Here is a 57,671-nt window from a genome sequence, read left to right as displayed (position 1 = left end):
GTGCCAGTAATCCACAGGTCAGATGCGTCTCTACCCGGTTCATCCGCAGCCAGGGCCTGGCGGGCGGTGCCGCTATCGGCCTGAGGCGCACTTTGTAACTCACAAAGTAGATAGCATAAAACGCCGTGGCGGAAAGCAGCGCCTGCAGTAAAAAATCAGCCGAAACCACCTGCGTATCAAACCGAAACACCAGAACAGAGGTTAGCGGGAAACCGAAGTAAAAGGTCAGCAGAAACAATAAAGTAAAAAACAGGTGAAAGTTAAATCGCGCCTGCTTTAGCTCGCGTAAATTCAGGGTCACAATGGTCACCAGTGACAGTACATAGACTATCAACAGACCACTAAACGCCATAAGACTCATGAGGGCTCTCCTTCGCAAAGGCGCAACGCCGTTCGCCAGCCTGCCAGATAGCCTGGGGCCAGAAAAGCAATGCTCTGTTTATCACATCCTGATAATTGTCGACGCGCCTCTGCAACAAGATCCGGCGTCAGCACGTCATCACTGAACAAGACAGGAAGCTGCTGTGCGGTAACATCCCGCCAGAACGGATTTTTACGCGTCAGGACAAAAGGCACATTAGCCTGAATCAACAAACACAACGTTCCCACGCCCTGTTGCCGCTCGAACATAAAATAGCCTAAATGACAACGCCCCAACAGCGCCAGATAGTCATCAAAAGCAAGGTTGTCACGTAATAACCTTACCTGCCCCTGAGGAAAAAGCCTGTCAGCCGCGCGCTGAATCTGCCCGATATACTCATCGTTACCGGGGGGATAACCCAGCGGCACCTCAATGCGAACATCTTCACCAAACTGGGCCTTAATCGCTTTCAGCCCCTCAATATGGCGGTTACTGGCATCACCAGAATTGCCCAGCAGCACGGTAAAAGTCTTGTCAGGATGGGGCGTGACCGCTGCAGCGGGTAACTTCGTGGGGAAATAAAGCAAAGAGTGCGGTACAGACTTGTGGCGTTGCTGGTAATGGTGCAGGTCGCCCTGGGTGGCAAACAGGTGCGCAACGCGCCCCTGCGCGATACGACGCAAAAAATAGAACAGACGAAACCGCAGGCTACGCGAATCTTCATACAGGTCCGCGCCCCAGACATGCCAGTAAAGCTGAGAACGGCGTAACCTGCCACTCAGCAATGCCAGCCACAGCCAGGGATTAAACTGTCCATGGCAAAAGAAACGTTGCTCGCGGTTTTTCGCTCGCAGTAACACCGCGTCAGACAGGGCTTTCTTACTGCTAAACGTTTCAATGTGCAGTGCGTCAAAACCTTTCAGGCTTTCAGGCTGCTGCGTCACCACCATAAAGTGACGCGGCGCTGCCGCAGGCAGTTCGGTGCTCATCACGTCATTAAAAAAACGTAATACCGTGAGATTGTGATGGGGAATGTTGGAGCCCAGGACATGAAGTAAAGTCATTTTTTTCGACAGTAGACAATAAATGCGCCACAGCAGAGCGCGAAATAAGTAACGTAAGTGAACATATAGGCTTGCGCTGCGCCACTTGCCCCGTGTAACGGAATAAGCCAGCGTGAGAACAGCGTCAGCAAAATAAACTGGCTGATTTCGGTCAGCACGTAAAAGCGTAACGAGGCTTTCGCGATGACCAAATAGCCGAAAACGTAGGCACCCACTTTGAACACATCGCCGCACAGTTGCCAGACAAACAGATCGCGCATGTCGTGAAACGCCGCCGAAAACAGCAGGCTGATAGCAATATCGCGCATGATCCAGACGCTCAGGCTGGCTACCGCGACGGCCGGTAACACAAAGCGTAACGCCCGCCCGATCTCGCGTGCAATAGCCTGTTTGTTGTCTAGCCTGGCAAGCGTTGGTAAGAGCCAGACGCTAAACGTTGCGGTGATAAACTGCAGATAAGCGTCGGAGATACTGGTTACGCCCTGCCACAAACCTACCTGAGCCCAGCCATTACTGGCCGCCAGTTGATTTCGCATCATCACCCAGGCAACCGGCAGTGTGACTGCGGTGATCAACGCCATGAGGGTATATTTTGCCAGATGACGCGCCATTTCCGGCTGCCATGTTGGCCGCAGCCAACGTAACGGAAGCGGTACACGGCGTTTCAGTATCACCAGCGCAGGAAAAACGAGTAGTGCCGGCACCAGCGCCAGACCGGTTAATGCGCCCGCATAGCCTCCCAGCCACCAACACAGCACGTAACCCAGCACGCCCGTCAGGCTGCCTGAAATCAGGGCCAACGCATTACCGCGTGCATCACGGTAGCCTTTTATCAATGCCAGCAGCAGGTTTGCCCACGCGATACCGAACTGGAGAAAGGCAACAATACGTATCACGTTTTGATAGCGATCGTGACCAAACAGCGCGGTGCTGACGGGCGCGGCAGCCAGCAAAAACACCAGCGCCAACAGCGAGGAGAAGCCCGTCACCATTGTCGAGGCGGTTCCGACGAGTGCCCGTAGCTGCTGAGGTTGCTGTTGATATTGCGCAACATACGTGGTGACGCCGTTAAAGATACCAGCACCGGCCAGAACGCCCAGTACGGTGATTAACTGGCGAAAGTTACCCGCCTGGCCCACCCCTTCCGGGCCAAAACTGACGGCCAGTAACTTGACCACCAACAAGCCAGCCACAATTTTTACCAGCGTTGATGAGGCGGTCCATACCGATGCTTTGGCTAATGACATCAGGAAAAAAAGCTCAGCAACGAACCGATCACGGTACTCTGATTGTTATCCGACAGGTTATAAAACAGCGGCAAACGTAATAAACGCTCACTCTCGGCGGTGGTAAAACGGTCGTCACCGGCAAAACGGGAAAAACGCAGGCCCGCAGGTGAGCTGTGTAAGGGGATATAATGAAATACGGCCAGGATTTCGGCTTCTTTAAGCCAGTTGATCAGCGCCTGACGATGTTGCTGATCGCGCAGTTTGATATAGAACATATGCGCGTTATGCTGGCATTCGGCCGGAATCGACGGCAGCGTGAGCTCGCCTTTTTCCGCCAGCGGCTTTAAGGCATCGTAGTAACGCTGCCACAGGCGTAAACGCTGCTGGTTAATACGTTCAGAGGACTCCAGCTGCGCCCAGAGATAAGCCGCCTGTAGGTCAGCCATCAGATAGCTGGAACCCATATCGCGCCAGGTATATTTATCCACCTGCCCCCGGAAGAACTGACTGCGATTGGTGCCTTTTTCGCGAATAATTTCCGCACGCTCCACCAGGCTGGCATCATTAATCAGCGTCGCACCACCTTCACCGCCGGCGGTGTAATTCTTGGTTTCGTGGAAGCTAAAACAGCCGATATGGCCAATCGTGCCTAATGCCCGCCCTTTGTAACGCGACATCACCCCCTGGGCAGCATCCTCAACAACAAACAGCTTATACTGCGCCGCCAGTGCCATAATGACGTCCATTTCGCAGGCAACGCCCGCATAGTGGACCGGCACGATAGCACGGGTCTTATCCGTAATGGCCGCTTCGATCAGGGTTTCATCCATGTTCATGGTATCGGGACGCACATCCACAAACACAATTTTCGCGCCACGTAATACAAAGGCGTTGGCGGTCGAAACAAAGGTGTAACTCGGCATGATGACTTCATCACCGGGCTGGATGTCGATCAACAGTGCCGCCATTTCCAGCGATGCGGTACAGGAAGGCGTGAGTAATACTTTCGCACTACCGAAGCGCTGCTCCATCCACTGCTGACAACGGCGAGTATAACCGCCATCGCCACACAGCTTGCCGCTGCTCATTGCAGACTGCATATAGTCGATTTCGCTTCCCACGACCGGGGGCTCATTAAAGGGAATCATGACCTCTCCTGTAAAACCAGTACGCTGTACTTTCCAGCCGCGCGCCACAGCGTAAATAAAGACGCATCGCCGTAAGATTACTGATTTGCGTCGCAACCCGCAGGCGCTCTAGCTGGCGTGCGCGACCCCAGTCAGCCGCAGCCAGCATCAGGCGCTGACCAATACTTTGCCCCTGTGCCTCGGGCACCACGGCCAGCAAGCCAATGCGCGCATCGCCTTCTACTTCACGCAACGAGACAAAGCCTTGCAGCGCGCCGCTCTCATCGCTGGCCACCAGGCACTGGTGATCGAAGGTGCCACGTACTGCATTTTCGATCCATTGAGCATAGAAACGCGCACTGTCTTCTGGCGCAAACCACGGCGTGCGAAAACGACTTTGACGAAAAGCCACAGAGGCCGCTTCACGTAGTACGGCAATTTGTGTTTCCCGTGCAATGCGAATACCTGTCTGCCGTTCGGTGCGCTTGATCGTCAACGACAAATCCACTTCACCTTCCACCAGATGAAACTGGTGCTGATTTAAGGCATCAATGATCTCGGTTTGTTCGGCAGGCACTTTAATTTGAAACAACGCACAGGGATGCTGAAGTGCGCGTTCAAGCGGCAGATCGCCCCCTGTTTCCAGCCTTACGGTGTCGATGCCGAAGAACTGGCTCTCCCATGCAAGTGGATTAACCTTCAGGTGGACAGACATAAGTTAACCGGATCCTTTGTTGACCAGTGGCTTCTTTTAGCGCCAGACACCTTTCGTATCAACAACCCATTGCTGAGTAATATGCGCAGCTTCAACACGGCGGAACGCATGATGATCAACCAGCATCACCAGGATATCAGCCTCTTGCAGCGCCTGCGCCGTTGAAACCAAGGTAGCCTGCGTCGCTAAACTCTCGGGGATCTGCTGAATATGCGGCTCTGTCACCCACGTACGGCCCTGATGCCAGTCGGCAATCAGATGCACCACTTCCATGGCCGGGCTTTCACGCAGGTCATCAATATTCGGTTTAAACGCCAGCCCGAAGCAGGCAATGGTCAGATCGCTGGCACGTTTTCCGGTCTGCATCAGGCAATCTGCCAGCGCCTTTTTTACCTGATCCAGTACCCAGTGCGGCTTGGCATCATTCACTTCGCGGGCGGTACGGATCAGGCGCGCTAAGTCAGGGTTTTGCGCCACAATAAACCAGGGATCAACGGCGATGCAGTGCCCGCCGACGCCGGGACCTGGCTGCAGGATATTGACGCGTGGATGGCGGTTCGCCAGGGCAATAAGCTCCCAGACGTTAATCTGCTGCGCAGCGCAAATCAGTGACAGCTCATTGGCAAAGGCGATGTTCACATCGCGGAAGCTGTTTTCTGTCAGCTTGCACATTTCAGCGGTACGGGCACTTGTCTCGACGCATTCGCCCTGTAAAAAAATACGATACAACGCACTTGCGCGGGCAGAACAGGCCGGCGTCATGCCGCCAATCACGCGATCGTTACTGATCAACTCCACCATGACCTGGCCGGGCAAAACGCGCTCGGGACAGTAGGCAATGAAAATATCCGGATCATCGCCGTGCTGTGGAAAACGCAAATCAGGACGTGCTGCCGCCAGCCAGTCGGCCATCTGCTCTGTACTGCCCACCGGAGAGGTTGATTCCAGAATAACCAGATCGCCTTTTTTCAGTACCGGCGCAACAGACGCGGCGGCAGCGCGAACGAAACGTAAGTCGGGTTGACGTTCCGCCATAAACGGCGTGGGCACGGCGATCAGAAAGGCATCTGCCGCTTCTGGTTGCGTCGTTGCGCGTAAATCACCACGCGCGACCGCAGCCTGAACCACCTGATCTAAGTCGGGTTCGACAATATGAATAGCACCACGGTTGATGGTATCAACGGCGTGAGCATTAATATCGACGCCCACGACTTTCTTTCCCTTTGAGGCAAAAACGGCTGCAGTTGGCAGCCCAATGTAACCCAGTCCAATAACGGAAATGGTTTCAAAACTCATAAGTTGGCTCTGTTATCTTTTAAAGCTTGTAAAATTCGCCCGCAGGCATTGCCATCCCCATAGGGATTATGGGCGCGGCTCATGGTCTGCCAGGCCTCGTCATCATTAAGTAATGCACTGACTTCAGAAACAATTTTTGCCGTATCCGTGCCCACCAGCTTTACCGTTCCCGCGTCGACAGCTTCTGGACGCTCGGTGGTTTCGCGCATCACCAAAACGGGTTTACCCAGCGAGGGCGCCTCTTCCTGAATACCGCCAGAATCGGTGAGGATCAGCCAGGCCCGGTTCATTAACCAGACAAACGGCAAATACTCCTGCGGTTCAATCAGCACGATATTGTCAATACCGCGCAGAATGCGGTTAACAGGTTCATGCACATTGGGATTGAGATGCACCGGATAGACGATTTGTGCATGAGGATGCTGACGCGCAATCTGGGCCAGCGCGCTGCAGATGCGTTCAAAACCCTCACCAAAACTTTCACGGCGATGACCTGTGACCAGAACCAGCTTTTTGCTTTCATCAAGAAACGGATAACGTGCCGTCAGTTGCGCATTAATCTCGTTATCGTCCAGTACCCGATCACGCACCCACAGCAGGGCATCAATAACCGTATTGCCGGTTACCACAATGCTGTCGTCGGCCAGGTTTTCATTAAGCAGGTTCTGTCGGGAACGCAGTGTGGGCGTAAAATGCAAACGGGCCAGATGACCTGTCAGCTTACGATTACCTTCTTCCGGCCATGGCGATGCCAGATCGCCCGTGCGTAAACCGGCTTCAACGTGACCCACGGGAATTTGCTGATAGAACGCCGCCAGACTGGCCGCGAGCGTGGTGGTGGTATCACCATGGACCAGCACAATGTCGGGCTTGAAGTCGAGTAGAACGGTGTGCATCCCTTGCAAAATACGGCAGGTTATTTCCGTTAACCCCTGCTCGGGTCGCATAACATTGAGATCGTAGTCAGGCTGCAGCTGAAATAAGCTCAGTACCTGATCGAGCATTTCACGGTGCTGAGCGGTAACACACAGCCGGGATTCAAAAGCAGGGTCCTGCGCCAGCGCTTGCACGAGTGGCGCCATCTTAATGGCTTCAGGTCGGGTGCCAAAAACTGTCAGAACTTTCACACTGTTTCTCTCAATCTTGTGTATCTGACATCGGGCGCTGACGACGCGCCAGCGCCACGCCCGCACCAACCAGTGCCCCTACCGCGCCCCACATCACCATCATAAATACCCGGCGGGGGCTGTCGCGTGAAACCGGCTCTTCCGGCGTACGCAAATAACGGTAAGTCTGGAATTTGTTGTTTAGTGTGGGTCCGGCATCCAGTGTCGTCAGCATCGCTTTATTTTGATCGTAACTTATGTCAAAGCTCGGCCCCGTGGCGCGCAGGGTTTCTAACTGTCCCTGCAATAACGGTTGGCCGATTAAAAACAGATCGCTGTCAGCAAGATTCTCACTCACTTCGCGCGTCTGCTTTTCGTTAATGCCCTGTTCGCTGGCAATTTTCAGCGCCTGTTCCAGGCGATGTTGCCGACGTTGAAACACGGCATTAGCGACATCTTCCTGACGTTTGACCTGCGCTTTAAGTTGACCCTCTCGCGCTTGCCACGCGCCTTTTAACTCAGCATTAAGATGGCGCGCAGCGCGCTCACTGGCATAGGCAATATACTGGCGCAGTAGATTGTTGGCATCACTGGCAGTTTCTGCTTTTAACTTGACGCTGTCGAAGGTATTACGTGCGGTATCCGCGGGCGTAAACTGGATGTTATCAATCATATCGTCCAGCAGGGCAGCATCGTTATGGGCGTTGCCGCTTTTACGGCTTTTATAATAATCGGTTTGCTGCCAGAACTCCCGGCGGGTATCCCAGGATGAGAGCTGCATCAGGAACTCCCGATACACGTCGTCCATGACGGTAGGTAACGGGCTATTTAACGTCAGCGCGTTACTGCGCATATCCAGATTATTGAGAAACTGTTGCTGGGAATAGTAGGAACCCAGCATATTCACCGTTGGCCGCCCCGTTATCGCGGTGGTGCTCCAGACCTGTTTCATCAGTAACGTCGCTATCCAGGCTATCAATGCAAACAGCACCGCACAGCCGACTATCCAGCGTTTTCCACGCCATAAGCGACAGCCCAGGCCGCGAATATCCAGTTCGTTCTCCACAACGTTAGCGCGCATCAGAGCGTCATCCTTTGTTAAGTCTTATCAGGGTTCATTTTTCTTAGTATTACTAAAATTATTTAGGCGGCGTTTAAATCGCCTGACCTTTCTCGCGACACGCCACGCATGTTTCAAACAATAGCCGTACCCCATGAAGGCTATCAGGAACAGTATCAACATCACCCATTCAGGAATAAAGGCAAGGTATTCACCTAAAACACCGATTCCTGCAAGCAAAGCAGCAGCAGCGGTAATCAATACGAAAGCCTGACGAGGAGTAAAACCCGCGCGCATTATCAAATGATGAATATGCTGGCGATCAGCGGAGAAAGGACTCATTCCTTTACGCAATCGGCGGTACATAATCGCGACCATGTCCATCAGAGGAATGGCAATCAGCCATAATGCTGTGACCGGTGTGATGGGATGGCTCAACCCCTGGGTGGTTTCCAGCAAAATCCAGATGATCGTAAAACCAATCATCGTGCTGCCGGCATCGCCCATAAACACTTTGAAACGCCGCCCCAGGAAACCAAGGTTCAGTAAAATATAGGGCATCGTGGCAGCTATCATAGCAAAGCACCACATTGCGAGGCTGTGCTGCCCATCCAGATAAAGGATGATCCCCATTGCTGCAAACGTCACCGTTGAAAGGCCGCCCAGGAGCCCGTCAATACCGTCGACCATATTGAAAGCGTTAATAGCTGCCCAGACTGCAAAAAGTGTCAAGACATAACCAAAGGGGCCAACTGTTAACTCGACCGGACCGATAATAAATCCCAGACTCAGCAAATAGAGCTTGGCGCAAAACATCATCACCAAAGCCACAATACCTTGCACTGTCGCCCGAATTTTCACACTGATATCGAATCGGTCGTCAAGCGCACCAACGAATACCAGTACCCCCGCACAAGCCAGGTAAAGCTTAGCGTGCGGCAAGTAATAATCTGTAATGAAGAAGGCGAAACAGATTCCTGCATAAACAGAGATTCCGCCAACGAGTGGAATGACGCCATGGTGACGCTTTCGAAGATTTGGCTTGTCTACCAATCCAATTTTTTCGGCCACTTTGCGAGCAAGGAAAAGAAACACCAAGGAAAAGATAAAAACTAAACCAAGCTCAGTACTCATAGTGAGTAAATTCACGTTAAACGCTCTCAGCTATCATCCTGGAACTCACAATACGCTAAAGATCGCGCATATCACTGTTCCAGATTCCGAATTCGGCATGAAGAGGTGCACGAACGGTTAAACGTCCACCACTTCCACCGTCATTATTATTACGCTTGCCAGGATTCAATCCTATAGCCCGGAAATGAAAAACGCCACGTCAGAACGTGGCGTCAGGGCTATTTTATGATCATTTAAAGCAAAAAAACGCCATCATGGTTGGATGACGCCTTAAAGGATCAAGAACGCTTCATCATGTCGAAGAATTCATCGTTGGTTTTGGTCATGGCCAACTTGTTAATCAGGAACTCCATCGCGTCGATTTCACCCATTGGATGAATGATCTTACGCAGGATCCACATTTTCTGCAGTTCTTCCTGAGAGGTTAACAGCTCTTCTTTACGTGTACCGGAGCGGTTGTAATCAATCGCCGGGAAGACACGTTTTTCAGCAATTTTACGCGCGAGATGCAGTTCCATGTTACCGGTACCTTTAAACTCTTCGTAAATCACTTCATCCATCTTCGAACCCGTATCCACCAGGGCCGTGGCAATGATGGTCAGGCTTCCGCCCTCTTCCACATTACGTGCCGCACCGAAGAAACGCTTAGGACGATGCAGGGCGTTGGCGTCCACACCACCGGTTAAGACTTTACCGGAAGCCGGGACAACGGTGTTGTAGGCACGGGCCAGACGCGTGATGGAGTCGAGTAAAATGATGACGTCTTTTTTATGTTCAACCAGGCGCTTGGCCTTTTCGATCACCATCTCGGCCACCTGAACGTGACGCGAAGCCGGTTCGTCGAAGGTAGAAGCAATAACTTCACCTTTAACCAGGCGTTGCATCTCGGTGACTTCTTCCGGACGTTCATCGATCAGCAGCACCATCAGCACGCAGTCGGGATGGTTGTAGGCAATGCTTTGCGCGATGTTCTGCAGCAGCATCGTTTTACCGGCTTTTGGCGGTGCCACAATCAAACCACGCTGGCCACGACCAATCGGTGACGCCAGATCCAGTACGCGAGCGGTTAAGTCTTCAGTAGAGCCATTACCCCGCTCCATACGCAGACGACTGTTAGCGTGCAGCGGCGTGAGGTTTTCGAACAGAATCTTGTTACGCGAGTTCTCTGGTTTGTCGTAGTTAACTTCGTTAACTTTCAGCAGGGCAAAGTAGCGTTCACCTTCTTTAGGTGGACGGATTTTGCCGGCGATGGTGTCACCAGTGCGGAGGTTAAAGCGGCGAATTTGGCTGGGAGAAACGTAGATATCATCAGGACCGGCGAGGTAGGAGCTGTCTCCAGAGCGGAGGAATCCAAATCCATCCTGCAATATCTCCAGCACACCATCACCGAAGATGTCCTCGCCGCTTTTCGCGTGCTGCTTCAGGATTGAGAAAATAATGTCCTGCTTGCGCATACGAGCCTGATTTTCCAGCCCCATATTCTCGCCGAGGGTAATCAGCTCAGAAACCGGCGTATTCTTTAATTCGGTAAGATTCATATTGATGGGTTCTTAAACTCGGGGTAATACTCGAAATGTTTGTCGTGAATGGTATGGCAGTTAATCCATGCCTGTTCTGTTAATGACTTTTTTCAACTCTTCTCAACGATCATCGTCTTGAATAATGACTGGGAGCGAGGAGACGGTCGACTTAGTCAGAGTAGAGCTAGTCGTTAGATTGCTAAACCGCTGGTAGGTACAGTATGACAGGGTCTAACAAGAGAAAACTTTGAATGCTAACTACAAGGTATGTTCATAGTGCAGTGAAAATAAGTTAGCACGCTTGAAAGCGAACGTCCAGCAGCAGGCAAAAATTTAACCACTGCCGGACGTTCTGCCTGATTACGCCAGGTTGGCGTTCAGGAACTCTTTTAATTGACCTTTGGACAATGCGCCCACTTTCGTTGCAGCGACTTCACCGTTTTTAAACAGCAGCAGCGTAGGAATACCGCGGATGCCGTATTTCGGCGCAGTACCTGGGTTATCGTCAATATTCAGCTTAGCGATGGTCAGTTTGCCATCATACTCTTCTGCAACTTCATCAAGGATGGGCGCGATCATTTTACAAGGACCACACCATTCAGCCCAGAAATCTACCAGTGTAACGCCGTCGGCTTTTAGCACGTCGGTGTCGAAACTGTCATCGGTCAGATGAACGATTTTATCGCTGCTCATGTTTTACTCCACAAGATTGTGCCTGGCGAATTGGCGTAATATAAACCAATGTTGGTTGACTTTATTTCATCGGATACGCTTTCGTAAAGCGATAGTAAGCTGATATTCTACCACACTATGAGCAAAACACACTTAACTGAACAGAAGTTTTCCGACTTCGCCCTGCACCCTCTGGTGGTGGAAGCCCTTGATACTAAAGGGTTTTATAACTGCACGCCTATCCAGGCGTTAGCACTGCCATTTACGCTTTCAGGGCGTGATGTCGCAGGTCAGGCGCAAACCGGTACCGGCAAAACGATGGCGTTTTTAACGTCAACGTTTCATCATCTTCTCTCTCACCCTGCTCCAGAGGGCCGCCAGGTTAACCAACCGCGCGCCTTAATTCTGGCACCGACACGTGAACTTGCAGTGCAAATTCACGCCGATGCGGAACCTCTGGCGGCATCGACCGGCCTTAAATTAGGTCTGGCTTACGGTGGCGATGGCTACGACAAACAGTTAAAAGTGCTGGAACAAGGTGTCGACATTCTGGTGGGCACCACCGGCCGTTTAATTGACTATGCCAAGCAGAATCACGTCAACCTTGGTGCCATTCAGGTCATGGTGCTGGACGAAGCCGATCGCATGTTCGATCTCGGCTTTATAAAAGATATCCGTTGGTTGTTCCGCCGCATGCCTGCCGCGACCCAACGCCTGAGCATGCTTTTCTCTGCCACGCTTTCTTACCGCGTGCGTGAACTGGCATTCGAGCACATGAACAGTGCCGAATACGTTGAAGTTGAGCCTGAACAAAAAACCGGTCATCGCATCAAAGAAGAGCTTTTCTATCCGTCAAACGAAGAGAAAATGCGCTTGCTGCAGACGCTGGTAGAAGAAGAGTGGCCCGACAGGGCAATCATTTTCGCTAACACCAAGCACCGTTGCGAAGACATCTGGGGCCATCTGGCTGCAGACGGCCATCGGGTCGGGTTGCTGACCGGCGACGTGGCGCAGAAGAAACGTTTACGTATCCTGGATGACTTCACGAAAGGTGATATTGATATCCTGGTGGCAACTGATGTGGCAGCACGCGGCCTGCATATTCCCGCCGTTACCCACGTGTTTAACTACGATCTGCCTGACGACCGCGAAGACTATGTTCATCGCATTGGCCGTACTGGCCGTGCGGGCGCAAGCGGTCACTCTATCAGCCTGGCGTGCGAAGAGTACGCGTTAAATCTGCCCGGCATTGAAGAGTACATTGGTCACAGTATCCCGGTGAGCAAGTACAACAGCGATGCGCTGTTAAGTGAATTACCGCCACCGAAACGTCTGACGCGTAGTCGTTCAGGCAACGGTCAGCGTCGTGGAGGCAACAATACCGGCCGCCGCGGTGCACCACGTCATAACAACCGTAAACGTTCGGGTTAAGTTGACCATGCTAAGCGCATCGACTCTCTATGCTGCCATTGATTTAGGTTCTAACAGCTTTCACATGCTGGTAGTCAGCGAAGTGTCGGGAAGTATTCAGACCATCGCTAAAATCAAACGCAAGGTGCGCCTGGCCGCTGGCCTGGATAAATCGAATTGTCTGTCCGCCGACGCCATGGCTCGCGGCTGGCAATGTCTGCGGCTTTTCTCTGAACAGCTTCAGGATATTCCCCCCGATCAGATTCGGGTGGTAGCAACCGCCACGCTGCGTATCGCGGCGAATGCGCAGGAATTCCTTGATAAGGCACAGCAGATTCTGGGTTGCGCCATCAATGTGATTAGTGGCGAAGAAGAAGCGCGTCTGATTTATCAGGGCGTGGCGCATACCACCGGGGGTTCTGATCAACGCCTGGTGGTAGACATTGGCGGTGGCAGCACAGAGTTAGCCACTGGCGATGGTTCGCATGCCAATGTGCTGTATAGCCTGCAAATGGGCTGTGTCACCTGGCTGGAGCGTTTCTTTGGCGATCGCCACCTGGCTAAAGAAAATTTTGACCAGGCAGAAGAAGCAGCCAAAGCGATGCTAAAACCTGTTACAGCAGAACTGCGTAAACAGAGTTGGGAGGTTTGCGTTGGTGCTTCTGGAACGGTTCAGGCCCTCCAGGAAATCATGGTGGCCCAGGGCATGGATGAGCGCATCACCCTGAGCAAGCTGCAACAGTTAAAGCAGCGCGCTATTCAGTGTGGCAAACTCGAAGAGCTTGAAATTGAAGGCCTGACGCTGGAACGCGCGTTAGTGTTCCCCAGTGGGCTTTCCATTCTTATTGCCATCTTCCAGGAACTCAACATTGACAGCATGACCCTGGCCGGTGGCGCGCTTCGCGAAGGTCTGGTGTACGGTATGCTGCATCTGCCTGTCGATCGCGACATTCGCAGCCGTACGCTGCAAAATGTGCAGCGCCGTTTCAATATTGATGTCTGTCAGGCCGACCGGGTACGCCAGCTGGCGGAAAGCTTTTTTCGTCAGGTGAGTGTTAGCTGGAAGCTAGACCAGCGCTGTCGGGAGCTACTGCTTAGTGCCTGTATGATTCACGAAATCGGGCTGAGTGTCGATTTTCGTCAGGCCCCGCAGCACGCGGCCTATCTGGTTCGCCATCTCGACCTTCCGGGTTTTACACCGGCGCAGAAAAAACTGCTTGCCTGCTTACTGCAAAATCAAAGTGGCAGCATCGACCTTGCTCTACTGACGCAACAAAATGCCCTGCCACCGCGTCTGGCCGAGCGTTTGTGTCGTCTGCTGCGACTGTCCATTATCTTCTCCACTCGCCGTCGTGATGACACCTTACCCGCCGTTCGTATGCAGGCAGATGATGAAGCCCTGCATGTTACGCTACCGGCAGGCTGGCTGGACGTCCATCCGCTGCGGGCCGAGCTGCTTGAACAGGAAAGCCATTATCAGTCCTATGTCCACTGGTCTTTGACGCTTTCCTGACCCCGCTTACCTCATCCGCTCAGCGACTGATTAGCTCTTTTTCGCCTTTTCCAGCATTGCACGCAATCCGGCCACGCGACTCTGGCCGGTTTTCATGCGCTCTTCTGCACTCACCACTTTCCGCTCGGTTTCCCAGATCACATCGTCCTGCGGCAGTTCCAGCAAAAAGCGGCTGGGCTCGGGACGAACCAGTTCGCCATACTGACGGCGCTCCCGGCATAAGGTAAACGTCAGCTCTTTCTGCGCGCGGGTGATGCCGACATACGCCAGACGGCGTTCTTCCTCAATGTTATTTTCATCGATGCTGCTCTGGTGCGGTAGCAGCCCTTCTTCCATGCCAACCAGGAAAACGTAGGGAAACTCCAGCCCTTTAGAGGCGTGAAGCGTCATGAGCTGCACCTGATCGAGCTCTTCGTCGCTCTCACCGCGTTCCATCATGTCGCGCAGCGTGAAGCGCGTGACAACCTGGGCCAGCGTCATGGGCTCATCCAGATCGCTACCTTCCAGCATTTCCGTCATCCACTGAAACAGGGTATTGACGTTTTTCATGCGCATTTCGGCAGCTTTAGGGCTGCCCGACGTTTCAAACAGCCAGCTTTCGTAATCGATGCCGCGTATTAAATCACGCACGGCATTAACCGGCTCACGTTCGCTGAGCTGGATAATGTCATTGAGCCAATGGGTAAAACGCTGTAAATGTTCAAGCCCACGCCCGGTCAGCGTTTGTCCCAGACCGACATCAAAACTGGCATTAAACAGACTTTTGTTACGTACATTGGCCCACTCGCCCAGCTTTTGCAGCGTTGCCGGACCAATTTCGCGCCGTGGTGTATTCACAATGCGCAAAAAAGCACTGTCATCATCGGGATTCGTCAGCACTCGCAGGTATGCCAGCAGGTCCTTGATCTCGGGACGCGAGAAAAAGGAGGTCCCGCCGGAAATGCGGTAAGGGATGCGGTTCTGCATCAAGAATTTTTCAAACACGCGGGATTGATGGTTACCGCGGTACAGGATGGCGTAATCTTTATACTGGGTTTTATTGATAAAGTGATGGGCGATCAGTTCGCCCGTCACCCGTTCTGCTTCGTGCTCTTCGCTGTTCGCGCTGAGGACCTTGAGTTCACTGCCCAGACCCAGTTCAGAAAACAGACGTTTCTCAAACACATGCGGATTATTGGCGATCAGGATATTCGCCGCTTTAAGGATACGTTGTGAAGAACGGTAGTTTTGCTCAAGCTTAACCACTTCCAGCGCCGGGAAATCCTCATTGAGCAGGACCAGATTTTGCGGGCGCGCACCGCGCCAGGAGTAAATAGACTGATCGTCATCCCCTACGACGGTGAAACGCGCCCGGGCACCGACCAGCAGCTTGACCAGTTCATACTGACTGGTGTTGGTATCCTGGTACTCATCCACCAACAGGTAACGAATACGTTGTTGCCAGCGCTCGCGGACGTCCTGATTACGCTGTAGCAGAAGCGTCGGTAACAGAATTAAGTCGTCAAAATCCAGCACGTTACAGGATTTAAGATGCCGATCGTAAAGTGCATAGCAGTGGGCAAAGAGGTTATCGCGCTCTGAGCGGGCTAATGCTGCCGCTTTCGGCGGATCGACCAGATCGTTTTTCCAGTTAGAAATGGTGGAAATCAGCTGCTGCAGTAATGTCTTATCCTCTTGCAGCCATTCGCTGGTCAGATCTTTGAGCAACGCCAGTTGATCCTGATCGTCGAACAGGGAAAAGTTGGATTTCATCCCCAGCGCCACATATTCGCGCTTGATAATCTCCAGCCCCAGCGTGTGAAACGTGGAGATCATCAGGCCGCGTGCCTCTTTGCGTCCCAGCGTTTGCGCCACGCGCTCTTTCATTTCGCGCGAGGCTTTATTGGTGAAAGTGACGGCAGCAATATGGCGAGCCTGATAGCCACATTCACGAATCAGATGCGCGATTTTATTGGTGATCACGCGGGTTTTCCCCGAGCCTGCACCCGCCAGAACCAGACAGGGACCGGTAACAAATTCGACGGCTCGTTGTTGGCTGGAGTTTAAACGCATAGGGAATCGCTCTGTTGAAATAGAAGACCGATTTCGAACCGCAGTGAGGGCGGTAGCCCGTCAGCACTGACTCAATGAATATGCGCCGTTAACGCATCTGCGATTTGAAAAGACAGGTTTATAATGGGGGACGATTATACACAACAGAGACATCATCATGGCGAAAACTGCCGCGGCTTTACATATTCTGGTGAAACACGAGGCGCAGGCGACTGCCCTGCTGGAAAAACTGCAAAAAGGCGAAAACTTCCAGCAACTTGCCCGCAAACATTCTCTCTGTCCCTCTGGCCGGAACGGGGGAGATTTGGGAGAGTTCCGTCGGGGAAAAATGGTCGCGGCCTTTGATAAAGCGGCGTTCACCTGCCCGTTGTTACAACCTTTTGGGCCGGTGAAAACCGCTTTTGGTTACCACATTATAAAAGTGCTCTATCGTAACTGATCACTTCTTCTTCATTTGCTGCAGTACCCGGCTGCACTGGTTATCGTCCGTATCACTGGGCGAAATCAGCGCCAGGAGCGCCGCTGCGGGCCCGACGACGGCACCCAGCGCTACCGCCGCCGCACCGCGTGCCAGTAAGGGACCAGTCTTCACGCCAGCATCCGGGTTTTTGAACGTGCCGCGAACGTACAAAGGAGAGCGTAAGGTCACGACGCGAATACCTTTACTCTCTGGATTAACAGAAAGATCCAGGCGTTCATTGGCAAAGTTTGCAGTTCCTGTCACGTTGATAACGGCATTTTCCGTATCAAACACAAACAGTCCTGGGGTGGCCAGGCCATTTTGCAGCTTAAGATCGGTTGCCGCGCAGTTAATACGGACCTCATCGTCACCAAACAGCTTGCCGACCAGATAATTACCAACGTTTAATCCCGCGATTTCCATCAGATTGCGGCTGATCAGCCCGTCGTTCATCAGCAGTTTTAACTGGCCATTACTGGTTGCCAGCAGGTCAGCAACGGAATTACCGGTGCCGGTTAAGCTGGCATCACCGTTCAGTTGTCCCTGGCTGTTCTGCATTGCCTGCACATTGGGAAACAGCTGGCGCAGACGAAGTTTGCGGGCATGAATATCAGCCCGGCCCCGCATGGGCGAGCGATCGCCTTCCAGCCGAATCGTACTGTTGAGGTTACCGCCAGCCATGCCGAAACGTAGCGGATCAAGCAGCAAATTACCGTTATCCAGCTGTAAATGGGTATAAAGATCGCTTAATGGCAGCGAATTGCTGTGTTCGATACGTTTGCCGCTAAACTTCACATCCGCATCCATGACGTTCCAGTTTTTAGTATCAAACTTGTCGTGAGGCAGGACACGATCGACAGGCTGCGTGGTTTTTTCACCGCGTTTCGCCTTGGCCAGTGCGGTTTTCTCGCTGCCCTTACCAGAATCAACCCCGATTAGCGGGCCTAAATCCGCCATGCGTAATTGATCCGAGCGGAGTTCACCCACCAGTTTTGGTCGCGGCTTGCCCTGGCTGTAGGTCAGGGAACCGTGGATATCGCTGTCGCCAATATGACCATTAAACCCCTGGTAACGGAAAACCCCGCCCTCTTTCCCCGTAAATTTAGCGATAAGGCGACCATCGGTTTCATAAGGCGGCGTATCAGGTAATAAAACGCCGGTCAGGCCATACAGATTCGCCAACGTATCACCCGAAAAACGCAGGCGCACATCCAGTCCACCCAGATTCAGTGGGTCCTGCACACCGCCAGTGAGCTGAACGCGCGTACTGCCGTTATGCACGTCTGCCTGTACCGGGAAAGGCGTTGTCTGGCTACGCAGGGATAACATGCCGCCGATCTTGCCCTCACCCGTGAGTTTTTCATTGTTGTAGCTGCCCGTTGCCTGCCAGCCAAAGACAAAATCACCTGCCCCTTTTTGTCTGTCGTCACCGCCCGCGATTTGCGAATAAGGCACAGGCTTACCCAGTGGGTTGACGTTAAGCGTCACATCCGCCTTGTTAACGGCATCGCGATAAAGGATTTTCCCCTGATCAAACAGGATATTATCCAAACGGAATGACCAGGCCGATGGCGGCGACTTGTCGTCTTTGCTGTCGCTGTTCGCGAGGGTAAAGGTCCAGTTGTTTTTCTTATCCGCGGTTTGGATCAGACGTGCGTCCGGCTGCTGCAGCTTTATCCAGGGGATAAAAACCTCTTTATGCAGTAATGCCAGCGGCGCAAGTGTGGCGTCGACACCTTGCAAATGCACCATAGTGACATCGGGAATATCAGGGGGATTACCCAGCATAATGTCTTCGGCGTGCAGATGAGGCCAGGGTATCCAGGCACGCCATCCGGGTTCTTCACGGTTACGCTGCCATGCGATTCCCAAATCACCACGAATGGCAAAGGGCCGGTTAAGTTCCGCAGACACTTTCTGGTTAATTGTTGGTTTCAGGCGATTCCAGTCGAATGTTGCAATGACCACTACCACCACGACGATCAGCACGACTAAAATCCCGCCAATCCAGCTTACAGTTTTTCCGGCGCGTGACATTAGGCTTCCTCCCTGCTCTTTCACGGTCTCCGTTAAAGATAGTCGAGAGCGCGCGGGAAGGGATCAATCAAGTTGTACAGGTAGATGCTCCAGTTCGGAAAAAGGCGCCGGACGTGAAAAAAAGTATCCCTGCGCTGCCATCGCGGGTGACGACTTAACCTGCTCCCACTCATGTTGCGTTTCGACGCCTTCAACGATCACGCCGTTGCAATAGCGATTGATCAACGACAACAGCATGGGAAACAACACCTGGCCTTCATCTGACGCGCGTAACAGAATAAAAAGTTCACGTGACAGCTTGATGTAGTCGTATTTAAGCTCAGTTAATGCAGAGAAGTTCGCCATACCTGAGCCGAAATCATCCAGCCACAAGGGTCCCAGCTCGGGCATTTGCGCCACCATCTCTTCCTGAGGCAAGACATGATGCTCGGTCAGTTCAAAGCGCACCCAGGGTAAACGGGTAATCAGACTACGAATCGGCAAATGATGTTGTATTAATGACAATGAAGGGCCGTCAATATTCACTGAAGCCATGACGTTATTGCAGGCAAAAAAAGATTCCCACTGGGCGAGCAGCTCTAACTGCTCCTGCACAATATCAAGGCGTTGCGCGATTTCCAGCGCAGAAAAATAGGCTTCAGGAGACAGATTTTTCGTCGGTTCAGACGGATGTGTAACCGCCGTCAGCAGTTCAACCGCCAACAGTCGCCCTGAGACTTTATAGATAGGCTGAAAGGTATAGCGGCGTTGACACTGCTGCCAGAAGAGACGTTTTTTCTGCTGGGGATTGATGTCAGTTGAAGAAGGTAGCCATTGACTAATATTCTCCATAACCATGGTCTTTTCCTGGTTGATAGTAAGCGCCTTCATCTGGCGGCTCAGCGGTAATTATCGCTTAAGTTTCGATAACATAGTGAAAACCGGGCCACGTTGAAGCAACGAGTCTACGCCTCTTTTATTGCGACAATCGCCGAAACAAGCCGCTTTATCGGGTTAATTATCGCTTTACATCACCATAAATTAAATTAAAACGGCGTTTTAAAACGTTGACGACAACGCTGACAAACGCGAGACTGAAGCAAACGTTAACGACAGGCCTGAAACCATGACGCACATAAACATCGCCATTATGGGTGAATGCATGATTGAGCTATCCGAGAAAGGTGACAACATCAAACGCGGCTTTGGCGGTGACACGCTCAATACCGCTGTTTACCTTGCCCGGCAGGTCGATCAACACACTATCAAGGTGGATTACGTTACGGCGCTGGGGAACGATCCCTTTAGCGCACAAATGATTGCCAGCTGGCAGCAGGAAAACGTCAATACCGGACTGATTCAACGGCTTGAAAACAAAATGCCAGGCCTGTACATGATCCAAACCGATGAAGAGGGCGAACGCTCGTTCTGGTACTGGCGCAGCGATGCGGCGGCACGATACTGGCTTGATGGCCCTGAGGCAAAAGCGATTTGTCAGCAGCTTGAGCATTACGACTATCTGTATCTCAGCGGTATCAGCCTTGCGATTCTGCCTGATCAGAGCCGTGCAGCACTCATGCAGTTGCTTGCAAACTGCCGCAGGAACGGGGGCAAGGTGATATTTGACAATAATTACCGGCCTCGCTTGTGGAAAGATAACGCCAGTACCCGCCAGGCCTACCAACAAATGCTTGAAAATACGGATATTGCTTTCCTGACGTTGGATGATGAGCATCTGTTATGGGGCAATCAGCCTGTGGAGGATGTCATTGCAAGGGCGCGCCAGGCGGGCGTGAGCGAGATTGTTATCAAGCGCGGAGCAGAATCCTGCCTGATTGCCGTTGAAGGCCAGCCAGTAACGGAGGTTCCGTCAATCACGCTGGCGAAAGATAAGATAATCGATACTACCGCAGCCGGCGATTCGTTCAGTGCGGGCTATCTGGCACAACGTCTTGTGGGTGCTTCTGTTAAAGATGCCGCGCTGCGCGGTCATCTTACGGCCAGCACGGTTATTCAGTTTCGTGGGGCAATTATCCCGCGGGAAAATATGCCCGCGTAATCGCCGCGCATCGCCCAGGAGGGGAAGACCTTAAAAGCCTCATGAAGCGGCCAGGGAACATACTTCCGCGATCCTGGAGGCGATGACTGGGAGACTGGATGGTCATCCTTCTGGCAATCTGGCGATCGGGACAGGCTGGTGATCGATGCAAGCCTATAGCACCGCAGTTCTGGCTCAGCGGCGCCGGGCTTGCCAGTTGCACAACGCGAGTCGCGCAGGAACACATCACTTTCTTTAAAGAAAAACGGGGGAAATATGTCTGCCGTTTCCCTCAGGGCAACATGAAACCCCCTGCATTTAGCTTAAGTCAGTCATCCCGTTTTATTCTTGCGCCATCCCGCCCTCGTCCGTTAATAGCCGCTAATCTTAATTATTTTTTATTCCTTTAAAATTATCAGGTTAGCGCAATATCACTGATGCCAGGTATAGTCTGAATCTCGGCGTTTGCGCGGTTTTAAGTTGGACGATTAGGCTAAAAGAAGCCATCTTTTAAACAGCGACAGCAGGATGCTGTTTTCACGGCCGCGAACAAAACAACGACAACATCTCTCGCATCAGGACACAGCTATGAATACAGAAATTATTAATATCTGGCCAAATGGTGATGCGCCCGGTGCCAGCGATTCTCGTGCTCAGCCCCAGATAGTGGATACAGCAAAAGAGTACGAACCCTACGATCGCGTGGCAACCGGCGTGCGCTGCCCGGAAATGGCTATCTGGCACCCTGTAGAATCCAATGGAATTACGTTACTGGTCGCGCCAGGCGGCGGCTATCAACGCATCATGATCGATCGTGAAGGCAGCGCGCTCGCCACCTTTTTTACTTCAATGGGTTATACGCTGGCCGTGATGACCTATCGCCTGCCCTACGACGGGCATCATGAAGGGCCAGATGCACCGCTGGCAGATGCACAGCGCGCCGTTCGCGTACTGCGTGAACGTGCACAGCGTGGGCTGAACGGTAAGTACATCGTCATGATGGGCTTTTCGGCTGGCGGTCACGTTACCGCGAGTCTGGGTACGCGTTTCGCCGAGAAACTCTATCCGGTTCAGGACAGTGCTGAAAACTTTTCACCCCGCCCGGACGCTATGGTGCTGGTTTATCCGGTCATCAGTATGCGTGACGGTCTGGCCCATGAAGGCGCACGCACCCGCTTATTAGGAGCATGGCCCGATCAGAAAGCCATTGATGCTTACTCTCTTGAAACCCGGGTGCACAATCAGGTACCGCCGACCTTGCTGATTCATGCCGCCGATGATGATGCCGTCCCCGTTAACAACAGCATGGTATTTTTTAGCGCATTACGGGAACACAATGTGCCAGTTGAAGTGCATTTCTACCAGAAGGGCGGGCACGGTTTTGGTATCCGTGGCGTAGCGGATTTGCCCCTCGCCAGTTGGCCGATGTTAGTGACCGAATGGCTCAGGGCAAAAACCTGAGGGATCAGGAAGCCGGAGGCGCTGCGTCACCTGCGGCGCTGCTCTCCGGCTGGCTGGCATCACTGCTGATCGTCGGTGAAGATGCTGTCGCGGGCGGCGTCATGAGCTTATCCCAGCCCGACTTGAGGCTTTTCACATTGGTTTCGGTTTCGCCTTCCGGCTGAATCAACACCATCATTAATTCCTGGCTGAGTTGCTGACGCAGCTCCTGATTCAGCTGATCGCGCGTTAAGCCAGCAAGGAAATCCTGACGCAGCTTTTGATACTGCTCTGGGGCAATATCCACCACTGAATTGCGCTGAGAACGTAAGCGCTGGCTGATCAATACGTCAGTGTCTGTGCGGGCATAGGTCGTGAAAAGCTTATTCAGTTCCAGCAGCTTTTGCGCCATCAGGGCATCAAACTCGTCCTGAGGCAAACCGTTATCGCGAACGGCAGCCAGCTCACGAGCGACCAGATTCATGTTCTGTTCAAGACTGTCATTGCGCGTGTCCATATTGATGGAACACTGCGCGCGCTGGTACAGCACCCGACAGTCAAAGCCAACCTGCACACCTTGTGCTTTCCTGTTGCTCATGGCCCGCTGAACGTGCCAGAACAGGGCTTCACGCGCCAGATCGCCTCGCCAGTAACGCTGTAAGTTCTGCGAATCCCGGATGGGCTGCCACGGTGTATCCCAGACAAGCGACAACCTGTCCTGCGTTAATGCTCCGCTGACCAGATTGACGGGATCGTGCGGTAAAGGCGACAGCGTAGGCATCGCCGCTGGCGTGCTGCGCTTACCTTCCAGCGGTGAGAACGCTTTGTTGATCTGCTCGGAAAGGCTGCGACTGTCTACGTTACCGACGACATACAGTGTCATCGCATCTGGCGTATACCACTGCTGGTAAAAACTTTTCAGCTGCGCGGTGTCCACCGGCGCGCGCGGTTTTTCAGCCGGGTCATGCGCTAACAATGCCGACCCTTTCAGACGATAGCGCCACCAGACATCCTGAGTATCCGCCGGCCAGGTTCTTACCGGGTCAGAAGCGGACAAGGCTGTGTCCACCACCTGATTGGTAATGGCCATATCCCCTGCCGTAGCCGCCAGCCAGTTCAAGGCTTCTTTCAATAGCTCAGGACGGTTGTTAGGCAGGCTTAAGTTGTATTGCGTGTAATCATACGAAGAAATAACGGGCGGTAAAGGTCGCTGTGGATCGATACTCTGCTGCCACAAAGCGCGCTGCTGGTTAGTATCCAGCGCCGTGTTATGCACCATCGCCAGACGTGACAGAAGATGGCTAAAACCGGTTTGCTGCGCACTTTCTACCAGTGAGCCGGTGTTTACCACCATACGCAATTCAATGCGATCGCTTGGCCGTTGCGGTGTTGCCAACAGTTGCCAGTTAAATCCGTTATCCAGTCTTCCCTGTTGCCAGGCTGGATCAGGTTGCAGCGTTTCTGCTGGCACACCGTAACTGGTCGCTGCCAGCACTAATCCACCAACCAAAAGCCGAATTCTGGTGCCCTGCATGTGAACCCCTACTCAAACAATTCAAAAATCGTTATCACTGGCACGTTTAGCCGCGTTTATAAGCGGACCGATCATTGCCGATTCGCGCTGCCGATCATTAACAACAGGTTTGACCACAGGAAGACCGGGATGTCACGCAACGAAGTGAAAAACGTTGAAAAAAACAAGTGGGGTTTATTATCCAAATGCCCGCTGTCAGGGCAAGTGACAGCGGGCATTTGAGAGGATTAAATCACATTCAAGCGTTAAATCGCCGATTCTGACGGGTTTTTTGCCTTATTTTTGCCCGCCAGCGTGTCGCCCAGCTGTTTTTTATCCAACTGATCGACCCATTTTGCCACGACCACCGTTGCAACACCGTTACCCACCAGATTGGTCAGCGCACGTGCTTCGGACATAAAGCGGTCAATGCCTAAAATCAGTGCCAGACCTGCAACCGGTAAATGTCCCACTGCCGAAAGCGTCGCCGCCAGGACAATAAAGCCACTGCCCGTTACCCCGGCTGCGCCTTTCGAAGAGAGCAGCAATACGACCAACAGCGTGATTTGATGGAAGATATCCATGTGGGCATTGGTTGCCTGGGCGATAAAGACGGCCGCCATCGTCAGATAGATTGAGGTGCCATCCAGGTTAAAGGAATAACCGGTTGGAATCACCAATCCGACAACGGACTTCTTACAACCCAGCCGTTCCATTTTATCCAGCATACGTGGCAGTGCGGATTCTGATGAGGAGGTTCCCAGCACAATCAGCAGCTCTTCTTTAATGTAGGCAATGAATTTAAAGATGCTGAAGCCACCGAACACGCGCGCAATCAGCCCCAGTACCACCACCACAAACAGAATACAGGTGATATAGAAGCAGATAATGAGCTGCCCAAGCTGTACCAGTGAACCGACGCCATATTTACCGATGGTAAAGGCCATGGCACCAAATGCCCCAATAGGTGCAAGGCGCATGATCATATTGATGATGCCAAAAATAACTTTGGAGAAGCTTTCGATCACGTTGAAAATTAAGGTGCCGGTGTTGCCCAGGCGATGCAGCGCAAAACCGAACAGGACGGCAAACAGCAATACTTGCAGGATATTACCGCTGGCGAAGGCACCAATCACGCTGCCCGGAATCACATCCAGTAAGAAGGCAACAATGCCCTGCTGCTCGGCCTGCTGGGCATAAATGGCCACGGCTTTCGCATCCAGCGTCGCGGGGTCGACGTTCATGCCCACACCAGGCTGGACGACGTTAACCACGATCAGACCAATCATCAGCGCGATGGTACTGACGATTTCAAAGTAGAGCAGCGCAACCGCACCCGTGCGGCCCACGGCTTTCATGCTTTCCATTCCGGCGATACCGGTCACAACCGTACAGAAAATAACGGGTGCAATGATCATCTTGATCAATTTAACGAAGCCATCCCCTAACGGCTTCATTTGGGTACCTAATTCTGGATAAAAATGGCCCATGAGTACACCAATGGCAATGGCGACCAGAACCTGGAAATAAAGGCTTTTAAATAGTTTCATAAACAGGTATCCACTAACGAATAGGGTAATGTTGTCGGATTTTTTATTGTGACTGGCTGGCAAGGCAGGCCGGACCAGACAGTTGACAGAAAATAACACTCTGTTTACGTGATTAATACAGGGCTGCAAAGTCAGGGGAAATGATACAAGCGTAATTCTGAACTGAAACGCTTCAGCAAGGGGTTTTGTAACTAAAATTCTTGCAAAATCAAGGAATCAGAGGGTTATTCGTGCAGTGGCGGCTTGCCAATCCATTGTTCGTTAAACTGCGCCAGCGGGACGGCCTCAGAATAGAGATAGCCCTGACCAATCGTGATACCACGCGCAAGCAGCCAGTCGCGTTGCTCGCAGGTTTCCACGCCTTCGGCAATCACATCCAGGTCGATAATATCCGCGATGGCAGCAACGATGCGAACCATGGTGTCATCCTCGGGTAAGGCGGCGACAAAGCTGCGATCCATTTTCAGCTTGTTAACAGGTAATGACTTGAACTGATGAAGGTAGTTGAGATTGGAATACCCCATGCCGAAGTCATCAAGCGCGACAGCAACACCGGTTTTTTGCAGCATGCGTAGCAGGGAAATGGCCTGTTCAGCATCGCCGATCTCCGCCGTTTCGGTCATCTCCAGCACCAGCGAGCCCGGCGCGATAGAATGGCGCGCCAACAGCGATTGCAAATGGCTGACGATGCTGGCATCACGTAACTGTACGGCAGAAATGTTGATGCTTAGCGGCACCGTCATGCCATGGCGCTGCCAGCCCGCCAGAATGCGACAGGCTTCTTCAAACACCCAACGGCCGATGGCAGAAATCACCCCGATTTCTTCGGCACTGGCAATAAACTCCTCCGGTAAACCGTAACTCCCGTCAGCCTGACGCATCCGCAACAGCGCTTCCGCCCCGGCTAAGTTACCGGTCCTCATATCGATCTGTGGTTGCAGGTAGAGGGCAAACTGGTCGTCGTGCAGGCCTTGTAAAATATCGTGTTCCTGGGTCAACCGTTTTTGCGCGCGTTCGGTCAATGCAGCGTCAAAAAACAGGATCTGATTTTTCCCCAGCCGGCGCGCGGACATCATTGCCGAGGTCGCTCTGTCCAGCATCTCAACGGCGCCCGTCGTATCGCGCTCTTCGCTTAATGCCAGACCGATACTGGCGTTAGGCCGCAGCTGTAGCTGATGCAGGTTTACAGGTTGATTCAGGCGAATCATCAGATTGCGGGCCAGACGCAGGGCGCGGAACGGCGTGTTGGCCGATTTCATCAGCAAGACAAAATCACTGGTGGTGATCTGCGCTAATACGGTGTGGTCATCAAGGGTGCTGCGAATTTTCTCGACCAGCGTCAACATCAGCGTATCGCGCTGCTCATCGCTTAGTACGCCATTCGCTTCCTGTAAGGTCTCAATACGGATGACCATGATACTAAAGGCCTGCCGTCGATAGCCGATGAACTGTTCCAGCAACGCCACAAACAGCGCCCGGTTAGGCAGGTCGGTGACGTCAAAATGCGTTGTTAACCGACTCATCTCGTCATGAATGGACTCCAGTACATGTTGATTGCGGTTGTAACTGCGAATCAACATACCGATTTCGTCGTCGCGGTGATCCGCCGGCAGCGTCAGTTTATGCGTAAGAATCGACTGGGGCGGCAATTCCTGTATTTCACGTGAAATACGCCGCAGTGGATGTACAACCAACCGGTTGATGCACCAGCTAATGGAGACGGAGAGGATCAGCGCCAGCAGCAGATAGGTGACAATCATCGTAGAGAGCGTACTCAGGATAAACTGATAAACACGCGATGAGTTGGCCTGCAGCACCAGATAAGCCAGCGGCTTGGGTAAGCCCGTATGCTCCACCGAATAGAGCGGCAGCGTGATTTGTACCGGCAGCTCAAACAGGCGGGCCACCAGCCTGGGCACCGGTTTTTCGTTTTCAAAATTCGCGTGTAGCGCCTGAAAAGCATTCGGCAACACCACATCCGCACGCGACAAAATGCCTGCCGGTTTAAGTGAGTTAAGGATGCGTTCGGCCTGAGGGATATCAGCTTTTAATACGGCATCAGACAGGGGCTGACGCACGGTGTGCGCGATATTCTCCATTTGCTGGGCGTATTCAATCCTGCGCTGCTGCACAAAATGGAACAGTTGAATAACGATAAAAATACTGATGGTCACCGTCGCGATAAGAGAAACCGTCGCCATCTGTTTTATCGTAAGTGATCGGCTTACGCGCAAAAATTTACTCCCGGCTCGCTAAGAGCGTAGATATCCGTCAAGAAAAGCGCGTCAAGTATATCCTATCGCAGCGTTTTTTTGTGGCTTAAGGCGGCGGAAGCAGAGGATTCAGAAAGGCGGAGACAGCAAAAGCGAAATTTGCCACAGCCGCATCCTTTCAGTGGCGAATAACGAAAGGATGCCGCCGTTGCGATTCAGACAGTTATCAATGCTTTTCCTGATAAGCCATCCAGGTCAGTAGCTGCAGGCTGGCAGAAAAGTAGTTCTGCTCAGGCGCCAGTTTGTCACTCAGGTAGCCCGTTTCGTTGAGCACCAGATCGCGCACCGCCAGCAAGCCGCCTTCCAGATGGTAAGGTGCTGCCGTATTGGCCAGGACATCGAACCAGGCCGGCGTATTCATACGACCGTAACCCTGCCAGAGACGCTGGAAAGGGCCCAGCGCCAGGCTTTGTGGATCGTACCACCAGATATTCAGCGGTACGCGGATGGCATCATAACTAAAGCGGTTCGAATAACCGACCGCGGGGGCCACTGAACCGTCCGCATTCAGCGCAACCCAATCCAGTGGAAGATCGCTGTTGCCAAAATGCATCTTACCCAGCAGCGTCATCCCACCGTCAATCAGCTTGTTCCAGACCTGTAAATGGCTGCGCTGACCAAACTCCTGCCAAGCGACAAACAAGAAATAAGAGGGATTTAAAACAACATAACTGTTTTTATTGAATCCCTGCGCGCCAGGCATCAGCACGGTGTAACCACCAAAGTCCGCCACATCAAGTTTGACTATCGCACGTTGAATACGATCTGATGCCTGCTGGTAGTCGGCCACATTCCATTTTTGCGCCGCACGTTGTAATGCCCATGCAATCAACACATCGCCATCGGAAGCATTATTTTTATCCGCGATGGGGTCCTGAGCGGTGGGGACATAGCGCCAGTAAAACAGATCGTTTTGCGGATTGCGCAGGGTGGTACGCGTCCATGTCCAGAGCCGATCGAAGGTTGCACGGTCGTTGTAGGCTACCGCCAGCAACATGCCATAACCCTGGCCTTCTGTATGACTGACATTATTATTCGCCGTATCAATAATGCGTCCGTCTGACTGAAGAAAACGGCTCTTATACGTATCCCAGCCATTTGCCATTGCCTGGGCATTGAAAAACATCACCATAAAACAAACCAGAACACCTGACCACACTGGCTTAACTCTCATCAGAGCACCTTATTGATATCGAAAATGCATGGTATTGCCATCGTTCAGTTCCAGCACAACCGGCACTGCTTTGCTGCCGCCCTGCCCCTGAAACCAGCCGGAAAACAATCCCGCCAGTATGGCGCCCAATGCCGACTGCCAGTGTGCGGCCGGCTGATTGCTGTCGCCTGCAGGTAATGCATAATGCTTAATTAACACGGCATTTTCCTGCGGCTGTAGCTGAACAAATCCCCAGTTAAACCGGGCCAGTTGCAGATTAAACTCGCGTTCAAGATCCTGCACAGTACGCGATTCAGGTAAAGGATAGCGCGCCGCCAGCGATTCACCCATGCTGTACAGAAAAGCCTCTGCCTGCTCCTGACCGGCGTTGGCAATCATCCCTTCGACCAGTACGCTGACCAGATCAAACCAGCCGGGCTGATGCGGGTGGGTTCCCCCGCCAAATGCTTCACTCATTACTTCTCTCCGAACAGATAACGGAAATAGAGCTGTGCGGTGCTCTCGTTATAATCACCAAAGGTGTCATAACCCAGCTGCCCGCCAATCGTGACATCTTTATCAATTTTGTAATCCGCGCCCGCATGCAGGTTATAACCTACACCGTTTTTGCTGTTGCCGTCATAGAAGGCGCTTTTCACATTGCCGTTGGCAGCCAGCGCTTCCAGCTGCGCCTGGCGGGATGCATCGCCCGGGAAATACGCACTCTTATCCTGGCTGTAGCTCTGATAGCCCACGGCACCGCCAATATTGACTTTAAGATCGTCAAACGTGCGCGAGAAGTCGATCGGGAAGGAGATGGACGCATAGTCCTGCGGGCTGAAATAGCCGCCCTGACCATAGCTAAAGTAGCTGAGGTTTTTCGAGAAGTTCATCCACGACAAACTCATGCCCACCTTGAGTTCACGGTCGTCAGCATAAAAGGGACGGACATAAACACCTGCATTAGCCTGCAGGTTGTTGTTACTGGCTACGTTATTCCCCACGTAGCTGTAAGCGCCAGCCCCGACAAACAGACCGGCATCGCCATTGTCATAACTCAGTAATGCGTTGCCACCGTTTTTGGTGACGTTACCCCAACGTTTACCGCTGGATTTATCTTCCGTGCCGACATAAGACAGCAGACTGTCGGTAATCGCACGGCGCTCACCGGTCAGAATCAGCGTCAGGAAATCCGTGAGTTTCGGCGACCATTGCACACCACCCACCAGCGTATTGAGATCCTGGCCCAGCGGCGTGCTGCCGAGATCGATTTTATAGCTATCGCCCTGGAGTGCCAGATTCAGCTCGACGCCGGATGCGCTTTGCGAATCGGTCGTGGCATTGGGAACATCATCAATTTTGGCGATACCGGCAGCCACCACTTTGCCCTGCTCCAGCGCATTCGTACCAAAACGACGCCAGGCATCGCCTGCACCGCTTCCGGCGGTGAGTGAAACCGGCGTCATCGTAAAGTTGAACCGCGCATTGCCAAACGGCACGGTGGAGAAGGTCAACGGTGCTTTAGCTTCCGTCAATTGACTCAGCCCTGACTCGCCGTCACGCCCGCGGACCTGTACCGCGCCCTGCGCCCAGGTGCCGGTTTTCTCCTGCAGGGTCTCCATCATGGTGTCAATGTCGTGCAACGTCTGTGCCTGCTGCGAAGGAACCGTGTTGGCACGGGCAACGGCGACATCCTGCGATCCCTCTGCCGAGACCGGGGCAACCTGCCACGGCAGCACGGTGCCATAACTGGACGGCGTGTGTCCAACAGGGGAAGTGCTGCGGTTAATAAAGGGATTGTCGGCCAGCGCCAGTCCACCAATGGTAGGCGTTGCGCCAGCCTGTGCGCCTTGCAGACCAATAATCTGCCCGCGTGCAGCGCGTAAATAACGCATGGCTTGCGTATGTTCGCCATTGGCCTCGGCGACCTGAGCCAGCAGCAACTGACGTTGCGGTGTCTGGCTCTGTGTAAGGCCACGGGTCAGTTCATTGGCACGCTGCACGTTGTTTTGTGCCAGTGCGACATTGATGGCCCCAACGCGCGCATCCTGGGAGGGCGTATCCTGCGTCATCAGGTAATCGTAAACCACGCCCGCGTCTTTGTTCATTTTGCCGTCCTGGTAGAGACGGGCCATGGCAAACATCAAATCACGGTTTTGCGGATCGCGCTGCAGTGCACCAACCAGCTTATCGTAGGCAGCGGCATACTGTTTCTGCTGTCGTAGCCGATCAACATCGTTAATCAGATAACCTTCGCGTATATCTGCCAGCTGTTTTGGTGTGCTGCGTGCCTGCAGTTCTGGCAAGCTGAGAAAACGCTGCGCCTCATTGTCCAGTCCGGCCTGATTCAGTACGGCTACCTGAGTAGCATAATCACCAACATTACCCTGAACACCGCGCTGCATATTACCGCGCACCACGGCCACCGCCGTGGTGATATCGCCCGCTTTCGCCAGCTTCTGCGCCAGGTTTCCGGCATCAACCGGGTTATCTGGCGGATTCACCGCCAGCGCTTTTAACGTGTTTGCCGCCGCCGCATTCGATCCTTGTGCCAGATACTGATCGGCCGTCGCCATCTGCAGATTGAAATTCACACGCTGGGCCAGCTCCCGCATATCACGGGTTTGGGCGCTGGCAGGGATCTGCGCCAGCAGCGAACTTGCCTGCTGCCAGGCACCGCTTTCACTGGCGTTAATCGCGCCCGCATAGCGTTCTGTGATGCTGGCACCACTGCGCATGACCGGCTGCATGACGCCCGCAGCCAGCATGGTATTCCCTTGCTGGCGGTAAAGACGCGCCAGGTCGAGACGCAACCAGCCGTCCTGCGGATAACGTTGAATGCCCTGCTGCAGTGTTGCAATAGCGGCACTGATATTACCTGCCGCAACCTGACGTTTCGCCTGCTGGCGAATCGGGTCAACGCTGCTGCCTCGCGGCGCCACACTTTGCCTGACGCTTTCGGGCAGCGAAGCCAGTAACGTATTGGCTTCAGCGCTGCGGTTCTGCTGGCGCAGTACATAGAACAACCCTTCGCGCGCGCTGCGGTTATCGGGATCGTTTTTCAGTATCGCGCGGTAAGCCTGCTCCGCCTGGTCGGGTTGATTACTGCGGCGCAAAATGTCGGCGCGGAATAAGCCCGCCGCCACGCCCTTCTCGCCTTCTGCATGCGTAAGCGGTTCGCTGATCGCCAGTGCCTGTGCACTGTCGCCATTTTTCAATGCTTGCTGAGCGCTGGCTAACTGTGCATAAAAACGGGCATCGGCTGCCTGCTTCTGGCGATCGGCGCTTTGATCGCCGCCCAGTTGCGCCGCACGCTCCAGATAATCCGCTGCGTCCTGGTAACGGCCTTCTCGTTGTGCCACATATCCCATTCCGGCAAGCGCATCCGCGTCCTGAGGGTTGGCCTGTAACACCTTTCCAAAATTGCTTTGCGCGCTGTTCACGTCGCCGCTGTTTAGCGCGCTAAAACCTGCGCCTTTTTCTGCCCCTCCCACGTTTTTACGGTAATAGTCCATTACCGCATTATCCTGGGGGTGCCGCTGCTGCCAGGTCTGATAGAGCGGCGCGTCCGACGTCTGCGGGCCGAGCCACAACAGCGCCTGACGAAGAGAACGATCGGCATCCTGATTGCCGCTTGCCAGCGTACTGAGCAAGTCAATGCCTTCACGCCGGGTAGGGTCCTGATAAGTCAGCGCCTTACCCAACGCCAGTTTGGCACCCGTATCCTGCGGATGCTGCGCTGAAAAAGCACGTAACGCTTCAATAGCCTGCGGCAGCAGCGTGCGGTCACCGGCCATGGTGAGGTAATATTCGGCGGCAACGCTGGGTGGCGGTTCATTGCCGCTGAACGTATTACGCCAGGTCTGTAAGGCAGCCGCGATATTCCCGCTTCTTGCCTGCTGGCGAGCCAAAGAGAGCTGCGCCTGAGGAATGGTCTGCAACTGACGGGCATTATCCAGTTCAGACAGGTGCGGATCGTCAGGCGAAACCTGGCTAAGACGCGTGCGATACTGCATCGCCCCTGCGCTGTCACCGCTTTGCTGTGAATAAAGCGCCAGCAGATAAAGCGCCTGGCTATTGTTCGGCTCAACCATTAACACTTTTTGCAGCGACGCTTTTGCCAGATCGTCATGGGCTTTTTGATGCCAGTAAGCCGCCTGATCAAAGAGCGCCTGTAACGCTGGATTGCTGCTCTCCGCCGCCTGCAGCGGCAGAGACAGTGAGAGCGCGCTACCCAGTAACAACGCACGACAGATACCGGCACTGATTTGGTTTTTATTCATTATTATGGCCCTTACTTCTTACCGGCATCGCGATCGTGTTTTGGCTGTAGTCGCCGCGAAGCATGTCGTTTCAGCATAACCCACGCAGCACTCCCTACGACGGCGGAAAGCAACAGCGCCGTCAGCGCCATCAATACCGAGTGCTGGTTGGCATACCACACCACCATCATGTACCACGGCATTTCACCGCTGGGGAACTGCGGACCTACCCGGAAGCTCCGGATACCGTTCTCATCAGTCATAATCGCGGTATCACCCCGCACCGCGGCGTTGATGCGGGCGGAGCCCAAATCATCATGCAGGCGCAGCAGTTGATCATCGCTAGTCGCCACTGCCATCACCACCAGGCGATCTGGATTCCACATTGAGCGATAGCTTAAAAAGCCACGCCAGGACTCATTCGAAGAGAAATAGCGATCGGCATCCAGCGGTTGACGATTCCAGTCACCCATCAGCCAGCTGCGTAACTTTTCGAGCGTCGTGGGTTCTTTCACCCCTATCGCACTGCCGCTGGCGTCATAGGGTGAGTTTGCCAGCATTGCCTGGTTAAACGCGCTGTTGCCTGTGGTACTCACTGCCAGTAAGTCGCTTTGCTGAACGCGGGCCAGATTATTGCCCCCATTTGGCAAGCCAAAGAGTACCTGGTTTTGTGCCAGCGCCACGCCCGTGGCATTACCGGCCCTGGCGGACAGATTTAATAGTGTTGATATCTCCGCATCACTGGGATTCGCAGGCAGGAGCAGCGTGGTCTGTGAAAAGTCAGCAAGTCGGGAAAACGGAAAGGAGGCACCGACAAAGTATGAGAGATTCGGCAACATACTGAAGTGCCGCGTATGGCTTAAATCAATCCATGAGTCGTCTTCAATACGGCTTTTGATGTTGTTGTTCAACAATACACCGCAGGGCGCATCGGCTTTTGGCTTGATGTTGAAATAGAGCGCCAGCTGGTTGTCGCCATAAATCAGATAGGGATCAAGGTTGATTTGATAGTGCTCCTGACGCGCATCACCGCCTAAGCGGTGCCACGCACTCTCCAGCAACCCCACTTTATTGACCGTCAGATTACGCAGGAAAGTGCCGTTTAACGTAACGTTAAGCAGCGAGTTTTTCTCGTCAATCCAGTTTTCTGACGGAAAACGGTAGTGCAGATACAGCGGAACCGAATCGCCATCCCACAGGAACAGGTCGGGTGCTGCCCGGAAATTCACCCGCATCGCATCATGCCAGATACCGGTCGCCGTTAGGCTTTGATCTTTCCGCAGCAGCTCACTCAGTCGTACCGGATGCGCCGTGTTGATCCAGTGCGGTGCATCGTAAGGCGTACGGCTGGCTATGGATTGCGGTTTGACCTGCAAGCTGTTGCCGTCAGTGGTAAGAGGCTGGATGGTCAGACGATTGGCGGCCTGGCGCAGCTGACTTTCATCCTCACCACTGACCAGCAAGAGCTTATAAACCGGATTACCCGGGTTATCGACCATTTGCAAAGATGGGCCACTGCTGGCAGGAAAGGTTAACGTGCCAATCTTGTCACCAGGGTGACCAAACAGAATGCCGTTTTTTTCCGGCAGATTACCGCGCACCACAGGGAAATTAATGCCACGGTAATCACTCTGGATGCCCAGCCAGGAGGCCACCAGCACCGCCGCCGTCACCGCATCTGGCGCGACATTGCTGGTAAAGCCAAACGTCACCTCCGCTGCGGTCATACGCTGCGGATCGACAAATGGCCGTGGGAAATTACGCAGGCTGGTACCGATGTTTAACTGCTGGCCCTCAAGGCTCAACATTGTTTTAGGCAGAATGGTTACCTGATACTGCTCTGCACTGTCCTTTTCACACAGCAGCTTATCGGCGTCGTTAATTTTGAAGCTCAAATTGTTGTTAGACACAATCATCGCCGCCGGAATGTCCAGCTGATAATCGCTTTCATCACTGTCACCCGACCCCAGCGGGAGCGTGCCAAGCGGTTGTCCGTTTAACATCAACTGCAGTGAGGTGTTGCGCGCAGCCAGCGCCTGAGAGACGCGCAGTGACAGGTTAAGACGGGCGTTGGTCACCACCTCATCGCCTGGCAGCGTAAAAATAATGCCTGACTGTAGCTGACCGCCGGTCAGCGTAATGCCCTGGCGCTGTCCCATCTGTGCCACGTTCAGCGTGCTGCTCACCGGTTGGTTGAGCATGCTGCTGGCCAGGGATGTCGTGCCGACAGCGGTAACGGCCTCGCCTGGCCTGTAAGGCGTGGCGCCAGCGGCGGCCTCCAGACCCGGTTCCGCATTATCGAGACCGGCTGGCGGTGGAACATGTGATAACGCGCTGCTGTCCTGGGTAACGGGCGAACGGCTACTGTCGGACGATGTCTCTACGGAGGCGGGTACCCCTTCGCCATTCGGTTTTGGCGTATCCGAGGCGGTTGCGCCCGAAGTCACTTCATTAACGGGCGCGGTGCTACTGGCGGGTGCCGTACTGTTCTCAGGCAAACCCGTACTGCCAACCGGTGCCGCCGGGTTACCTGTCGTACCGTCAGTGTGGCGAGTCAGAGCAGGATCGCTGCCCGGTGCCGCGCTGTTATTCGGCGCAGCACTGCTGTTCGGGGCGGCACTGTTATTCGGCGCATCACTGCTATTCGGTGCGGCACTGTTATTCGGTGCAGCATTGCTATTCGGTGCCGCGCTGTTATTCGGCGCAGCACTGCTATTCGGTGCCGCGCTGTTATTCGGCACTACGCTGCTCTCTGAAAGAGGCGTTTCAGCCGAGGCCGGCATGACCCACAGCACTGCCGACAGAGAACCCGCCAGCATCGACTGTATCAAGATCCTCATACTGCGCTGTCCTCTTTCGCCGCAACGTCCGGGCCGCTCTTACGTTTCTCACGACGATCTATCCAGGTCAGCCAAAACAGTTCGAAAACCGTACGAATGATGGTTCCCAGAGAGGTTAACGGGTTGTCTTGCTTATATTCAGGCTGGATCCATGCATCAGCACGTGCCAGCACCACACGGACCAGCTCACGGCGACGCGCCAGCGGCATCGCGCCAAAGCTCAGACGAATGCTTTCTTCATCGCCCGAGATTTTAGTCGCCGGGATAGTAATGGTGCCTGACTTCAGTAACAGATCGATCTCTTCAATCGTATCCTGCTCATGACGGTTATCCGGTGCATCCAGATTCGCACCGCCCATCGACAGGTCGCTGGTCATGGTGCGGGATGAGATACCGCTGGCGTAATGGATAATGGCCGGAATCTGCACTTCAATACGAATCGTTTTTCGTACCTGCTTGGTTTCGCGTGCCACAGCAATCGCCGCCATTAAAATGATCAAGCTGAAGACAGCCCAGCCTACATTGAGCGCAATCACGTAGGGGTCAACGCCAAAATAGTCATGCATCGTGGCACGTACAACGCCCGCAACAATGCCAATGCTAAGCAAAATGGCGACAATCACGTGTGGACGTACGATATGGAAATCGAAGAAGCCCTGATCCAGTACTCCGCCCTTATCCGTCACGTTAAATTTCCCATGTTTGGGTGAAAGCAGCGTGATAAGCGTTGGGATAACCAGATGGAAGCACATCACCGTTTCATAAATTTCGCCCCAGAAGGTGTAGCGGAAACGGCCATTCATGCGTGAGTTAACGTACAGAGACAGCACCAGATGCGGCAAAACGTAGGCGAAAATCAGCGACGCCGACGAATGGATGATATTCAGATTAAACAACAGATAGGCCAGCGGTGCGGTCAGGAAGGCCACACGTGGCAGACCGAACTGGAAATGCAACATGGCATTCAGGTAACACAGCCGCTGCTGCCATTTTAAGCCTCGTCCCAACAATGGGTTATCCACGCGAAAAATCTGTGTCATACCGCGTGCCCAGCGGGTGCGTTGAATCACATGCAGCCCAAGGCGCTCTGTGGCCAGCCCCGCCGCCAGCGGAATCGCCAGAAACGCCGAGCCCCAGCCCAGACGCTGCATTTTCAGCGCAGTGTGCGCATCTTCGGTGACCGTTTCTACAGCGAAACCACCGATCTCTTCCAGCGCTGAACGACGAATCACGGCACAGGAACCACAGAAGAAAGTCGCATTCCAGTTGTCGTTGCCCTGCTGAACCGGGCCATAAAACAGCGATCCCTCATTTGGGATACTGCGAGCCGCACGCAGATTGCGCTCAAAAGGGTCGGGAGAATAAAAGTAGTGCGGCGTCTGCAACAGAGCCAGCTTAGGATCGGTCAGAAACGGGCCAACCGTGGCCTGCAGGAAAGTGCGGGTCGCGACGTGGTCACAGTCAAACACGCAGATCAGCTCACCTTTGGTGATCTTCATCGCGTGATTCAGATTACCGGCTTTAGCATGGCTGTTATCGTCACGTGTGATATAACCCACGCCGACATCGGCAGCGAAAACGGCAAATTCTCTGCGTTTACCGTCATCAAGCAGGTAAACCTTTATTTTATCGCGTGGATAGTCGATGCACTGAGCCGCCAGCACCGTATCACGCACGACGTCGAGGCTTTCGTTATAGGTCGGGACATAGACATCAACCGTCGGCCATAAGCTGGTGTCTTCCGGCAAGGGTTCAATAGTACGTTTTAAGGGCCATGTGGTTTGCAGGAAACCCAGGATTAAAATCAGCCAGACGTACAGCTCGGCAATATATAAGCCGATGCCAAGAATCGCTTCGATTTCCGAATTAAAATACAGGGTTTCAGTCGTTCGCCACCATATATACCGGGATGACATCAGGGCGGACAGAATAACCATTACCACCGTTATTTTACGGCTTTTGCTTACCCCTAACAAAAACACCATACCAATGCTGATCAAGCCAAAAATATACTGCTTTTGGCTATCCATCGGCGTGATAATGATCACCGCGGCAACAGGTGCAAGCACCAGCAGCAGCAGGTAAAACCCGATTTTACTCATGTCCCACCCTGAAAAGAGCTGTTTTTTTAAACCTGGCAAGCCAGGTCATTACATTTAGTAGTTGCTGGTGTGAATCTGAGCCTGAACTTCGCCATTACCTACAGTGATATTCAGCGTACTGGCGACACGTTTGGCGATCAGTTCAATATCAAAGGCAGCGGCGGATGAAGGGCTAAAATCATAAACAGACTGCTGTGATGCATTGGCTTCGCCCACGCTTTCATCGCGATGAATCTGGCCCAAAAGATTATCGCCGAGACGTTGCTGAATAAAAGCGGTCACATCACGATTAATATTTCGACGATTGTCACACTGATTCAGAACAAAATAATGCCCATGTTTACTATTCAGCGGCTGACCAATCAGGCGATTTTCCTCAATATGGGGTAATAACGACACTGAGGCGGTATCGGCTAACATCACCACCAAATGCATATCGGCTAATGCCTTGATTGCTTTAAGCGCTGGCCCGGGGCCGGGAGGAAAATCCGCAACCATGACCAGACCCGGATAGTTCAGTAAGGTGTCGAGACCTCGCTTGATAAAGTGAGGATCTTTCGCCAGGTTCTCTTCAAACCGTTCACGCTGGGATTCAGTGACATTGCCATAGGGGAGAACAAAAATATTCCCGCCGGTGGTCAGAATAGACTGGCTCCAGTCCGCCTGTTCTTCAGAACGTGCAACAAAACCCCGCCCGTCATGCAGCGGCACGCCAAAATGGAGGCGCAATGCATTCTGTACATCAAAATCGATTGCCAACACTTTGCTACCCGAGCGGGCCAGACTCCAGGCCAGATTGGCTGCCAACGTAGTTTTCCCCACCCCACCTTTGGGCGAGCACACACAAACTAACGGCATAAGGCAATCTTCTCCAGTAGCGGTTTTAATAACGTTTCTTTCGGTAAATTTTCTGATCCACTGTTGCGCGCGCGGAACAGTCCGCTAAAGCGGCCATTGTCCGTCTCGGCAGGCGCGTCACGATTCGGCTGCGCCGTGACAGGCGGTGTCGGTATTGCGTTCTCCTGTACGGGAGAAGCCTCTGCTGTTTTCTGCACCTCTGCAGAGACGGATTGCGCTGCGGGTGCCGGGAACAGGGATGAAGTGGAAGAGGTTGAAACGGGCACCACCACTTCAACATGAGGTTCATTGCCGTTCAGGCTGCTCATGATGGAGCTGGAAGACGCCGCTGCAGGCTTGTTCACATTCGGAGATAACGCGGCCACAGCAGTCGTGCTGAATTCATCACCCTGAATCGGTTGTGGCTGTGGCAGATCAATGCGTTGGCCACCACTGAAAGGCATTTGCGTCTCTTCGCACGCCAGTTGACGAATGAGAGACCATTTACTTTTATCCGCCGCTTCCTGCGATTGGCCTGACATATCCTGAAAGGCGATGTCGAGCGTTTTTGTCTTTTCCTTAAAACGCTGTAAGTCGTCGTAATTTTTCATAGACCATGGCCTACAACAGAGGGAGGATTTTTCCAGGAATATATCATAATAATTTAAACACAGTGAGATAATTCTGGTTACAAAACCGACATATTCAATAAGAAAGCTTAATGCTAATAGCCATTCTTTAGCAATAAATGAGTACCTTTTCACATATATCACTAAAAATTGTTGAGACAACTTTAAGTTAAATATCATCACAAATAATTAACATCTTAGCGATCGCTAACATCAGGATAGCTGCTGTTACAACCTTTTGTATTTACAGGTAAAAAAAAACCTCATTCGCTTTCGGGTTTTACTGGCCTTTTTGTGACCGGCTGGAGAGATTTTTAGGTTATCGAATTACGGTTAGTAAAGTATTACTGTGCTAATTATCACCGGATAAAAACCGTTCAATGTTGAAAACGTTGCCTTTTACGCCTTTTCGGGACAGTGACTTTTTTTCTTCCATCCGAAAATTAAAAAAATTGAGAGGTTATTCTCTCGTAAATGAATGGAACTGAAAGTCTGAAAAAGCACAGAGAAAAACGCTGTTTGTTTGACCATTTAATCCAACCCGCTGCATCTCCATTCTGGACAGTGAGGCTAATGATTCGGCTTGCCGCAAAGGTTGCGTTAACGCAGCGCGCCAGGCATGACCTCATTCGAATACGTCACAGGGTGTTTTTCACTGGATGAGCTGTCGCATTGAACAAAACACCAGGCATTATCGGGGCGCTTACAGACAGGCGGGGCAGAAGGGGAAGGCCCGTAATGTTATCGGGCCGGGCCGGGTAATACGATGAAAGCGTTGCATCTTGATGGCGGAATCCTGGCCGTTTCTACCCGCAAGGATTCCGCCCGCCAGTATGTTAAGGCTGACTGGCAGTTTCACCTGATTCCATCAGCTGGTTTTCATCCTGATCAACAGCGAAGCAGGCGATCTGCTGATCACCGTACTGCTTGAGCTTAGGCTGCAGCTGAACGCAGGTGCCAAAGCGACGCCGGCAGCGCGCGTTAAATGCGCAGCCCGGAGGCGGATTGAGCGGGCTGGGCAGTTCGCCGGTCAGCTTAATACGTTCGCGGCGCTCGTCAGGATTGAGTCGCGGCGTGGCAGAGAGAAGCGCTTGTGTATAAGGATGGCGCGGATTGGCAAAAATCGCCTCTTTGCTGCCCTTTTCAACACAACGACCCAGATACATCACCATCACTTCATCGGCAATATGCTCTACCACGGAAAGATCATGAGAGATAAAAACATAGGACAGCCCCATCTCTTGCTGTAGATCCATCATCAGGTTAAGCACTTGTGCACGTACCGACACGTCCAGTGCTGAAACCGGCTCATCGGCAATCAGCACGTCTGGCTCAAGCATCAGGCCACGGGCAATCGCAATACGCTGACGTTGACCACCCGAAAACATATGCGGATAACGATCGTAATGCTCAGTTTTCAGTCCCACTTTGGCCATCATCTCCAGCGTTTTTTCGCGACGTTCCGCTTTGCTGAGTGAGGTATTAATCACCAGAGGTTCTTCCAGGATCTGGCTGACTTTTTTGCGCGGATTCAGCGAGCCGTACGGATTCTGAAACACGATCTGAATTTTCTGCCGACGCAGCTTCTGCGCCTGAGGATCGTGTTTTAACAAATCCTGGCCGTGCCAATAGAGCTGCCCTTCTGTCGGTGTTTCTATCATGGTCAGTAAACGGCCCAGCGTAGACTTGCCACAACCCGACTCACCGACAACCGCCAGGGTTTTACCACGTTCCAGATTAAAAGAGACGCCATCCAGCGCTTTTACCAGCCGCTCCTGACCAAACAATCCTTTCTTCACCGGATAGTGTTTTTTCAGGTCGATGGCCTGTAGCAGATACTCGTGCTTAGTATTATCAGGACTCATAAGTTGGTCTCCCGGCATCGTCCAGCGGATAGTGACATTTGGACTGACGTCCCGGAATCGTCCGCAGTTCAGGTTCTTCTTTACGGCAACGATCGTTGGCATAAGGACAGCGTGGATTAAGCAGGCAGCCTAACGGGCGATCGTATTTTCCAGGCACAACACCGGGTAAGGAGGCCAGCCGCGCTTTATCCGCCGCGAATTCCGGCAACGCCCTGAGCAGAGCCTGCGTATAAGGATGACGTGGTGCTTTAAAAATGTCGGTCGCTTTGCCGCTCTCCACAACCTGCCCGGCGTACATCACAATAATGTGATGTGCGGCTTCTGCCACCAGCGCCAGATCGTGCGTGATCAGGATCAGCGCCATGTTTTCCTGCTGTTGCAGATCCAGCAACAGCTCAATGATCTGCGCCTGAATCGTTACGTCCAGCGCGGTGGTGGGCTCATCAGCAATCAGCAGCTTTGGACGACAGGCAATCGCCATCGCAATCATTACGCGCTGGCTCATCCCGCCTGAGAGCTGGTGAGGATAAACATCCAGACGCGAGGCAGGATCGGGAATGCCCACTTGATCCAGTAAGTCGATTGCCCGCTGACGGCGGGTACTTTTATTACCGCCCTGGTGCACCTTAATGGCTTCCATAATCTGATAGCCCACGGTGTAGCACGGGTTCAGGCTGGTCATCGGGTCCTGAAAAATCATCGCGACTTCAGCGCCCACTAACTGGCGACGCTCTTTTTCAGAAATACGCTGCAAATCCCGTTGATTGAATTCGAGTTTTTCTGCCATCACTTTGCCGGGAAAATCAATCAATCCCATGATAGCCAGAGAACTGACGGATTTACCCGAGCCAGACTCGCCGACAATGCCCACGACCTGGCCCTGCTCAACCTGATAACTGATGCGATCGACTGCCCGGAACGGTGCCTTCTCGTCGCCGAAATGCACCGACAATTTGTCTATATTTAATAACGCCATCTCGGTGCCTCTTTACTGCTTGAGTTTCGGGTCGAGTGCATCACGCAAACCATCGCCCATCAGGTTAAATGCCAGCACGGTAAGCAGAATGACTAACCCAGGGAAAGTCACCACCCACCAGGCACTTTGCGCATACTGCAATACGTCGGAGAGCATGGTGCCCCACTCCGGCGTTGGCGGCTGCGCACCCATACCGAGAAAGCCCAACGCCGCCATGTCGAGAATGGCGTTGGAAAAGCCTAACGAAGCCTGAACGATCAGCGGTGCCAGACAGTTAGGTAAAATATTCACGAACATCTGGCGCAGCATACCGGCCCCCGCCACACCAGAAGCGGTCACGTAGTCCCGGTTGACTTCAACCAGCACCGCCGCGCGCGTCAGACGGATATAGTGGGGCAGCGCGACAAACGTCAGCGCGATAGAAGCGTTGACGATCGACGGGCCAAAAATGGCTACCAGCACCAGCGCTAACAGCAGGCTTGGCAACGCCAGCATAATATCCACCAGGCGCATAATCGTGGCATCAACCGCCCCGCCGATATAACCGGCCAGCAAACCAAAGATGACGCCAAAAATCAGCGACAGCACCACCACCATGCAGCCCACCAGTAACGACAGGCGCGCGCCATACATCAGGCGCGATAAAATATCGCGGCCGACATCGTCGGTGCCCAGGATGTAGCTCCAGTTTCCGCCTTCCTGCCAGACAGGAGGATGCAGCAGAGCATCACGAAACTGTTCGGCTGGGCCGTGCGGTGCCAGTACATCCGCAAAGATGGCGATCAACAGCATTAACACGATGTAAACCAGGCCGGTTACCGCACCTTTATTACGTTTGAAGTAGTGCCAGAATTCCTGAATCGGGGTCATCGGCTTGGGTGCAATATTTACGCTTGCGGGATCAACAACAGACATGATGCCCCCTTATTTCTTATGACGTATGCGCGGATTCACCACGCCATACAGCAGATCAACCAGCAGATTGACCAGGATAATCAGTATTGCCGTCAGCAGCACACCGCCCTGCACAACCGGATAGTCACGGCGTTGCAGCGCTTCGATTAACCAGCGTCCCAGGCCCGGCCAGGAAAAGATGGTTTCGGTCAGGATAGCGCCTGCCAGCAAGGTGCCGACCTGCAGGCCAATCACGGTGACAACCGGCAACATCGCATTACGCAGAGCGTGAATGACAATGACGCGCATACGCGTCAGGCCTTTCGCACGCGCCGTGCGGATATAATCTTCACCCAGCACTTCCAGCATGGAAGAACGCGTCATACGCACGATGACCGCCAGCGGAATCGTACCCAGCACGATAGCGGGTAAAATCATGTGCATGACCGCATCTTTGAAGTCGCCAGGCTCACCCCAGATCAATGTATCAATCAGCATGAAACCGGTCAGTGGATGGCTGTCGTCCAGGAACACGGTATCCGCAACACGGCCAGAAACCGGGGTAAGGTTGAGCTGCACCGAAACCAGCATAATCAGCATGATGCCCCACCAGAAAATCGGCATGGAGTAGCCTGTGAGGGAAATACCGACGGCGGTGTGATCAAACACCGAGCCACGTTTCACCGCAGCCATAACGCCGACCGGAATCCCGACGCAGACCGCAAACAGCATTGCGCACATCCCCAGCTCAAGCGTGGCTTTAAAGCGCGGGACGAATTCGGTCCAGACGGGAATGCGGCTTTTCAGTGAAATGCCTAAATCACCATGCAGCACGCCATAGATATAGTGCAGATACTGTTTCCACAGCGGCTGATCGAGCCCCATCATCGCCATCAATTCAGCATGACGCTCTGGGGAAATACCGCGCTCGCCTGCCATGATAAGCACCGGATCGCCCGGAATCATATGAACAAACGCGAAGGTCAATAATGTAATACCGATGAACGTTGGGATGACAAGCCCCAGACGCCGGAGTATGAACTGCAGCATAGGCGTAATTCTCAGTCGTTTTCCCCTGGCCCTGGCCAGAGATAACATTGCTCATTAACCGCATCCAACGAAAGCCGGACGCGACGCAAGAAGCGCTTCTTAGGTAAAAGTAAATAGCCGGAAAAAAAGAGCAGATAACAGGCGATCGGAGGAGATCGCCTGAGGGCCGGCAAAACCGGCCCTTACTGCAATAATCCGAAAGGTTATTCCTGAATATCGACGGTATCGAAGTGATGTTTACCTAATGGATCGACGACATAGCCAGTGACTTTCTTACTGACAGGCTCGTAAACGGTTGAGTGAGCAATGATCAGCGCAGGCGCCTGGTCATGCATCACTACCTGAGCTTGCTTGTAATACTCAATACGTTTGTTGTGATCGGATTCTGCGCGTGCTGGCTGAATCAAATCTTCAAACGGCTTATAGCACCAGCGGGAATAGTTCGAACCATCTTTGGCCGCCGCACAGCTGAACAGCGTGGCGAAGAAGTTATCTGGGTCCCCGTTATCACCGGTCCAGCCCATCATCACAGTTTGATGTTCGCCCGCTTTGGCGCGTTTCAGGTACTCGCCCCACTCATAGGTCACGATTTTGGCTTTCACGCCAATTTTTGCCCAGTCAGACTGAATCATCTCCGCCATACGGCGCGCGTTCGGGTTGTAAGGACGCTGAACCGGCATTGCCCACAGATCGATAGAGAAACCGTCCGCCATACCCGCTTCTTTCAGCAGGGCTTTGGCTTTTTCAGGATCGTAAGCATAGTCTTTAACGTCCTTGTTATAGCCCCACATTGTTGGTGGGATCAGGTTTTTCGCTGGCTGGCCAGCGCCCTGATATACCGCATCGATAATGGCTTGCTTGTTAACCGCCATGGTCAGCGCCTGACGCACTTTCACGTTATCCAGCGGTTTTTTCTCGGTATTAAATGACAGGTAACCGACGTTCAGACCAGGCTGTTCCATCAGGTTAATTTTGCTGTCTTTTTTCATGCTGGCGATATCGGCCGGATTTGGATACGGCATGATCTGACATTCGCCTTTCTGCAACTTGGCATAGCGAACTGACGCATCTGGCGTGATAGAGAAGACCAGGCGATCAATTTTTGGCTTGGTTCCCCAGAAATCCGGGTTAGCTTTATACAGAATACGCGAGTCTTTCTGGTACTGCTGGAGCACAAATGGCCCGGTACCGACAGGGTTCAGGTCAACTTTCTCTGGCGTACCGGCCTTCAGCATGTTGTCGGCATATTCTTTGGACAGGATGGAAGCGAAATCCATACCCAGATCGGCCAGGAAAGGCGCTTCAGGGCGCGTCAGCACAAAGCGTACCGTGTGATCGTCCACTTTTTCGATTTTGCTGATCAGCTTCGGCATATCCATACCTTCAAAGTACTCATAGCTGCCGCCAGAGACATTGTGGTACTTGTTGCTTTTATCTAACTGGCGCTCGAAAGAGAACACCACGTCATCAGCATTGAATTCACGCGTAGGCTTAAAATCTTTAGTGGTTTGCCATTTCACGCCATTGCGTAAATGGAAGGTGTAGGTTTTGCCGTCAGCGCTCACGTCCCACTTTTCTGCCAGGCCCGGCACCAGTTCGGTGGTACCGGTTTTGAATTCAACCAGACGGTTATAGATAGGCACAGAGCTGGCATCGTATGTCGTACCAGAGGTAAAGAGTTGCGGGTTGAACCCTTCCGGAGAACCTTCAGAACAATAAACCAGGGTTTTCGCTTGAACACTTGCGGCTATGGTCATGGCTATCAGGCTCAGACCGACCTTCAGCATCCTGGATTTAGCCAGGGAGTTGATCATGCTTTTGCTCCATTGTGATGTGTTGTTGTGTGCATTGCCTGACCTCTGGTTTTTTTATGCGGTTCAGGCGGTCCACCCTGCGGGTGTGATAAGAGTGAGATAGTTTTCTTTTGATAATGCTGATTGATAAGTACCCATCAGAAAAATCTGTATCTGCACTGTTATTGACGCATCAATTTGTCAACAGTTGCAAAGAACGTCAATACAACGGTTAGTTATTTACACAGAGTGTGAGGAATAGCAAGCAACGATAAAAAAAACCCTTACTGACGTTATGCCATACATTGCATAGCGGGACGGGTTTATTCGCCATCTATTCTGCTGTGAGAGGCGGCAGACAGTAGTGATTCGCGCTAAAAAAAATCGTGCATCATTTAGCGCCAAATGTTGGATATCTGAACGATTACCCGTGCGTTATGACGTTCATCTAGCGAAAAATGCTGTCATTTTTGAGTGAAAAATTAACAATTATTCTTTTTGTGGCATAACCAAAACTTATCTTTGATCCGCCGACATCCCTCAGGCGAGAAGGCCTGTGTCGGGATGAAGCCGAAAAACGGCTGTCTGTCGGTAAAATTGATTTCAAGGAAGAATTATTGGTTTTTTGGAAAAATCTGGCATGAGATATTCTAATAGCAGAGCGGGGCAATAAAGCCTGAAAAGCGTTTTTCACCCTGCCTGTGTTGAGATGAACGCCTTTTGCCAGGCCGATTAGCTGCTCGCGCAGGCAAAAACCCCGCTATCGGTGGCGTTGCCTGGGTCGGTTTACTAAAGGGATGGGATGAGGCGCAGGCCGTTGCCTTCGCAACGTTGTCTCGCTTCGCCCGGCGCAAACGGCCTTCGGAGGTGCTCATCCTCATTTTATTCAGGCGAAAAAAAACCTGTCTTTTCAGACAGGTTTCTTAAATATGGTCGGCGAGAGAGGATTACGCGCCCTTCGGGCCGTTGCCTTCGCAACGTTGTCTCGCTTCGCTCGGCGCAAACCTCCTTTGGAGGTTCTCATCCTCATTTTACACAGGCGAAAAAAAACCTGTCTTTTCAGACAGGTTTCTTAAATATGGTCGGCGAGAGAGGATTACGCGCCCCTGCGGGACGCGCCCTTCGGGCCGTTGCATTCGCAACGTCGTCTCGCTTCGCTCGGCGCAAACCTCCTTCGGAGGTTCTCATCCTCATTTTATTCAGGCGAAAAAAAACCTGTCTTTTCAGACAGGTTTCTTAAATATGGTCGGCGAGAGAGGATTCGAACCTCCGACCCACTGGTCCCAAACCAGTTGCGCTACCAAGCTGCGCTACTCGCCGATGGGGGCGCATGTTACTGCTACCCCTGGGAAGCGTCAACCGCTTTTTGCGCTTTCGCGCCTGATCGCCTGGAAAGCAGGCGGTCAGCGGCTTTTCCCCGTTCCGTGCTGCATCGCTACGCCACTACAGCGGTTTAGCGGTTGTTCCGGCGGGTGCCTGGCACCAGTTATTGGCCGCCTTAATACCACCATCTGGGGAGGTATAACCCAGGCAGCCCATGATCGTATCAAACAACTCGACATGACGATGGGTTTTACCCGTGCGCTGTTGCGCCTGCAGACGCTCGAAGTTGTCGCGGTTGGTCGGGTCAGCCAGATATTTATCCGATGCCCACACCATCATGGGAACACGGAACTGCTCCGGCGGTGCCATTTCACGCGGTGTACCATGCAGATGCATATTATCGCTGATCGACTCACCATGGTCAGACGCATAGAACACGATCGCTTTCTTATCACGCAGCTGATCCAACACACTGTCCAGCATACTGTCGACATAGAGAACCGAATTATCGTAGGCATTAATCAGCTGTGCTTTGCTACAGGTTTCATCGACGCCCATACATTCAGGCTGATAACGCGCAAAACTGCGCGGATAGCGTTGCGAGTAAAGGTAATGTGAGCCTTTGGTGTGCAAAACCACCAGGTGTTTACCCTTGGGATAGCGCTGGAGTGATGCCTGCAACTCCGGGACCAGCAGCATATCATCCACTGATTTACCCTGATTGCGTGGCTCTGAACCAATTTGCTCGCGGAAGGAGAAGTTATTCGCATTGATATTATCGTAGAACCAAACCTCACTTTGCATCGCGAACAGCTCAGAGGTAAAGCCCAGCTCTTTCATCACCGCGAAAACATTTTGCTCTTTCAGGGTACGGCCAGGGTTGTCCATGGTACCGCCTTCACGCACGAACATACAACGCAAAGACAGTTTGGTCGCGGTATCACAAGATTCACCACGAAACGCGACCAGGTTTTTCTCTTTCGACAGCTTAGGTGTGGTATTGCGCTCATAACCCAACATGCCCATGTGATCCCAGCGCGTGGTTTCACCAATGACAAACACCACATAGGTATCATCTAACCCCGGCGGTGCAACATAGGTAAATTTCTGCGCAGGGTCCAACAGTTCGTGATTTTCCAGCGTCTCGTCAACCTTCGTCCAGGTAAACAGACCCAGTGCAGCCAGCCAGTTAGACGGCAAATAAGAGTGCGCCACAATACCGCCATAGCTCGGCAGGTCGATATTGGTCACTTCCTCGTTGGTTTTTTGCAACTTGTCGAAGTAACGGATGGGTAACCACACCAACGCGACGCAGGCCAGCAAAAGTAAAACGGGTTTTAGTCGCTGCCCAGGCGTGCGCAGTTGCTCATTCAGCGTCATGCTGAGGTTGTTACGCCAAATCATAAACAGCGGCAGCGCGCTGACCAGCACCATCCACAGGATAAAGTGATAACCCACGACTTCTTTAGACAGATCGGTATCCGTCGTCATGACTGATGCCACAATGCCGTAGCCAATGACCACATTGAAAAAGGCCATGTAATAACCGGCAGCGACGGAAATCAATACAATTAAGGTCGCAAGAACACGGTACAGCCACTTTCCGCCCAATGATAACAGTCGCATCAGGAAAAACGTCAGTAACACAATTGCTACGACCTCGGTAAAGGCGGTCAGCCAGTTTGTCACGGTTGATTTCGTCAGAAAGCCATCAAAACGACGGTAAAAGATCGGCAAATTCAGCAGGATACCGAGATACAGAGCCAGCAAGAGCGACAGCTTTTGCTGTGTTAATGATTTTATATAATTCATGAAAAATGGTGTTTCCCCGGAACGAAGCGCTTAACTAAACGTTAATCTGACTGCCATATTTCGGCAGAGTTCGCGAATTAAGCGGGCCGGTTAAATAAAGAAGAATATTCTGAACGTTTTTACACGTCATCACGCGAAGTGGCACAGTTAAGCATGTGACATCCATTTAGGCCAGAAAATAGTCTGGAGCAGGGGCAATTAACAGCGTGGGTGAAAAGAAAAAAGGGCCGGTGTTCAGGCCCTTAATCATTTAGCGAAGGATATTCAGCGTTACGTCGATGTTGTTACGTGTCGCATTTGAGTATGGGCAAACGATATGAGCAGCATCAACCAGTTTCTGTGCTTCTGCTTCGTCCATCTCAGGCAGGTGAATATTCAGCGTCGCCTCAATGCCAAAACCATTAGGGATTGGACCAATACCGACTTCGCCTTCAATCCATGCGTCTTTTGGCATCGCAATTTTGTCGCGGCCAGCAACAAACTTCATTGCGCCCAGGAAGCAAGCTGAGTAGCCCGCTGCAAAAAGCTGCTCTGGGTTAGTGACTTCACCACCTGCACCGCCCATCTCTTTTGGTACGCCCAGTTTGACATCCAGAACGCCGTCAGATGAGGTTGCACGACCATCACGACCACCGGTAGCTTTAGCTTTTGCACGGTAAACCACTTGTTCTAAAGACATATCTTATCTCCATTGTACTATTTAATCGCTCGCTACTTATTGGTCAGCAGTCGAGCTGCGAAGTCTGACTTATTTCATACATCCAGATAAAATTTAGCGCGGCACCATCAGTTTGTCACGTAACTGGTTCAACTGCAGTTTAAGCGCCGCCATCTCATCCTCACTGCAATCAGAGGCACACTGGATTTCATCGGGAATCCTCTCAGCCTGCTGACGCAAAAGACGTCCGGTATCCGTTAAGCTGACGACCACCTGACGCTCATCCTGACGGGAGCGCTGGCGATTGAGTAAGCCCGCATTTTCCAGACGTTTTAACAGCGGCGTTAATGTCGCTGAATCCAGAAAGAGGCGTTCACCAATCTCAGAAACGGTAAGTGAATCCTGTTGCCACAATACCAGCATCACCAGATATTGCGGATAGGTAATATCCATCTGCGTAAGTAACTTACGATACACTTTATGCATCGCCAGATTGGCGGAATACAGTGCAAAGCAAAGTTGCTGATCGAGCAACAGTGGCGCAGCTTTCACTTTTTTGTCATCTTTATTACTGTTCATGGACGCAATATAAATAGCGCACTAGTTAATTGCAAGCAATTTATGAAAACGAGGTAGTGCATGCAGGATTCTCTGGAAGAACAGGCGCGACGCTATGCCACGCAAGCCCATGCAGCAGCGGGCCAACGCCGTAAATACACCGACGAACCTTATATCGTCCATCCTGCAGCCGTTGTGGAACTGGTCAGAAGCATTACGGATAATCCCGTCTTGCTGGCTGCGGCCTGGCTACACGATACCGTGGAAGATACGACGACGACACTTAGCGATATCGAAAATCACTTCGGTAATGAGGTCGCAAAGCTGGTTGAAATGCTGACCAATACCGCACCGCAAAGTGCAGGGAATCGTACAGAACGTAAAATGGCTCATTTTCGCCATACTGCGCAGGCCAGCCCTGACGCACAAACCATCAAGCTGGCTGACATCATTGACAATACGCGCTCTATTGTTCGCTTCGATCCCCATTTTGCCCGCGTTTATCTGATTGAAAAAAAGGTGCAAATTGAATTGCTTAAGCAGGGCAACGCAGAACTCTGGCGCCAGGCTTCCGCCAACATTGAAAGTGGTATTGCTCAACTGGCCGATGCGCCCTATAACGTGCCTGAAAAATGGTTTGTTAAACAAGCGGCCAAATACGGTGGATTAAGCTAACGCCATCCTCGCCATGCGCTGATTCATTGATGCCAACGGCGTACCTTAGCCTGGAAATGAGTAGCCGGTTATACGGCTTAAAGCGCGCCGACGGGCGCGGTATGGCTTTCGTGCCTAAGGGCAAACCATGAGGCTTTCACGCTGCCTCAATATGTCTCTGTAAAACAGAAATGTTAAGAAGGATTGAATCCAAAAAAATGTAATTTATTGGCTGGAAAACTGTCAAAAAACAGTATTTTTAATATCATAAATAAATAATCGTCATGGCGAAAAGAGATTTTACTGTGATACCAATCACGATAATTTAAAGTAACCCTGGACATACCCAATCAATATAATAGGGTAGCGCTATGTTTAATGAGAGTTGAAATATTATGATCATCTTAAACAGCACCTGTGTAATTTCAAAATGGTTTAACATTGATAATATCATTGTCAACCACCTGCCTTAACGTCCCCTTGCTTTCTTCACCCTTCTGTTCCGGCTGATATGGCCGTGATTTATCGGGTGTATTTTCAATCATTCAGTCATTAAAAAAACTGCCTCGTCGATGACGTCCGTTTATTTGCCGATCAGGGCATTGAAAACGCAACGTTGCACGTAATGCAGTCACGACCTTTTATCGGCTGAAATACAGTAATAACAGCATTCGACCTGGTTTTTATTAATTCGGTTAAAAACTATGGCCTCGACATGTCTGCCTTAAAGGACATCATTATGAATAACTTTAGACATTTACCTGAGCCATTTCGCATTCGGGTGATTGAGCCTGTCAAACGTACCACGCGTGAACACCGGGACACAGCAATTATCAAAGCCGGAATGAATCCATTTCTGCTGGACAGCGAAGACGTTTTTATCGATTTGCTCACCGATAGCGGCACCGGAGCCGTAACGCAAAATATGCAGGCTGCGATGATGCGGGGCGATGAATCCTATAGTGGCAGCCGCAGTTATTACGCCCTGGCTGAAGCGGTAAAAGCGATTTTTGGCTATGCCTATACGATTCCTACGCATCAGGGGCGCGGTGCAGAACAAATTTATATCCCGGTTTTAATAAAGAAACGCGAACAAGAAAAAGGCCTGGACCGAAACAAAATGGTGGCCTTTTCTAACTACTTTTTCGATACCACCCAAGGCCACAGCCAGATAAATGGTTGTACCGTAAGGAATGTTTATATCAAAGAAGCTTTCGATACGACGGTTCGCCATGACTTCAAAGGCGACTTTGACCTTGAAAGTCTGGAAAAGGGTATACAGGACGTGGGGGCGAATAATGTGCCCTACATTGTTGCCACGATTACCTGTAATTCCGCGGGTGGACAGCCTGTATCGCTGGCAAATTTAAAAGCCATGTACCAGATTGCACAAAAATATGACATTCCCGTTGTCATGGATTCAGCACGCTTTGCTGAAAACGCCTATTTTATCCAGCAACGGGAAAAACCCTATAAAAACTGGACAATTGAAGCGATCACCCGAGAAACCTATAAATATGCTGACATGCTGGCCATGTCGGCCAAAAAAGATGCCATGGTACCGATGGGCGGCTTACTCTCATTTAAAGACGACAGCTTCTTTGACGTGTACACCGATTGCAGAACGCTTTGCGTGGTTCAGGAAGGCTTCCCCACCTATGGTGGCTTAGAAGGTGGGGCAATGGAACGCCTGGCGGTTGGCCTGTATGACGGCATGAATCAGGACTGGCTGGCTTATCGCATCAGTCAGATTCAGTATCTGGTCGATGGTCTTGAATCAATTGGCGTGACCTGCCAACAAGCCGGTGGTCATGCCGCCTTTGTCGATGCTGGAAAATTATTGCCGCACATACCGGCGGATCACTTCCCCGCTCAGGCTCTTGCCTGCGAACTGTATAAAGTGGCCGGTATCAGGGCAGTAGAGATCGGATCGTTTTTACTCGGCCGTGATCCGAAAACCGGTGAACAGTTGCCCTGCCCGGCAGAACTGCTGCGTTTAACCATTCCCCGAGCCACCTACACACAAACGCATATGGACTTCATTATTGAAGCATTTGGGCATGTGAAAGAGAATGCCGCGAACATAAAAGGCTTAGCGTTTACCTATGAGCCTAAAGTTTTGCGCCACTTCACCGCAAAACTTAAAGAGATCTAATAGTCATACCTGTACAGTGAGCAGCTGTCTGGCAACAGCTGCTCCGTCACTCTGCTGGTCAACCTGAAAAATTATAAAAATGATAAAAGTAAAAAAGCGTATTGAGAGGACACCATGGAAGACAATACAGATCAGAAACATTCCTCCTTCTGGGGCGTAATGGTTATAGCAGGAACGGTAATCGGTGGTGGGATGTTTGCACTCCCTGTCGATCTCGCAGGTGCCTGGTTCTTCTGGGGCGCATTTATCTTAATCATCGCCTGGTTTTCAATGCTTCATTCCGGTTTATTGTTACTGGAAGCTAACTTAAACTATCCCGTAGGTTCGAGTTTCAACACGTTAACCAAAGATCTATTGGGTAAAACGTGGAATATCATCAGCGGTATTACCGTCGCCTTTGTGCTGTATATACTGACATATGCTTATATCTCCGCTAACGGTGCAATTATCAGCGAAACGCTTTCGATGCATTCCAGTATCAATATAAAGTCAGAATTGATTGGTTTAGGAACAGCGGTTTTCGTTGCCTGTGTATTATGGATAAGTTCACTGGCCGCCAGCAGAATCACTTCGCTATTTTTAGGTATTAAAATTTTAGCCTTTGTGATTGTCTTTGGTTCACTATTTTTTAAAGTCGATATGTCCCTTCTGCGGGATGTGCGCGGCATCAGTGAAAACAACCGTTACTTCCCATATATATTTATGGCAATACCTGTCTGCCTGGCTTCATTTGGTTTCCATGGAAATATTCCCAGCCTGATTATTTGTTATGGAAAGAAAAAAGATAAACTGGTTAAAAGTATTGTTTTGGGTTCATTGCTGGCGCTGCTTATTTACCTTTTCTGGCTGTATTGCACAATGGGAAATATCCCGCGTGAAAACTTTAAGGGGATTATTGCCTCGGGCGGAAATGTTGACGTGCTGGTGAAATCCTTTATGGGAACCCATCCCGGTAGCCTGATAGAATTCTTCCTGCTGGTTTTTTCTAACCTTGCGGTAGCAAGCTCTTTCTTTGGCGTGACGCTGGGGTTATTCGATTATCTGGCTGACCTGTTCAACATCGACAATTCCCATGCAGGGCGCTTTAAAACGGTACTGCTGACCTTTCTTCCTCCCAGCATCCTGTATGTGTTCTACCCTGACGGCTTTCTCTACGGCATCGGTGGTGCGGGATTATGCGCAACCATATGGGCAGTGATTGTCCCTGCGCTGCTGGCATTGAAAGCCAGAAAACGCTTTCCCGACAAAACGTTCACCGTCTGGGGCGGCAAGGTAATTCCCGTGTTTGTTATTTTATTTGGTGTCGTGGTTATTGTTTGCTGGTTTGGCAATGTTCTCAACGTTTTACCCAAGTTGAGCTGATTGTCCGGCAGGCCTGAGCGTTATTTTGAAGGGAAGCGTTATCGGGAAGAGGTGTCAAACAGCCGGTCACTCATGTGACCGGCTTCAACAATAGCCGGGATAACGCTTTAATACTTAATGACTTAATCGAGTAACTGACGCCCAAGGTAAGGATTGGCGTGAAGTAATTTCATCAATTTCCGTGCCGTTGCGGAAGGGCGCGTACGCTGTGCTTCCCAACTTTTAACCGAAGAAACGCTAACGCCCATGATCCTGGCAAATTCGTCAACCTGCATTCCTGCCATTTCGCGTAAACGCTGCGGCTCTGGCATCGCGGGTTGACGCTGAGCTTGCAGCGCCACAGGGCTGTTATCACGTGTCAAAACAATCTGCTCAAGGCTGCTGAGCAATTCAAACATTGGGTCTTTTAATTCCATAGAGAACTCCTTAAAAACTCACTATGAATCACGTGAAAGAAGGTACATGAACCTGAAATCAGGCTCAGAAACCGGATTAAGCAAGCTGCATCCCTTAAGAGTTTGTTTTTATTGTAAGAAAACCCTTATGGGACACAGCCTGACCTGCATCGCTGTTAAACATGTCAAAACAATGCAACAAATGCCGGGAGACTAATTATGGATAGATACCTGACAATTTGCAGTGCAAATTAAACATTTTTTTTAACTTTACAATTCTGAAAAATGGTTAAACAACCTAACCAGTTGAAGCCATTGATTTTGTTGCCACGCGGTACATGAAAAGTACAGATCGCTTTTTTGTCCTTGCCAACCTTTTCCGACTCAACGCACACCGAAAACCGTGCCTGTCACTCATAATGGTTGCAAAATATGCGCCAGGCTTTCATTTTTTATACAAAGAAATGCGGCAGTTCACTGCCAGCCATCTTCGATCTCGCCCACTGATACTGAGCAAACGCTTACCGGGCCTGATAGTGCGAGCAAGAGCCGCGCTGAATGGGTGATCAACACTATCTTCGGAGGGCAATGTGACGTTACGATTATAGCGGCTAAGATAATTTGTGCCGTTCATGCCAGACGCAAGCACATGGCACAACCCGCACCACTTTAATGCAAGTGAACAATTTTAGGGCAACTCGTTAATGAAGATTTAACGGTAATGCACCACACCGCGCGCGTGCTTCGCTTTAAAACTTAAGCTGGTGTTAATTATTCAGACCATGTATTTATGGCCCATTCCGGCTCAGTTTGCAGGTGCTCCACGCAATGCTGGCGCGCCAGTCCATTCAGCAGCCCGTCTTCGTCGCGGCGTAAAGGCCCTGTTATCCTTATTCAGCTCCCGGCCTCGGGTGCCTGAAGTCTCAAATGGCCTTATAAACCCGCTGCAAGCAAACTTTCTTGCAGGTAATGGCCTTACACAGCGCTTTCACATTGTGTGGCAGTTCACGTTTGTTCTATTCTTTAGGCCACTGCTTTTCCGGACATCAGCCAGCTTTACCGACAGGAGTTGACATCATGGCTTCAGGAATTTCCCGTATTCTGGCACGCGGCGGCATTTTGCTGACTGGCGTGCTTCTCGTATTGCAGCTCACCGCATGTGGTGACAAAGAGGGCGACCAGCGCAAAGCGTTTATCGATTTCCTGCAAAATACCGTTATGCGTAGCGGCGAGCATCTGCCCAGCCTGAGCGAAAACCAGAAACAAAGTTTTGGTCCTTTCGCAGGGGATTACGCCATTCTGTATGGCTTCTCGCAGCAGGCTAACAAAGCGGTAGATCAGGGCATGCGCCCGGTAGTGGATGAACTTTCAGCGATCCACGTGCCGCAAGACTATCTGAGCCGCCGCGACTCTCTTGCTCAGGCTAACAGCGCATTAACGGTAGCCACGCAGCAGCTGGAAAGCGCCAAAATGCAGGCAGATAAAAGCAAAGCCGCGCTTAAACAAACGGACGATCTGAAGAAAGTCTTCGACACCGCTTACGATAAAGTCGTGTCGCAGCCCGCCAGTCAGCTTATCCCGCTGTTACCCAAACTTCAGGCACTCAGCCAGGATGCGGTGCAGACCGGTGAGTTTTTACAGGCTCAGGGCACCCGAGTCAGTTTCAATAACGGTGGCGTTCAGTTCCCGACTCAGGAGCAGGCAACACAATATAATGACCTGATGAACAGCTTATCTGCCAATGTGCAGGCGCTGACGCAGGCTAAAAATGCCGTTCAGGGGAATGTGCAATAAACATCGCTCCGGCAACCTCTGTTCTGCCTGGCTGATCTGAACATCATTTAATAAAGATCATTTATTTAAACGGCCCTGATCAAAGTGTGATCAGGGCCGTTTTTCATCAAATTACTTTGTGATCTATATCTCATTTATCAAACAAAGCCACGGACTATAAATGTGATGAGCATCACTAAAATACATTGTTAGCGGTGTAAATTTGTTCAGTCCAGGCCGGAAACAGCCCGTTTTTGTGATATGTATCACTAAAAATCCCCCTACCACCCCACCATAAACGTGATTAAGATCACATCAAACTGCCTGTACTACGCAGCCCCATATTCGCGTGATAAAGTCCGCCTGCATACAGTAATACTGACGGTTTATCGCCGTAGTGGCTAAACAAAAACAAACGCGCGCTCCTGTTGCAGCGCGTCTCAACAAGGGGTGGGCTTATGTCCTCATCAGTAAAGGTCAAAGTACAAAGCTTTGGTCGCTTTTTGAGTAATATGGTGATGCCTAATATTGGCGCATTTATCGCCTGGGGTATTATCACCGCGCTGTTTATTCCAACAGGCTGGATTCCTAACGCAACGCTGGCGAAGCTGGTCGCCCCGATGATCACCTACCTGCTGCCATTACTGATCGGCTTTACCGGCGGACGTTTAGTCGGTGGCGATCGCGGTGGTGTAGTAGGCGCAATCACAACCATGGGCGTGATTGTCGGTGCCGATATGCCAATGTTCCTCGGCTCAATGATTGCGGGTCCGCTTGGCGGCTGGGCGATTAAATCCTTTGACCGTATGGTTGACGGTAAAATCAAAAGCGGCTTTGAAATGCTGGTGAACAACTTCTCTGCCGGTATCATCGGTATGTTGTTAGCCATCCTGGCATTTATGGCGATTGGTCCACTGGTTGAAGGCCTGTCACACATTCTTGCCACGGGCGTTAACCTGATGGTGCAGAACAACCTGCTGCCATTGACGTCGATCTTTGTTGAACCCGCAAAAATCCTGTTCCTCAACAAT

General features: G+C 52.0%; 44 protein-coding genes, 1 tRNA gene and 2 other RNA genes (2 of these 47 only partly in view). 11 read left to right on the top strand and 36 right to left on the bottom strand.

The features are described from left to right. The 11 genes from wzyE to trxA form a co-directional block, all read right to left on the bottom strand. On the bottom strand, positions 1-361 hold the 5' end (the start) of the coding sequence (gene wzyE / locus A6A26_RS05905; protein ID WP_063877892.1) for an ECA oligosaccharide polymerase. Its footprint begins 983 nt before the window's first position; the window shows 361 of its 1,344 coding nt (coding positions 1-361); the start codon lies at positions 359-361; the stop codon falls past the left edge of the window. Next, positions 358-1,425 carry a TDP-N-acetylfucosamine:lipid II N-acetylfucosaminyltransferase gene (locus tag A6A26_RS05900; protein ID WP_063877891.1) on the bottom strand — a complete coding sequence of 356 codons (1,068 nt, stop codon included), beginning with the start codon at positions 1,423-1,425 and terminating at the stop codon, positions 358-360. The genes wzyE and A6A26_RS05900 overlap by 4 nt, the downstream gene beginning before the upstream one ends. Then, on the bottom strand, positions 1,422-2,672 hold the full coding sequence (wzxE, locus tag A6A26_RS05895) for a lipid III flippase WzxE (protein WP_063877890.1): 1,251 nt from the start codon (positions 2,670-2,672) through the stop codon (positions 1,422-1,424). The genes A6A26_RS05900 and wzxE overlap by 4 nt, the downstream gene beginning before the upstream one ends. Further along, the gene (gene rffA / locus A6A26_RS05890; RefSeq protein ID WP_063877889.1) at positions 2,672-3,802 is read right to left on the bottom strand and encodes a dTDP-4-amino-4,6-dideoxygalactose transaminase; all 1,131 of its coding nucleotides are present in this window, start codon (positions 3,800-3,802) and stop codon (positions 2,672-2,674) included. Before rffA ends, wzxE begins: the two co-directional genes overlap by 1 nt. Continuing rightward, a complete protein-coding gene (gene rffC / locus A6A26_RS05885) occupies positions 3,789-4,496 on the bottom strand; it encodes a dTDP-4-amino-4,6-dideoxy-D-galactose acyltransferase (protein WP_063877888.1) in 708 nt (235 codons plus the stop codon). Before rffC ends, rffA begins: the two co-directional genes overlap by 14 nt. Before the next feature lie 36 nt (positions 4,497-4,532). Then, positions 4,533-5,792: a UDP-N-acetyl-D-mannosamine dehydrogenase gene (gene wecC, locus A6A26_RS05880; protein WP_063877887.1), complete on the bottom strand. Its 1,260-nt coding sequence runs from the start codon at positions 5,790-5,792 to the stop codon at positions 4,533-4,535. Further along, entirely contained in the window at positions 5,789-6,919 is a 1,131-nt protein-coding gene (gene wecB / locus A6A26_RS05875) for a non-hydrolyzing UDP-N-acetylglucosamine 2-epimerase (RefSeq protein WP_063877886.1), read from the bottom strand. Before wecB ends, wecC begins: the two co-directional genes overlap by 4 nt. A gap of 10 nt (positions 6,920-6,929) precedes the next feature. Next, positions 6,930-7,979 carry an ECA polysaccharide chain length modulation protein gene (gene wzzE, locus A6A26_RS05870; protein WP_063877885.1) on the bottom strand — a complete coding sequence of 350 codons (1,050 nt, stop codon included), beginning with the start codon at positions 7,977-7,979 and terminating at the stop codon, positions 6,930-6,932. 27 nt (positions 7,980-8,006) lie between these two features. Next, the gene (wecA, locus tag A6A26_RS05865; RefSeq protein WP_063881071.1) at positions 8,007-9,092 is read right to left on the bottom strand and encodes a UDP-N-acetylglucosamine--undecaprenyl-phosphate N-acetylglucosaminephosphotransferase; all 1,086 of its coding nucleotides are present in this window, start codon (positions 9,090-9,092) and stop codon (positions 8,007-8,009) included. Between the two features lie 278 nt (positions 9,093-9,370). Continuing rightward, positions 9,371-10,630 carry a transcription termination factor Rho gene (rho, locus tag A6A26_RS05860; RefSeq protein WP_063877884.1) on the bottom strand — a complete coding sequence of 420 codons (1,260 nt, stop codon included), beginning with the start codon at positions 10,628-10,630 and terminating at the stop codon, positions 9,371-9,373. Positions 10,631-10,972: 342 nt separating this feature from the next. Further along, the gene (trxA, locus tag A6A26_RS05855; protein ID WP_003851963.1) at positions 10,973-11,305 is read right to left on the bottom strand and encodes a thioredoxin TrxA; all 333 of its coding nucleotides are present in this window, start codon (positions 11,303-11,305) and stop codon (positions 10,973-10,975) included. A gap of 117 nt (positions 11,306-11,422) precedes the next feature. Between trxA and rhlB the strand changes: the two genes are divergently transcribed. Together rhlB and gppA are read left to right on the top strand one after the other, a co-directional pair. After that, positions 11,423-12,715: an ATP-dependent RNA helicase RhlB gene (gene rhlB, locus A6A26_RS05850; protein WP_063877883.1), complete on the top strand. Its 1,293-nt coding sequence runs from the start codon at positions 11,423-11,425 to the stop codon at positions 12,713-12,715. A gap of 7 nt (positions 12,716-12,722) precedes the next feature. Further along, on the top strand, positions 12,723-14,207 hold the full coding sequence (gppA, locus tag A6A26_RS05845) for a guanosine-5'-triphosphate,3'-diphosphate diphosphatase (protein WP_063877882.1): 1,485 nt from the start codon (positions 12,723-12,725) through the stop codon (positions 14,205-14,207). 30 nt (positions 14,208-14,237) lie between these two features. Here gppA and rep read toward each other — a convergent pair whose 3' ends face one another. Then, positions 14,238-16,259 carry a DNA helicase Rep gene (rep, locus tag A6A26_RS05840; RefSeq protein ID WP_063877881.1) on the bottom strand — a complete coding sequence of 674 codons (2,022 nt, stop codon included), beginning with the start codon at positions 16,257-16,259 and terminating at the stop codon, positions 14,238-14,240. Positions 16,260-16,416: 157 nt separating this feature from the next. Between rep and ppiC the strand changes: the two genes are divergently transcribed. Next, positions 16,417-16,698, top strand: coding sequence for a peptidylprolyl isomerase PpiC (gene ppiC, locus A6A26_RS05835; RefSeq protein ID WP_063877880.1), 282 nt, complete (start codon positions 16,417-16,419; stop codon positions 16,696-16,698). Here ppiC and A6A26_RS05830 read toward each other — a convergent pair whose 3' ends face one another. Next, positions 16,699-18,756, bottom strand: a complete 2,058-nt coding sequence (locus A6A26_RS05830) for an AsmA family protein (protein ID WP_063877879.1) — start codon at positions 18,754-18,756, stop codon at positions 16,699-16,701. 63 nt (positions 18,757-18,819) lie between these two features. Beyond that, positions 18,820-19,593 (bottom strand): cyclic-guanylate-specific phosphodiesterase, encoded by a 774-nt coding sequence (gene pdeH / locus A6A26_RS05825; RefSeq protein ID WP_063877878.1) that lies wholly within the window; start codon positions 19,591-19,593, stop codon positions 18,820-18,822. Positions 19,594-19,861: 268 nt separating this feature from the next. Between pdeH and A6A26_RS05820 the strand changes: the two genes are divergently transcribed. Together A6A26_RS05820 and A6A26_RS05815 are read left to right on the top strand one after the other, a co-directional pair. Next, positions 19,862-20,794, top strand: coding sequence for a 2-dehydro-3-deoxygluconokinase (locus A6A26_RS05820; RefSeq protein WP_063877877.1), 933 nt, complete (start codon positions 19,862-19,864; stop codon positions 20,792-20,794). 567 nt (positions 20,795-21,361) lie between these two features. Further along, positions 21,362-22,234: an alpha/beta hydrolase gene (locus A6A26_RS05815; RefSeq protein WP_063877876.1), complete on the top strand. Its 873-nt coding sequence runs from the start codon at positions 21,362-21,364 to the stop codon at positions 22,232-22,234. Between the two features lie 4 nt (positions 22,235-22,238). On the opposite strand, the gene A6A26_RS05810 is transcribed toward A6A26_RS05815, so the two are convergent. The 21 genes from A6A26_RS05810 to A6A26_RS05705 form a co-directional block, all read right to left on the bottom strand. Beyond that, complete coding sequence (locus A6A26_RS05810; RefSeq protein WP_063877874.1) at positions 22,239-23,747, bottom strand: M16 family metallopeptidase; 1,509 nt, start codon at positions 23,745-23,747, stop codon at positions 22,239-22,241. A 245-nt stretch (positions 23,748-23,992) separates the two neighbouring features. Then, the gene (locus A6A26_RS05800; protein WP_172823917.1) at positions 23,993-25,282 is read right to left on the bottom strand and encodes a dicarboxylate/amino acid:cation symporter; all 1,290 of its coding nucleotides are present in this window, start codon (positions 25,280-25,282) and stop codon (positions 23,993-23,995) included. Positions 25,283-25,500: 218 nt separating this feature from the next. After that, complete coding sequence (gene hmsP / locus A6A26_RS05795; protein WP_074180986.1) at positions 25,501-27,510, bottom strand: biofilm formation regulator HmsP; 2,010 nt, start codon at positions 27,508-27,510, stop codon at positions 25,501-25,503. Between the two features lie 205 nt (positions 27,511-27,715). Next, entirely contained in the window at positions 27,716-28,723 is a 1,008-nt protein-coding gene (locus A6A26_RS05790) for a glycosyl hydrolase family 8 (RefSeq protein ID WP_063877870.1), read from the bottom strand. A gap of 9 nt (positions 28,724-28,732) precedes the next feature. Beyond that, a complete protein-coding gene (gene bcsD / locus A6A26_RS05785; protein ID WP_063877868.1) occupies positions 28,733-29,179 on the bottom strand; it encodes a cellulose biosynthesis protein BcsD in 447 nt (148 codons plus the stop codon). Then, positions 29,179-32,985, bottom strand: coding sequence for a cellulose biosynthesis protein BcsC (locus tag A6A26_RS05780; RefSeq protein WP_063877867.1), 3,807 nt, complete (start codon positions 32,983-32,985; stop codon positions 29,179-29,181). The genes bcsD and A6A26_RS05780 overlap by 1 nt, the downstream gene beginning before the upstream one ends. An 11-nt stretch (positions 32,986-32,996) precedes the next feature. After that, complete coding sequence (gene bcsB / locus A6A26_RS05775) at positions 32,997-35,804, bottom strand: cellulose biosynthesis cyclic di-GMP-binding regulatory protein BcsB (RefSeq protein WP_063877865.1); 2,808 nt, start codon at positions 35,802-35,804, stop codon at positions 32,997-32,999. Further along, entirely contained in the window at positions 35,801-37,906 is a 2,106-nt protein-coding gene (bcsA, locus tag A6A26_RS05770; protein WP_063877864.1) for a UDP-forming cellulose synthase catalytic subunit, read from the bottom strand. Before bcsA ends, bcsB begins: the two co-directional genes overlap by 4 nt. Positions 37,907-37,960: 54 nt before the next feature. Next, positions 37,961-38,764, bottom strand: a complete 804-nt coding sequence (gene bcsQ / locus A6A26_RS05765; RefSeq protein WP_063877863.1) for a cellulose biosynthesis protein BcsQ — start codon at positions 38,762-38,764, stop codon at positions 37,961-37,963. Further along, positions 38,755-39,354, bottom strand: coding sequence for a cellulose biosynthesis protein BcsO (gene bcsO / locus A6A26_RS05760; RefSeq protein ID WP_063877862.1), 600 nt, complete (start codon positions 39,352-39,354; stop codon positions 38,755-38,757). The genes bcsQ and bcsO overlap by 10 nt, the downstream gene beginning before the upstream one ends. An 854-nt stretch (positions 39,355-40,208) precedes the next feature. Further along, entirely contained in the window at positions 40,209-41,237 is a 1,029-nt protein-coding gene (gene dppF, locus A6A26_RS05755) for a dipeptide ABC transporter ATP-binding subunit DppF (RefSeq protein WP_063877860.1), read from the bottom strand. Further along, positions 41,227-42,213 (bottom strand): dipeptide ABC transporter ATP-binding protein, encoded by a 987-nt coding sequence (dppD, locus tag A6A26_RS05750; RefSeq protein ID WP_063877859.1) that lies wholly within the window; start codon positions 42,211-42,213, stop codon positions 41,227-41,229. Before dppD ends, dppF begins: the two co-directional genes overlap by 11 nt. Before the next feature lie 12 nt (positions 42,214-42,225). Continuing rightward, positions 42,226-43,128: a dipeptide ABC transporter permease DppC gene (gene dppC, locus A6A26_RS05745; protein ID WP_063877858.1), complete on the bottom strand. Its 903-nt coding sequence runs from the start codon at positions 43,126-43,128 to the stop codon at positions 42,226-42,228. Between the two features lie 9 nt (positions 43,129-43,137). Then, positions 43,138-44,157, bottom strand: coding sequence for a dipeptide ABC transporter permease DppB (gene dppB / locus A6A26_RS05740; RefSeq protein ID WP_063877857.1), 1,020 nt, complete (start codon positions 44,155-44,157; stop codon positions 43,138-43,140). Positions 44,158-44,360: 203 nt separating this feature from the next. Beyond that, on the bottom strand, positions 44,361-45,971 hold the full coding sequence (dppA, locus tag A6A26_RS05735) for a dipeptide ABC transporter periplasmic-binding protein DppA (protein ID WP_063877856.1): 1,611 nt from the start codon (positions 45,969-45,971) through the stop codon (positions 44,361-44,363). A gap of 909 nt (positions 45,972-46,880) precedes the next feature. Then, positions 46,881-46,996, bottom strand: a non-coding RNA gene (locus tag A6A26_RS05730) — RtT sRNA. 33 nt (positions 46,997-47,029) lie between these two features. Continuing rightward, positions 47,030-47,159, bottom strand: a non-coding RNA gene (locus A6A26_RS05725) — RtT sRNA. A gap of 34 nt (positions 47,160-47,193) precedes the next feature. Further along, positions 47,194-47,270: transfer RNA gene (locus A6A26_RS05720), tRNA-Pro, on the bottom strand. A 123-nt stretch (positions 47,271-47,393) separates the two neighbouring features. After that, positions 47,394-49,085 (bottom strand): kdo(2)-lipid A phosphoethanolamine 7''-transferase, encoded by a 1,692-nt coding sequence (eptB, locus tag A6A26_RS05715; RefSeq protein WP_063877855.1) that lies wholly within the window; start codon positions 49,083-49,085, stop codon positions 47,394-47,396. Between the two features lie 250 nt (positions 49,086-49,335). Next, positions 49,336-49,764: an organic hydroperoxide resistance protein gene (locus A6A26_RS05710; RefSeq protein ID WP_028725402.1), complete on the bottom strand. Its 429-nt coding sequence runs from the start codon at positions 49,762-49,764 to the stop codon at positions 49,336-49,338. Between the two features lie 93 nt (positions 49,765-49,857). Continuing rightward, positions 49,858-50,322 (bottom strand): MarR family winged helix-turn-helix transcriptional regulator, encoded by a 465-nt coding sequence (locus tag A6A26_RS05705; RefSeq protein ID WP_063877854.1) that lies wholly within the window; start codon positions 50,320-50,322, stop codon positions 49,858-49,860. Between the two features lie 60 nt (positions 50,323-50,382). Here A6A26_RS05705 and A6A26_RS05700 point away from each other — a divergent pair, with 60 nt between their 5' ends. The 4 genes from A6A26_RS05700 (at position 50,383) to tnaB (ending at position 54,472) form a co-directional block, all read left to right on the top strand. Continuing rightward, entirely contained in the window at positions 50,383-50,976 is a 594-nt protein-coding gene (locus A6A26_RS05700; protein ID WP_063877853.1) for an HD domain-containing protein, read from the top strand. Between the two features lie 374 nt (positions 50,977-51,350). Continuing rightward, on the top strand, positions 51,351-51,428 hold the full coding sequence (gene tnaC / locus A6A26_RS26235) for a tryptophanase leader peptide (RefSeq protein WP_074181043.1): 78 nt from the start codon (positions 51,351-51,353) through the stop codon (positions 51,426-51,428). A 266-nt stretch (positions 51,429-51,694) separates the two neighbouring features. Further along, a complete protein-coding gene (gene tnaA / locus A6A26_RS05695; protein ID WP_063877852.1) occupies positions 51,695-53,110 on the top strand; it encodes a tryptophanase in 1,416 nt (471 codons plus the stop codon). A gap of 114 nt (positions 53,111-53,224) precedes the next feature. After that, entirely contained in the window at positions 53,225-54,472 is a 1,248-nt protein-coding gene (gene tnaB / locus A6A26_RS05690; protein WP_063877851.1) for a low affinity tryptophan permease TnaB, read from the top strand. Between the two features lie 122 nt (positions 54,473-54,594). On the opposite strand, the gene A6A26_RS05685 is transcribed toward tnaB, so the two are convergent. Next, entirely contained in the window at positions 54,595-54,888 is a 294-nt protein-coding gene (locus A6A26_RS05685; RefSeq protein WP_063877850.1) for an HTH-type transcriptional regulator, read from the bottom strand. Between the two features lie 1,056 nt (positions 54,889-55,944). Here A6A26_RS05685 and A6A26_RS05675 point away from each other — a divergent pair. Together A6A26_RS05675 and A6A26_RS05670 are read left to right on the top strand one after the other, a co-directional pair. Next, the gene (locus A6A26_RS05675) at positions 55,945-56,661 is read left to right on the top strand and encodes a DUF3053 domain-containing protein (protein WP_063877849.1); all 717 of its coding nucleotides are present in this window, start codon (positions 55,945-55,947) and stop codon (positions 56,659-56,661) included. A 437-nt stretch (positions 56,662-57,098) separates the two neighbouring features. Further along, positions 57,099-57,671, top strand: the beginning of a protein-coding gene (locus A6A26_RS05670; RefSeq protein WP_063877848.1) for a PTS mannitol transporter subunit IICBA. Its footprint extends 1,362 nt past the window's final position; only the first 573 of its 1,935 coding nucleotides appear in the window; it begins with the start codon at positions 57,099-57,101; its stop codon lies beyond the right edge, outside the window.

The organism is Pantoea sp. OXWO6B1, assembly GCF_001641135.1.
Classification (GTDB): Bacteria; Pseudomonadota; Gammaproteobacteria; order Enterobacterales; family Enterobacteriaceae; genus Pantoea; species Pantoea allii.
This window is presented reverse-complemented; position numbering and strand designations above follow the sequence as displayed.

What these genes read in the sequence shown, in the direction of transcription:
- A6A26_RS05900 (WP_063877891.1), bottom strand. Translation starts at nt 1,425, where the DNA reads ATGACTTTACTTCATGTCCTGGGCTCCAACATTCCCCATCACAATCTC.
- wzxE (WP_063877890.1), bottom strand. Translation starts at nt 2,672, where the DNA reads ATGTCATTAGCCAAAGCATCGGTATGGACCGCCTCATCAACGCTGGTA.
- rffA (WP_063877889.1), bottom strand. Translation starts at nt 3,802, where the DNA reads ATGATTCCCTTTAATGAGCCCCCGGTCGTGGGAAGCGAAATCGACTAT.
- rffC (WP_063877888.1), bottom strand. Translation starts at nt 4,496, where the DNA reads ATGTCTGTCCACCTGAAGGTTAATCCACTTGCATGGGAGAGCCAGTTC.
- wecC (WP_063877887.1), bottom strand. Translation starts at nt 5,792, where the DNA reads ATGAGTTTTGAAACCATTTCCGTTATTGGACTGGGTTACATTGGGCTG.
- wzzE (WP_063877885.1), bottom strand. Translation starts at nt 7,979, where the DNA reads ATGCGCGCTAACGTTGTGGAGAACGAACTGGATATTCGCGGCCTGGGC.
- wecA (WP_063881071.1), bottom strand. Translation starts at nt 9,092, where the DNA reads ATGAGTACTGAGCTTGGTTTAGTTTTTATCTTTTCCTTGGTGTTTCTT.
- rho (WP_063877884.1), bottom strand. Translation starts at nt 10,630, where the DNA reads ATGAATCTTACCGAATTAAAGAATACGCCGGTTTCTGAGCTGATTACC.
- trxA (WP_003851963.1), bottom strand. Translation starts at nt 11,305, where the DNA reads ATGAGCAGCGATAAAATCGTTCATCTGACCGATGACAGTTTCGACACC.
- rhlB (WP_063877883.1), top strand. Translation starts at nt 11,423, where the DNA reads ATGAGCAAAACACACTTAACTGAACAGAAGTTTTCCGACTTCGCCCTG.
- gppA (WP_063877882.1), top strand. Translation starts at nt 12,723, where the DNA reads ATGCTAAGCGCATCGACTCTCTATGCTGCCATTGATTTAGGTTCTAAC.
- rep (WP_063877881.1), bottom strand. Translation starts at nt 16,259, where the DNA reads ATGCGTTTAAACTCCAGCCAACAACGAGCCGTCGAATTTGTTACCGGT.
- ppiC (WP_063877880.1), top strand. Translation starts at nt 16,417, where the DNA reads ATGGCGAAAACTGCCGCGGCTTTACATATTCTGGTGAAACACGAGGCG.
- A6A26_RS05830 (WP_063877879.1), bottom strand. Translation starts at nt 18,756, where the DNA reads ATGTCACGCGCCGGAAAAACTGTAAGCTGGATTGGCGGGATTTTAGTC.
- pdeH (WP_063877878.1), bottom strand. Translation starts at nt 19,593, where the DNA reads ATGGTTATGGAGAATATTAGTCAATGGCTACCTTCTTCAACTGACATC.
- A6A26_RS05820 (WP_063877877.1), top strand. Translation starts at nt 19,862, where the DNA reads ATGACGCACATAAACATCGCCATTATGGGTGAATGCATGATTGAGCTA.
- A6A26_RS05815 (WP_063877876.1), top strand. Translation starts at nt 21,362, where the DNA reads ATGAATACAGAAATTATTAATATCTGGCCAAATGGTGATGCGCCCGGT.
- A6A26_RS05810 (WP_063877874.1), bottom strand. Translation starts at nt 23,747, where the DNA reads ATGCAGGGCACCAGAATTCGGCTTTTGGTTGGTGGATTAGTGCTGGCA.
- A6A26_RS05790 (WP_063877870.1), bottom strand. Translation starts at nt 28,723, where the DNA reads ATGAGAGTTAAGCCAGTGTGGTCAGGTGTTCTGGTTTGTTTTATGGTG.
- bcsD (WP_063877868.1), bottom strand. Translation starts at nt 29,179, where the DNA reads ATGAGTGAAGCATTTGGCGGGGGAACCCACCCGCATCAGCCCGGCTGG.
- A6A26_RS05780 (WP_063877867.1), bottom strand. Translation starts at nt 32,985, where the DNA reads ATGAATAAAAACCAAATCAGTGCCGGTATCTGTCGTGCGTTGTTACTG.
- bcsB (WP_063877865.1), bottom strand. Translation starts at nt 35,804, where the DNA reads ATGAGGATCTTGATACAGTCGATGCTGGCGGGTTCTCTGTCGGCAGTG.
- bcsA (WP_063877864.1), bottom strand. Translation starts at nt 37,906, where the DNA reads ATGAGTAAAATCGGGTTTTACCTGCTGCTGCTGGTGCTTGCACCTGTT.
- bcsQ (WP_063877863.1), bottom strand. Translation starts at nt 38,764, where the DNA reads ATGCCGTTAGTTTGTGTGTGCTCGCCCAAAGGTGGGGTGGGGAAAACT.
- bcsO (WP_063877862.1), bottom strand. Translation starts at nt 39,354, where the DNA reads ATGAAAAATTACGACGACTTACAGCGTTTTAAGGAAAAGACAAAAACG.
- dppF (WP_063877860.1), bottom strand. Translation starts at nt 41,237, where the DNA reads ATGAGTCCTGATAATACTAAGCACGAGTATCTGCTACAGGCCATCGAC.
- dppD (WP_063877859.1), bottom strand. Translation starts at nt 42,213, where the DNA reads ATGGCGTTATTAAATATAGACAAATTGTCGGTGCATTTCGGCGACGAG.
- dppC (WP_063877858.1), bottom strand. Translation starts at nt 43,128, where the DNA reads ATGTCTGTTGTTGATCCCGCAAGCGTAAATATTGCACCCAAGCCGATG.
- dppB (WP_063877857.1), bottom strand. Translation starts at nt 44,157, where the DNA reads ATGCTGCAGTTCATACTCCGGCGTCTGGGGCTTGTCATCCCAACGTTC.
- dppA (WP_063877856.1), bottom strand. Translation starts at nt 45,971, where the DNA reads ATGATCAACTCCCTGGCTAAATCCAGGATGCTGAAGGTCGGTCTGAGC.
- eptB (WP_063877855.1), bottom strand. Translation starts at nt 49,085, where the DNA reads ATGAATTATATAAAATCATTAACACAGCAAAAGCTGTCGCTCTTGCTG.
- A6A26_RS05710 (WP_028725402.1), bottom strand. Translation starts at nt 49,764, where the DNA reads ATGTCTTTAGAACAAGTGGTTTACCGTGCAAAAGCTAAAGCTACCGGT.
- A6A26_RS05705 (WP_063877854.1), bottom strand. Translation starts at nt 50,322, where the DNA reads ATGAACAGTAATAAAGATGACAAAAAAGTGAAAGCTGCGCCACTGTTG.
- A6A26_RS05700 (WP_063877853.1), top strand. Translation starts at nt 50,383, where the DNA reads ATGCAGGATTCTCTGGAAGAACAGGCGCGACGCTATGCCACGCAAGCC.
- tnaC (WP_074181043.1), top strand. Translation starts at nt 51,351, where the DNA reads ATGATCATCTTAAACAGCACCTGTGTAATTTCAAAATGGTTTAACATT.
- tnaA (WP_063877852.1), top strand. Translation starts at nt 51,695, where the DNA reads ATGAATAACTTTAGACATTTACCTGAGCCATTTCGCATTCGGGTGATT.
- tnaB (WP_063877851.1), top strand. Translation starts at nt 53,225, where the DNA reads ATGGAAGACAATACAGATCAGAAACATTCCTCCTTCTGGGGCGTAATG.
- A6A26_RS05685 (WP_063877850.1), bottom strand. Translation starts at nt 54,888, where the DNA reads ATGGAATTAAAAGACCCAATGTTTGAATTGCTCAGCAGCCTTGAGCAG.
- A6A26_RS05675 (WP_063877849.1), top strand. Translation starts at nt 55,945, where the DNA reads ATGGCTTCAGGAATTTCCCGTATTCTGGCACGCGGCGGCATTTTGCTG.